The following is a 42,921-nucleotide window of genomic DNA, read 5'->3' as shown; positions in this document are numbered from 1 at the left end:
TCCACGGTGTAGATCCCCTAACCCTCCTGCGCGAACCCCAGGAGGAAAATAGGTGGACGACTTTTACGCCGCCCGCAGCCGGACTATCCCGCCGCTACCGTGGCCGGTTTTTGCACCGCCGCGCTCACTTTAAACGGAGCCTCTACTCGCACTGCCGGGGCGATTGGCCCCCAAACGGCTGATAGGAATTGTCGTCTGGATTGTAGGATCGATAACGCGCCAAGCACGATGCGATATGTCGTGAATTGAAGTGGGTCGTCGGTTTTTCCTCGCCCACGCCAAATCGGGCATAGGTTCGATCTGCCGTCGGGCCTTCATAGTCGAACGGCTCGTTGTTGTGGGTGTTAGGCGTATCGCTGAACGGAGAGACGCATGCCCGGTGGTTGCCGCTGTAGGCCCTGTAGCTGTTGTCGTCTTGCCGATAGGATCGATAGTGCTCGGTGCACCATCGTGCGTGCGCCGTAGTCGTTTCGACGGATGTGGGTGCCGCCGAGGAATTTTGGGGTTTCTGACCCGGAAGCGCGCCGGTTGTGATCATGTCGACAGGTGGGGCCTCCGTGTTTTTCGCTGCTGCGGAGGTTTTGGAGGAAGGACTCGCGGCTCTCGCGGGTACGCGCTCAAAGGGGATCGAGGCGGCGGCTGTTTCGGCCGTCCAGGACGACCTCTTGCCAACCTCCCATTCTGGTGCAGGCTTGGCCTCAGTGAAGTAGAAGGCCCCGGCAGCAATCGCGAGCGTTGTGGCGAAACCGCTCAACCCGGTCAGAAAAAGGCTCATGATGCGTTCCTTGACCTGTGCCCGGTTCGGGGGCGAGACGCAGCTTGGGTCCAGGTCACATTCCGTGCATGTGACCTCATTCCAGCATCGTCGCTCAATCGAAGAACTTTCATGGGCGGGCCAAACATGCGGCCTCGCCTCGCGACGGCGCCTGCGGGCGTACACGGCTCTCGTTGATCAGGGCGTGCTTGACGTATTCCAGCGCGGCCGGTTCCTTGGACACGCCGAGATGGTCGTGCCGTCCCGCCTTGTGCAACTTTGACCAGTCCACGGTTTCCAGGCGGCCGGTAAAGGACCTTTCGGGCTGCAGGCGGGACGAGAGGGCAAACAGCCCGTCCGAACCATACATGTCGATCGCCCGGCGTACGTTGCAGGGCACCGGCGTCGGTCTGTATGCCTCGAAGACGAGAAGCGTCTGGACCGGCACGCCAGCGGCGCGCAGACGCTCTGCAAATTGGGTGGCCGCGTTTCCTCCCATCGAATAGCCGGCAACGGCGACCTGCGTCTTGGAATGGCGTGGCTGCGCGAGGAAGTTGTCGGCCGCCTTCTTCCATTCGGCCGGATTGTAGACGTCCGCCCGGACGCCGGCGGCACGAATGTATTGCGTCAAGCTGTACATGCCGCTTTGCGCCATATCGTCCCCGTCCGGCGTCAGCCCGGCGAAGAGATAGACACTGCCTTTTTCGGCAGGCGGATTGGTGAGTCCGCCTTTCTGCACAACCATGGTGGAGCATCCTGCAACACACAAAGCGAAAAGAAGCGGCAGCAGCGCCAAGCCGGTAGCGGGCAGGGAAAACAGCGGGCATGCGTCCCGGCGTGCGATCACAAGGACCATGTGAGAACCGCCGCGAATCCAACGAACACCGCGCCCCACATAATTGCGCCGAGCGCTATGCGCGCATTCCTGCCGAAATCCGGGTCTGTCTCACAGGGATGTCTAATAAGCTTCGGGGTCATCGGACCGACCCTCAGATAGCGCAAATACGATGCGCACTTCCGCCTCGCGGGGCGAGGCACAAAATGTTTTGTTGCCAGTCCAGAGCCGGGCACAGGCCCGGCTCTGGATGAGTGACGGAAAAGGTCAGTCCATCACGTGGATGATCTTGTGGCTACCCGGGTCGACCAGCACCGTCCGGTTGTCGACGACCGTGTACCGATACGTCTGGTCGGGGATTTCATGCAGTTCCACGGTATCGGGAACCGTGCTGCCGACGTTCAGTTCCACGCCCGGCAGTGTGATCGAAGCGATCGGCTCCTTCTTCACATACTCGCGGATCACCGTTTCCTGTTCAGGCTTGAAAACGACGACGTCGTCGGCCATCGCGGAACCGGCAAATGCAGCGAGGGCCAAGCCGGCGACCGCGCTCTTGATATAAGCTCTCATAACAATCTCCCTTGGGGGCTAGAAACGCTTCGATCTCGTGTCGAAGCTGCCAACCAAACGAACCCCAACACGGCACGTTCCCCATTGGGCCTTCAGGCCATGGTGGTTGGGACTAAAGGCCCAATCGTCCAATGCATTGGTCTCAGGGTCGCAGTGTCAGGGAACGTGGCGGCGCCGCATTCCGTTGACCCGGCACGCTATAGGAGGCGGTCATGGACAACAGCGTCTACCAGGCACGATGGCTTTTGTTCCCGGTCGTTGCAGTTGGTTTTGCGTTTCTAAGCCTTGGGATGATTGTCAGTTGAGTTGGCAGTTTCACAGATGCGCAGGCACCGTCCCTCACTGCGCAGAAAGGCCCTTCAGCCGAAATCGGGTTGAAGGGTTGTTACCCGTCGCCGGGCCTCTCTCAATCTCTTCTCGGCGACGGGTGCACCTTGGAGGTTGGCGAATGCAAACCCGTCGTGAGGCACAGGTATTTCGACCCGACGAGGTCAGGCTTTTGCAAGAGTGCTACGACACGATCGTGGCAAGGCACTGTCTTGAATCGCGATCGGAGAGGTCCGAGGAAATTGCAAGTGCACTTATCCTTGCCTTCCAGCGTGGGGTCAGAGATCGGAACCAACTTATCCGGCTCGCCGATCCTACAGCCCAGACGGTCGGTGAGGACGGAATTTGAGCGTGAAGGACCGGTGTCATGCGGCCTGATCCGCACCTCTTCCGAGCTGCCGACTTCCTAAGCCGTCCACCAGGATTCTATTTCATTCTCGTGCTGATGGTCGGATGCACGCTCCTGGTTCTGCTTGGGTGGACCGACGTCGTCACCTTCGGTCTCAGCGTCGCGGCAATTGTTATCACCGGCGTTGTGCTCGTCCAAGGCTATCGCGACACCGCCGCGATACACGCCAAACTCGACGAAATAGTAGTCGCTTTGAAGGAGACAAGAAACGACGTGGTCGGTCTTGAGCATGAAAACCCGAAACAAATCCAGGAAACCGTGCGCCGTTTGGAACGTGAAGCCAACCAGATGCCGCCTTGGCCAAAAGCAGACTAGGCGGCTCTCCGACGTGAGCGTTCCTAGTCGTTCGGCCGTCATCACACGACATTAGCGCCCGGATTTCCAGCATAGAGCGGCGCCTCTTTTCCGTGACCAGTTACCTGCGGCCACAAGCGTGGAACCAGTCAGTCGCGTGGGCCGTTCCGGTCGACCGATTTCTATTCCAACGAAGACGATCGAAAGAAGGGCGACGACGAGAGTGAACGGGCAGGGGCAGAGCGTTGTTCAATTGCCTTCCCACACGGGCGCGGCTGAACGTGCCAGCGTCCGCGACGGCGGGGCGGAGCTCTTGAGGCGATTGGGGTTCCGGGTAACCGGGCTCTCCCTCGCGGTCCAGTTTTTCATTGTGGGCGGGCTGGTTTCATTGCTAGCCATGGTATTGGTTGGCGCCGCCGTCACCATGTTGATCGAGAGGGCGGTGACGCGCAATGCGGGCGCCACTACCGCCCTTTATGTCGACAGTGTGATCGCGCCGCTGCTACCCGACATGCAGAAGACGCAAAGCCTCGATGATGCAGTGGCGCGCGCGCTCGATGAGACGCTGGGACAGGGTGCACTCGGGCAACGCCTTGCAGCCATGCGCCTGTGGTCGCCCGACGGAACCGTACTTTACGCCGACGACAAAGCGCTGATTGGGCGGCGGTTCGCGCCGACGCCGAACCTCAAACAGGCATTTTCCGGCACCATGGTGGTAAACTACGACCGCTTCGATAGCCTGGACGACCAGTCTGCGGCGCCGAAGGGCCCTGTACTCGAAATCTATAACCCGATCCTGCAACCATGGTCGGGCGACGTGGTCGCGGTCATCGAGTTCTACGAGTTTGCCCACGACTTCGAGGCGACGTTGTACAATGCGCGGCTGCGCAGTTGGCTTGCCGTCGCTGCCGTCACAATTGCCTTCTTTCTTGCTCTCTACGCTGTTGTGCTTCGTGGCAGCCGCACGATCGACCGACAGGCCGGCGACCTCAACAGGAGAGTAAACGAACTCACGGAGTTGCTTGATCAGAATCGCGTTCTGCATCAGCGCATGCAGTCCGCAGCGCAACGCGCAACCGCGCGCAACGAAAGCTTCCTGCGGCGCCTTGGGGCCGATCTCCATGACGGCCCGGCGCAGTTCGTCGCGCTCGCCGCCATGCGCCTCGACAGCGAGACCGTAGTCGGCGAGGCCGTACCCCAGCAAGGGCGCGAGCGGGAGGTCTCGTCCATCCGCGCCAGCCTGGAGGAAGCGCTTCAGGAAATCCGCAGCATCTGCAACGGCCTTGTGCTTCCCCAGATCGAGACCGCCGGCCTACCTGAACTCATAGATCACGCCATCGCCGCCTATGAGCGGCGGACGGGTATGCTCGTCGAGCGGAGGCTCGATCCGATTTCTGTGCCGCTGACGGTTTCCGAGCGGATCTGCATCTATCGATTCCTGCAGGAAGCGCTCAACAACGGCTATCGCCACTGTCGCGGCGCATCCCAGATGGTGACGATGACTTGTGGCGAGGACAAGATCGTCGTCGCGGTTTCAGATAACGGGCCGGGCTTCGATCCAGACGATGTTGCGCCCGACAGCCTCGGCCTCGCCGGCCTGCGAGAACGCGTCGAAAGCCTGGGCGGGCGTTTCGACCTGGACACATCGGAGAGAGGCACGGTCCTGGCCGTCACGCTCGACCTTGACGAAGCGGCGCCGTCATGACACCGGCAATCACCATCGCGGTCGTCGACGACCACCCGTTGTTTCGCGAAGGCGTAATCCGCAGCCTTTCCGAGACGGGACATTTCGAGGTCGTTGCGGTTGGCAGCACGAGCAGTGAGGCCATAGACATCGCGGCCCGGACGCGGCCAGACGTCCTGCTCATCGACCTTTCCATGCCAGGCGGTGGCCACAATGCGATCGAACCTATTCTCAGCCGCAATCCCTCGCAATGCATCGTGGTTCTAACGGTATCCGAAATGAGCGAGGATGTAGCCGCCGCGCTGAACGCCGGGGCTAAGGGCTACGTGCTCAAGGGAGTTGGCTCCCGCTCGCTCGCCGAGATCCTCTCGGCCGTGGCATCCGGTGAAACCTATGTGACGCCAAGCCTGTCGGCCCAACTGCTTTCGACGCTCTCCGACGCCGCCCGGTCAGGGGGCGATTCGGTCGGGGCATTGAGCGAGCGCGAGCGTGAGGTGTTGACGCTGGTCGCATCGGGGCTGAGCAACAAGAAGGTGGCTCTACGGCTCGACCTCACCGAGAAAACCGTGAAGCATCATATGTCGCGCATATTTTCGAAGCTGCAGGCGAGCAATCGCACAGAGGCGGCGATGATTTTCCGCAATTCGGTCGACACCGACGCCAGCACGTCTCGCACTAGCGCGCGGAGCGGAACCGCCGATAATCCTTTTGTGTCGCGTTCCGGTTTATGATGGTGCGGCCCTTGGCGTCGCGCATTTCATAGCGGCCGTTGCGGATCGTCTCGCGCATGCCGTTGCGGTGTGTGATGTTGCCCGAGGCAGGCGCACCATTCGAAGCGGCCGCACCGGGCGTGTCGGATGCGGTCTCGCCACCTTTGCTGTTGCCATTGCCACCGCCGTTGCTATTCCCGTTCCCGTTCCCGTTCCCGTTCCCGTTGCCATTGCCATTCCCGCCACCGTTTCCATTCCCATTGCCGTTCCCCCCACCGTTGCCATTGCCGTTCCCTTGGGCATGGGCGCTGGCGGGCATGAGGGCGGCGGTCCCATTGGAGATTCGCGGCACATAGGGGCAGGTGGTCGCCGCAGCGAGCAAAATCGTAGAACCAACCTGCGAAAGCAAATGTCGTCGCGAGAGCATCATCGACCTCGCTTGTTGAAGAGTTGGAGCAACTCCCCGTTCCCTGATCCAGGCACCCAGATGCGATTGTCGGACCTCTCGCGAGCACCGGCGCGGTATAATTCCTGCAACCACCAGTTCCTCTTTCCGTTCCAACGGTTTTGCGGCGCTGGTCATTTGCCTCGCGGACATGGGCCCAAAGGCCCATTCGTCACCGGCAAAAGTCCGCATTAAGCGGCATGAGTCCCATTCAGGAACACCATCCGTCTCGTCTCGTTCAGGCTACAGCTTCCATCGCGGAAGCCCCGACATATCAGACGAAAGGAAAGACAATGAAGCGCTTCAATTATTTCGCCGCGGCCCTGCTTGCGGGTTCCGCCATGGTCGCACTTCCGGCACTCGCCCAGGAAAGCGCCTCTCCCGATGCGCAACCGCCCATCCTGAAGGACGGCAGCGGCAAGTCGGGCTCGGCGGACACCAACGCCGCAACCGGGGGTAAGGCCTCAGGCTCGGTCGGAGCGAAGGACCAGAAAGCCACGGAAGTGTCGCCCGGCCAGAAGGAGCCTTCCGGTGAAGGCAAGGCCGCCAGCGAGGCCACCGACCCAATGAAACGCAAGCCGGCATCGAAAGACGCGGCCGGAGCGTCCGAACCGACCAAGAAGGATGAGTCGAAGGCAGCCGCCGAAACCAAGCAGCGCAAGCAGAGCGGTGAGGATTCAGCCGAAGCAACCAAACGCAAGCAGCCAACCGACGCGACCGAAAACGCCACGGAAGCGGCGCCAACCAAGAAGAACAAGGACCAGGCTGCAGAAGGACAACAACCTTCCAGTGAGACAACCGCGAGCATCGACATAACCAACGAGCAGAAGGTCGAGATCAGGAATGTCATCCGGGAGGTCAAGGCCGAGCCAGTCGAGGTAGATTTCGACGTGTCGGTCGGCGTGGCTGTGCCGACGACGGTCGAACTCCGTCCCTTGCCGCCGCGGATCGTCGAGATCGTGCCGGCCTATCGTGGCTACGTATATTTCGTGCTGGCCGACGGCCGCATTATCGTCGTCGAACCGGATACCCACAAGGTGGTCTACGTTCTTGTCGCCTGACCGGATTGATCGGGCCGCGTAACGCGGCCCGATTCCTTTTTCTGATGAAGCAAGGAGCGGTATCGAGATGGCGGGCAGCATGTTAGCCGGCAGCAGCCCAACTGACGGAAATGAAACCTTCTGATTTTCAAGCCGTTGTCGGCTGAATGTCAGAGGTTAAATCCAAACCGAAATCGGTCGCCGGCGCTAAGCAACGCGGCATGCAGAAGGCACGCCCGAAGGGGACACGCCAAGAGCAACCTCGCCAGGAGAGGACATCGCGTGTTGAAGTCATGCCTGAGGTCGACGGCCAGGCCGCGCCGCCGCCGGAGGCCGTCGAACCGGATCCGGGGCTGACGCCTGAGCAGACCGAGCAGGCACGCAAGAAATATTTGCTGAGGCGTTTCTGGATCAGTGCGCGTGGTTACTGGAGCCTGGGTGGCGATCGACTCGCCTGGCCGTTCACGATCGGGCTACTGATACTGATATGCATCAATGTCGGCTTCCAGTATGGGATTAATGTCTGGAATCGCGCGATTTTCGATGCGATTGAGCAGCGCAATGCCCGCGCCGTTTATTTCCTAAGCGGCGTATTCGTACCGCTCGTGCTTGGCAGCGGAAGCCTTGTCGTTGCGCAGGTCTACCTTCGCATGACGATTCAGCGCCGCTGGCGTTCCTGGCTGACTACAGCGGTCATCGCGCGCTGGCTTGCAAGCGGTCGTTATTATCAGTTGAACCTCGTCGGCGGCGATCATCAGAATCCCGAAGCCCGCATATCGGAGGATTTGCGAATTGCCACCGAATCCCCTGTCGACTTCATCGCCGGTGTCCTCACCGCCTTTCTGTCGGCCGCGACCTTCATCGCGGTGCTGTGGACGATCGGCGGAGCACTGAGCTTCACGATCGCAGATTGGAGCATCACGATTCCCGGTTTCCTCGTCGTCACGGCGGTCATCTATGCCGCGATCACCTCCATTTCGATGGTGGTCATCGGGCGTGATTTCGTCCACCTCTCCGAGGAAAAAAATCAAGCGGAAGCCGAATTCCGCTACACGCTGACGCGCGTCCGAGAAAACGGCGAGAGCATCGCATTGCTCGGCGGCGAGGAAGAGGAGCGCAGCGGCATCGACAAGACATTCGGCCATGTGCTTAGGCAATGGGCGTTGCTTACAGGCCAGCACATGCGCACGGCCCTGGTTTCACAGGGGTCGAGCCTGTTTGCCCCGGTCGTGCCAATTTTGCTTTGTGCTCCGAAATTTCTCGAAGGCAGCATGACGCTTGGACAGGTCATGCAGGCTGCTTCCGCCTTTGCTATTGTTCAGGGCGCGTTCGGATGGCTGGTCGACAACTACCCGCGTCTGGCCGATTGGAACGCCTCCGCACGACGCATAGCCTCCCTGATGATGTCGCTCGACGGGCTCGAGCGCGCGGAACAGAGCGACGCCCTGGGACGCATCGGTCGGGGCGAAACCGAAGACGGCACGATACTCAGCCTGGATAATCTCTCCGTTACTCTCGACGACGGCACCTCCGTGGTCAAGGAAACAGAGGTCGTGATCGAACCGGGCGAGCGGGTGCTCGTGGCCGGCGAATCCGGTTCAGGCAAGAGCACGCTGGTGAGGGCCGTCGCGGGTCTGTGGCCGTGGGGTGGCGGCAGCGTCAATTTACACCCAGACAAGCGGCTGTTCATGTTGCCACAACGGCCCTACATCCCCTCGGGTACACTTCGCCGGTCGGTTGCTTATCCCGCCCCCGCCGACAAATGGACGATAGAAGAGATCAAGGCCGCGCTCGACAAAGTGGGCCTCGCTTATCTCGCCGCCAGGATCAAGGAAGAAGCGCCCTGGGACCAGACCTTGTCAGGTGGCGAAAAGCAGAGGCTCGCCTTCGCGCGTCTCCTTTTGCATTGTCCCGATATCGTCGTGCTTGATGAAGCAACCGCAGCGCTCGATGAGAAGAGCCAGGGCAAGATGATGGAAGTGCTCATCCACGAATTGCCGAAAGTCACCATCATTAGCGTGGCGCACCGCGCCGAGCTGGAGGCTTTCCACACCCGCAAGATTACCTTGGAGCGGCGCAAAGGCGGAGCCAAGCTCGTCAGCGATATTGATCTTGTCCCGCGCAAGGGAAAGCGGAACCTGCTCGCGCGTGCCTTGTGGGGTTCCGGTAGCTCCGACTGAAAGGCGGCCTGAGGATATCACCCGAACGGGATCGAAGAGTGATTGTTTCGACGCCTTCCACGGCGTCGTTTTTCAAAACAGCCTTGGCTCCTAGCCTGGCCAAACCCTTCGAATCGAGGAGCTTGACGTAATGGCCGTTGGTGGCAAGCTTTCGCGCCACCGCGATGCCCATGTCCGTGTCACGCAGCTCGTATTCAGCCGCGATACGCTCTTCCCAGTCATGTTCCGGATCATTGGACCTGAGCCCGCACAATTCTACAGCATTTCGGAAGACATCATGCGAAGCGTCCTGACGTGCAGCGGGCCCATCGCGATTGGGGCGATCACACGCCCGTGCTCCTCGTTACCCGGATAGAACCAGCTGAACCTCCTCGGTATGTTGCCGGAAAGGGGCTAGCAACTCCAGTTTCTGCTCTCCCGCTCCGCTGCCGGAAATTCCGCCCCCAATGTACGGTTTTTGAACTGGCCCCGATTTCGACCGGACAGTTGGCATAACGCGGGAGGGCTTGAGGCTATCCTCAAGCACAGGCTTATGGCTGACGATTATCGACGGATCGAACTGATCACCGGTGAGGCACGTCGCCGACACTGGTCAACCGAGCAGAAGCTACAGATCATCGAGGAGAGCTTCCTCCCGGGCGAGACAGTGTCTTCGGTTGCCCGCTGACGTGGCGTTGCTCCGAATCTCCTTTATCGTTGGCGTCGTCTTTTGACGGAAGGCGGAGCGGCAGCGGTGGGATCGGACGAGCCTGTGGTCGGCAGTTCCGAAGTGCGACGGCTCGAGGAGCGCGTTCGCGACCTTGAACGGCTGCTCGGCCGCAAGACGATGGAGGTGGAAATCCTCAAGGATGCGTTGGCGAAGTCGGAGTTAAAAAAACCGAGCTTGCGGCTCTTGTCGCAGCCGAGGGACGGTTCCCGATGAAGGCGATCGCCGAGACGATAGGGGTGGCCCGCTCCCATCTCCATGACAAGGTGCATCGTGCAAAGAAGTCCGGCGGCCCCTATCGCAAATCCGAGGATGACGCCGTGGTGCAACTGGTCCGCCGCCTGGTCGACGAACGCCCGACCTATGGCTATCGCCGCATCACGGCGCTGGCCAACAGGGAACGCGCCAAGGTCGGCCAGCCGGTCGTCAACCACAAGCGCGTCTTCCGCATCATGCGCCAGAACAGCATGCTGCTTGCCAGGCACACGGGCCGCAGGACCAGTCGCGTCCACGACGGCAAAGTCATCGTCATGCGCTCGAACCTACGCTGGTGTTCGGACGGCTTCGAGATCAGTTGCTGGAACGGAGACCTCATCCGGATCGCCTTCATCATCGATGCCCATGATCTAAGATCATCGCATGGCATGCCGTCGTCGGATCGGGCATCAGCGGCAGCATGGTGCGAGATATGATGCTGGAGGCAGTCGAGAACCGGTTCGGCGCACTTAAGGCGCCGGCGCCGCTCGAATGGCTGACCGACAATGGCAGCGCCTACACTGCCAGGGAGACGCGCGACTTCGCCGCCGCGCTCAATCTCGTTGCCTGCTTCACGCCCGTTCAAAGCCCTGAGTCGAACGGTATATCGGAGAGCTTCGTCAAAACCTTCAAGCGCGACTATGCTCGCGTCAATCCCTTGCCGGATGCGGTCACCGCGCTTGGCAAGATCGCCGGATGGTTCGAGGACTACAACGAGAACCATCCTCACTCAGGGCTCAAAATGCGCTCCCCAAGGGAGTTCATCCGGGCACAAACTCAATAGCCAACTGTCCGGCCAAATGGGGGCAACTCCAATCGGCGCATCGACGATCCACCGCGCGACCATGCAAGGACAGCGCAGGCCAGCGATGAAGGTCTGCGTCTTCCAACCACCGAAAGGCGCGCGTTTGGAAGCGCTCGCCCTCCGGCGACCACCCTGACTGCTTGGTCAGTCGGGTATTGGTGGATGTCTCATCGATGAAGACGAGGTGTGCCAAGGCCTTGTCGAATAACGGTTTTCTGCGCGTGATCCAGAGTTCGCGCGCTTCACGGATGTCGGCGCGCTGCGTCTCGCTGGCCTGCAGTGTTTTTTTTATGGCTGAGCCCAAGCCGGTGCAGCAGACGGGCCACATTCGAGCGGTGGACGCTCACCCCACGCCCTTCCAGCGCAACACACAGTTCGTCGAGGGTCAGGTCGCCGCTCTCCTCCACGCGGGCACGAACGAAGTCGCTATAGGCGGCAAGCTTGCCGCCGCCGAACCCGTGACCCTGCCGGCGAGGCTCAAGCGAACCCGTCTGCGCCTTCAACTTCATCAGATTGTTCACAAAGCGTGGCGAAACACGGAAATGCCGCGACGCCTCCCGGTTGCTGTGGCCTTCATCCACAAACGCTACAACACGGCTACGCAATTCAATCGGATGCGGCTTGCCCATCGTGATTCTCCTGCAAACCACAAGGAATCACCAAACCGTCAATCCGGGAATCCCGAATCTCTTAAACCGCGACACGCTTTAGGTCGGCACTAACCCCAGCACCAAACCAGCGCTTCGCCGGCCGACTTGCCCAGCTTTGCCGTCGAAGATGCAATGCTAGTGTGTGGTTGGGGACCCTTCGCGCGGCATCCGATTCGATAAATATTCGAGCATCCGAAACGACTGCGGGCCCTTTACGCAATGCAAACCAAGAAAATCCTCCTCGCTGGAGAGACCTTCGCGCTGACGCAGTTCGCGGCCGCGGGCGTAACCGCTGTGTCGTCGGCGCAATATGCCAACGGCGCGCTGCCGTTCCTCGCCGCACTGGAGGGCAGCGGCATCGCGGTCGAGCAGCTGCCCGGCGAACGATGCTCAGGCGAATTCCCAGCGTCTTTGGAAGCACTTGCATCCTATCGTGCGGTGATCCTTTCCGACGTCTCCGCGCTGTCGCCGCTGCTCACGCCGCAGGCGCGTGAGGGCAGGACCTCGGTCGATCGTCTGGATCTGCTGGAGCGCTACGTGGCCGGGGGCGGAAGCCTGATGATGGCCGGCGGCTACACCAGCTTCCAGGGCATGTTCGGTACCGCGGCTTTCCATGGCACTGCCGTCGAGGATTGTCTTCCCGTCGCCTGCCTGGCGCAACCGGACGGCGTCGAGGCGCCAGCGGGCCTGAAGCCGGCGGTGACGCACGCGCATCCGATAACCAACGGATTGCCCAACCAATGGCCGCCGGTACTCGGGCTCAACCGCACGGTGCTGCGCGCCACGCCGGACACGACGTTGCTCGCGTCGGTGACCCACCGCGGCAGGACGCTGCCGCTTCTTGCCGTGCGTGACTACGGCAAGGGCCTCAGCCTCGCCTTCACCACTGACATCGGCCCGCATTGGATGAGCCGCGATTTCCTCGATAGCGATATCTATCGCGCCTTGATGCTCAACATCGCGCGCTGGTTGGTGCGCGATCTCTGATCAGCCCCGCTGGCGGATCATCAGCGGCTTCTTGTCCACGGCCTTGCGGGTCAGCACGCCGCTGTCTGGGCCAAACAGCGTGTGGATCGGCAGGATGCTGGCGCCGATGGCGCTGGCCTGTGGACCCACCGTGCCGGCGACAATCTCCGGCAGCACCAGCCCCGACGGCGTGATCTCGCCGAACCGCCGCTGCACCTTGGCCACGGTGTCCTGAAGCAGTGCGCGTGGCAGCAGGCCATCGATCACCACCGCCTCGACATCGATCACCGCGATCGCCGAGATGATCGCCTGCGCGAGCGCGTCGGCGCAGTCCTCCTGCCATTCGCCGAACGGCGCGCGCGCCTCGGCCGGCATCGGATCGAGTTCGCGGACCCGGTTGATCTGCGAACCCGACCAGCGCAGGTGGTTGATCAGCCCGTAGATGGACGCCCTCCGCAACAGGATGTCGAATGGTCCGCTGGGCCTGGCCACGCTCGCTAGCCGCGACGGCGTCACCGGCATCGGCCCGAACGCCGCCGCATTGCCGTTCGGCCCGGTCTGCAGCACGCCGTCTATCACCAGGCCACCGCCGATCATGGTGTTGATCGACAGATGGATGAAGTCGCGGTAGCGGGTGCCGGCGCCGTAGACCAGTTCCGCCGCGGCTGCCGCCGACGCGTCGTTCTCGACGAACAGCGGCAGGCTGCCCGCCTCGGGAAAGAATCCGGCGAGGTCCACTTCACGCCAGCGCGCGCTGGCGTCGGTCGGAAACGCCAGCTCCTCTTCCCAGCCACCGAGGAAATAGGGCGCCGAGATGCCGATCCCGATCAGCCGGCCGGCGCTACTTCCGAGCGTCGCGCGCAGCCTTGCGATCGCGGCGTTGCCGATCCGCTGCACCGCCTCAGGTTCGGGATAGTCGTATTCGTGCGACTCGGTCAGCCGCACGGTTCCTGCAAAGTCGATCAGCACCGCGTCCAGCGTGCGGCGGCCGAGATGCAGGCCGAGCGAGAAGCCACCGTCGGCCGCGAGCCCGAACATCACGGACGGCTGGCCCTTCTGGCCGAAACGCTTGCCCTTCTGCTCCACATAGCCGGCTTCGAGCAGCGTGTCGACGATGCGCGACACCGCCGGTGGCGTCAGCTTGGCATGGCGCGCGATGTCAGCCTTGGAAGCCTGTCCGCGCCGCCGGATCGCATCCAGCACGACGCGCTCGTTGTAGTGCCTCAACTGGGCCGAATTGCTGCCCTTGCCGCCCGCAGCATGTCTACGCGCGGGGTCGGGAGACTTGGACGAGGGCTTCAACACAACGGCTCCATAATGAAAGCGCAATAACTTAAATTTGCGAAGCCGACAAGTTGGCCCTTGCCCGCATCCGCTTCAACCAGAGCCCTATGGTCAAAGAATGGGTGCGTCTGCATCGGCCCGTGGCACAGTGCCGGTGCTTGACGTCCGTCCTCAGATTACATTAACGTGCTTTCATTAAGGAGGAGTTGTAGGTGCGGATAGTCGGGATCGGGAAGCGCTGGCCGGCGTGCCTGCGCAATGAAGGTTGCGGGCGGCGGCCATGACCGCCGTGGCGACCCTTGATCGCGCGACCGAGGCCGCGTCGGCGCCGGCGGCCCTGATCGGTCTTGTTCATGCCAGCAAGCATTTCGGCGGCACCATCGCGCTGCGCGAGGCGAGCTTCGATCTGCGCGGCGGCGAGGTTCTCGCACTGCTCGGCGAGAACGGCGCTGGCAAGAGCACCTGCGTGAAGCTACTGGCAGGCGTCTACCAGCCAACCTCCGGCCATGTCGTTCTCGACGGGCAGCCTGTGCTCTTCAATGGCCCGCTCGACGCGCAGAGGGCTGGTATCGCCGTCATGCACCAGCATCCCGGCCTGTTCCCCGACCTGTCGGTCGCCGAAAATGTCTTCATGGGTCACATGCCGCGCGCGGGTGCGGCGGGCATCGACCACGCCGCCATGCAGCAGCGCACTGCCTCGCTGCTCGCCACGATCGGTCTCGACGTCGATCCGGGCGAGCGGCTGTCGCGGCTGCGCACCTCTGAACAGCAGTTGGTCGAGGTCGCCCGCGCTCTGTCGCTGGATGCCCGCGTCCTCATCATGGACGAGCCCACCGCCGCGCTCTCGCAGCGTGAGGTCGCCCGGCTGTTCCAGGTGGTGGAGACACTCAAGACCCGTGGCGTCGCCATGATGTTCGTTGGCCACCGCATGGACGAGATCTTCCACGTCGCCGATGCGATTGCCGTGCTGCGCGACGGCGCCCTGGTTGGCGTCGAGCGCGCCAATCGCCTGTCGCGAGGCGAGGCAATCCGCATGATGGTCGGCCGCGAGCTCTCGTCGCTCTATCCGCAGGCGGATGCCGTGCCCGGCAAGACGGTGCTGGAGATAGAGCGCCTGACCCGCGCCGGCGAGTTCGCTGACATCAGCCTGTCGGTGCGCGCCGGCGAGATCGTCGGGCTCGGCGGCCTCGTCGGCAGCGGCCGTACCGAGATCGCGCGTGCTCTATTCGGCATCACCCAGCCGGATGGCGGCACCATCCGCATCGCCGGCGCCGCGCAGCGCTTCACCAATGCCGCCGACGCGATGGCCGTGGGCATCGCCTACGTGTCCGAGGATCGCCTCGGCCAGAGCCTGGTGATGGATTTCTCGATCACCGAGAACGTCGCGCTGACGCAGCTCGACCATGCTACGTCGAGGGGCCTGTTTAGTCGTACCAAGGTGCTCGACGGCGTGGGCCGGCATCTCGACCGCCTAAAGCTGCGCTTTCAATCGTTCGACCAGCCGGTCAGCACGCTGTCGGGTGGCAATCAGCAGAAGGTCGTGCTCGCCAAGTGGCTGGCGACCAGCCCGAAGCTGATGATCCTCGACGAGCCGACGCAAGGCATCGACGTCCAGTCCAAGGCCGAGGTCCACGCAATGATGGCCGACCTTGCCAAAGGAGGCATGGCGATCCTGCTGATCTCCTCCGAGATGCCCGAGCTGCTCGGCATGTCCGACCGCATCGTTGTCCTCCGCGAGGGCCGCCAGACGGCAAGCTTCGCGCGGGGCGAGGCGACCCAGGAAGCGGTGTTGCGCGCCGCCACCGACATCGAAGTCCAGCCGCCGTCCGCTGATGCCGGCGGCTCCTCCCAAGCAGCCTCGCCGCTCGCAGCCGAACGCGCGGGCGGCGGCTGGACCCGCTCCCTGTTTGCCCGCCGCGAGACCGGGCTGCTCGCCGCCATGGCTGCGGTGATCGTGCCGGTGTTGTTCATCAATCCACTTGTCGCCAGCCCCGCCAATCTGTCGGCGCTGGCTATGGATGCGTCGCTCTTGATGATTGCCGCACTTGCTCAGTTCCTCGTTCTGGTAACCCGCAATATCGATCTCTCCGTGGCATCGGTCATCGGCCTGTCGGCTTACGGATCAGCGCTCGCCATGACCGCGGACCCGTCGCTTGGCGTCGCCGTCGGCATCCTCGCGGCGTGCGGCATCGGACTTGCCTGCGGCCTCTTCAACGGCGCAGTCATCGCCTTCGGCGGCGTGCCGGCGATCGTCGCGACGCTCGGCACCATGTCGGTGTTTCGCGGGCTGGTCAGCCTGTGGACCGGCGGGCGCCAGATCAGCGCCGACCAGGTGCCGCAGGCCTGGCTTGACCTCACCGGCGGCCGCCTCGCCGGCGTTCCGGTGATGATCCTGATCGCGCTGGCGATCATGGCCGCAGCCTCGCTGCTCCTGAACCGCTCGTCGACTGGGCGCAAGCTGTTCGCGCTCGGCTCGAACCCCAAGGGCGCCGAGCTGATCGGCTTGCCAGCGAAGAAGCTGGTGCTCACCGCCTTCGGTCTCGCGGGCACACTCGCCGGGCTTGCCGGCGCGTTGTGGGCCTCGCGCTACGCCACCATCGACGCGCGCGTCGCGTATGGGTACGAACTCGCGGTCATCGCCGCCGCCGTGGTCGGTGGCGTCGCCATCCGCGGTGGCTCCGGCACCGTGCTCGGCGTCATGCTTGGTGGCCTGACGCTTCTAATCATCCGAAACGGCCTGATCCTCGCCCGCGTCGATCCGCTCTGGCTGCAGGGCGTCTACGGTCTCGTCATCCTGACCGCCATCGGCGTCGATGCGCTCGTTGCCCGCCGCACTGCGGGCAGCCAGGGCGCGATGCGGGAGGCGGCATGATGGGCGCTGCGACCAATCCCAAATCCACCCGCCGCTTCCGTGTCGATTCGTGGGATCTGCTGCTCGCCGTGCTCACGCTTGGCGTTCTGGCCTACGGCGCGGCGACGACGCCGAACTTCCTCTCGGCCTTCAACCTGTCTCAGCTGGCCGCGGGCGTCGCCGAGAAGGCGCTGCTCGTGCTGCCGATGGTGCTGCTGATCATTGCGCGAGAGATCGACCTGTCGGTCGCCTCGATCCTCGCTCTGTCCAGCGTCGTGCTCGGCCTGCTGGTCCAGGCCGGCCTGCCGCTGGTAGCCGCGATCGTGCTGTCGCTCTGCTTCGGTGCGCTGCTCGGCGCGGTCAACGGCGTGCTCGTCACCTGGGCCGGGCTGCCCTCGCTGGTGGTTACGCTCGGGACCATGGCGCTGTTTCGCGGCGTCGGCTATGTCCTGCTCGGCACCGCCTCGGTCAACATCTTCCCCGACGCGCTCACCAACTTCGGCATCGACGACGTCCCGGGCACCCGCATCCCGCAGGTGATCATGCCTTTCCTCATCCTCTTCCCGCTGTTTGCCGTCGTGCTCGGCGCCACGCCGTTCGGCCGCCGCGTCTACGCCGTCGGCGGTAGCCCGGCAGCGGCGCTTTATTCCGGCATCGACATCACCCGCGTGCGTTTCGTGCTGTTTGTTCTGTCGGGAGCGGTTTCGGCGCTGGCCGGCATCGTCTACACGGCGCGGCTCGCCAATGCGCGCGCCAACAACGCGCTCGGCATGGAGCTCGACGTCATCACCATCGCGCTGCTCGGCGGCGTCAGCGTCTGGGGCGGCAAGGGCCGGTTGACCGGCGTACTCCTGGCGCTCGTCCTGGTCGCCCTGATCCGCAACATCCTCGGCATCAACCAGATCGGCGGTGACGCGCAGGGAATGGTCGTCGGTCTGCTCCTGATCGGCTCGCTGCTGGTCAGCAATTCCACGGGCTTTCTGGTGGGCTGGCTCCGCAACATCGGCGCCACCCAGCGTTCGGGCGGGTGAAGGCTGGACCCGCGCTCATGCTTCCGGCCAAGGCACTTCAACGGAGGAAAAGGAAATGACGACTTCCAGGCTGCCGCTCGTTGCGGCTCTACTCGCAGGCGTGGCATTCGCCGCGCCCGCCATGGCGCAGGAATGCGCCACCGGACCGGTCACCGTCGGGCTCTTGCCGAAGCTCGATACCGATCCCTACTTCCAGGTCGCCAAGGGCGGCGCCGAAGACGCCGCCAAGGAGATCGGCGGCAGCGTCGTGCAGGCGGCGCCCTCGCAGGCGACCGCCGAGGCGCAGATCGAGTTCATCAACAACTTCGTCGCGCAGAAGGTCGGCGTCATCGCTATTGCCGGCAACGACGCCAATGCCGTCGCCCCGGCGCTGAAGCGCGCCGCCAAGGAAGGCATCCGCATCATCTCCTACGATTCCGACGTGGCTGCCGATGCGCGGACCGTCTTCGTCAACCAGGTCAAGGGCGACAGCTTGGCCGAGATGATGCTGCAGAGCATGCACGACCTGATCGGCGGCGAGGGCGAGTTCGCCATCCTGTCGTCGACCGCGACGGCCACCAACCAGAACGCCTGGATCGACTTCATGAAGCAGAAGATCGCTTCAGAGGAGAAATACGGCAAGATGAAGCTGGTGCAGGTCGCCTATGGCGAGGAGAGCGAGCAGGTCAACCAGCAGCAGGCGCTGGCGCTGGCTCAGGCCTTCCCGAACCTCAAGGGCATCATCGTGCCGGCCGGAATAGGCCTGCCCGCGGCCGCCCGCGCGCTCGAGCAGGCCGGCAGCCTCGATAAGATCAAGCTCACCGGCCTCGCGCCTGCCACGCTGATGAAGAAGTACATCGAGGCCGGCCAGGCGCAGGACATTTGGTGGAACGTGACCGATCTCGGCTACCTCACCTACCACGCCGCGCAGGCGGTGGCGCAGTGCAAGCTGACCGGCAAGGAGGGCGAATCCTTCACCGCCGGCCGCCTCGGTGAGTACAAGGTCGGCACCAGCGGCGAGATCGTGCTCGGCCCAGCCAAGATCGTGACCCCTGAAAACCTCGCCGAGTTCAAGTTTTAGGCAATTGCGATTTGGCAGCAGGCGGCCATGCTCGGCCTGCTGCCAACTACACAGGCGAGGCTTGGATCCGTGTCTGGGGTAAATCCACTGGCGCGGTAAAAGGGCTCGGGAGTTGCCGACGCCTTAAAACCGTCGGTCGCAGACTGATCCTTGCTGCAACCCAAGACGAGCCAGCAGCGACGGCGAAGGTTAAGCAGTCAAACTCCAACTCGATGAGCTTGCAACATCGACAGGAGAGGCCCGCTGCGACCCGTGCTGAGCGCAAATACCGCTTCTACCAGACGGTCACATTCAGAGACCGAAAGAATTCCGTCGGCCAAATCAACCAATTTGGCAACCAGCGCGGACTCGTCCAGTGGATGACTGGCATCTCCCAGTGGCAGCGGCACATCGGCGATGAAAGATCTTCCGCGCACCATAATCGTCACCCGCGCAGGCGTGCGCCGTGGAAAGATACCTGCAAACTCTTCCGGGTAAGTGATCGAAACCTTTTCGGCGAGACGCAAAACGTCCGCGTCTGCGAGCGATTCTGGCCGCAGGGGTCGAAAAGCGGACGCTCCTCGCAATGCGGCGAGCGCGGCAGTAAACGGGACGGAGAACTGAGCGCCTTCCAGCGATTTCGGGGCGATCTCGTTCGGCAGTTTACGGCCCTCCGAAAAGAGCTCGACCGAAAACCGCTCGATTGTCGAAGCATCGCCGATCTCGGTGCGGAGCTTAAGAACTGCGTCGATAACCGGATGGGTGTAGCGGCAGGACGCATATGGCTTCAGGTAAGTCTCACTGACCAGCCATCGTTGACCCAGGCCTTGTGTGATCCCGGGAACACGGTAGGCATGCGGGCGATCCAACATGTCCAGCGACCCGCTCATGCCGCTCGCCGCGCGGTCGACCGCAAACGATGCCGCCACGGTTGACCAAGGGCTGCTGCCCTTCACCGAGCTTGCCTGGCAGTCACCCTGAGGCAGATTCACCGGCGCCTCTGCTCCTGCGATTGCAATTGCATGGGCAAGATTGTTCTCGGGCAAAGACCTCAGCCATCCGATCGCGGCCGCAACTCCGAAGCCGGTCCACTGCCCGCTGGCAAAGCTCATTGTGTCGGTAAATATGCGGGCCGCGGCGATCCGGAGCGCTATGTCGTAACCGATCGCACTCGCGGCAAGGATAGCTTTTCCGTCCCTGCCGCTCGCCAAGGCTTCTGCCAAAACTGCTGGTACAATCGCCGCTCCAGGATGGCCGGCTGCAAGGCAGTGCCCGTCATCCACGTCAAGCGCGCTGGCAGCGGCACAGTTGGCGAAGAGTGCGCCGATTGGATGAAGACGGCAGGTCTGGGTGAACCACACCGGCGCGCTGCCGTCGCCGAATGTTGCTCGCGCTGCAGCCCGTGACTTTGTGGCGTTGTCTGTGGGAACGCCGCCGATCAGCGACGCCAAGGTGTCGAGGATTGCATGCTCGGTTTTGGCGACAGCCTGTTGGTCCAAATCTTCGAACCGGCTTCTCGCCGTGAACGACGCCAAGTGCTCTACCACAAACTTCAATCCGTCCTCCCCATATAAGATGAACGGGGTATACCGGGTATATCATCGTTTGGAAAGGCGTTTGAGCGGCGATCGCAAAGGAAATGCGAGAATGATCTGTCTGCCGATAGGTCCATCGTGTATAAGGCCGGTGTCGCGAAATCCCCACGACAGATATGCAATCAGCGCCTGGCGGTTGCGAGCATTGACGGCCAACATCAGTTGCCGCACCGAAGGGCGAGTGGATATAGCCCAGTCGGCAGCGGCCATGATTGCGAAGCGTCCGATACCTCTACCCTGCACTGCAACATCGACACGGAGGGCGTGGACCGTCATTGCATTCTCGCAGGCCCAGGAAGGCATGGCTCCTGCTTCCCGCAGGACCAGGAAGGCGACGATCGCCTTTGTCTCGAAGCACTCCACGACAAAAGGATGGTGAGACTCGGAATTCGAACTCGATGCGATTTCATCAAATACGCTGTCGGCGGTGCCCGCGAACAGTTCCTGATCTGCGCCAAGTGTGATTGCCCGTACACGTGACCTGTCGGCCGGTGTGGCGACCCGCAGCCGGAGGCGACGGATTTCGGACGGACAGTCCCGCAGGCCCTGGCAAAAAGACATTTGATCTCTCCACCTACGTTGCGAGAACATCCGACAGGGAACGACGCTCCCATGCAAATCGCGACCAGCTCATCATGCGTTCGCGTGGAGAAGCGACATCGGCCGGTTGTTCGGGGGTGGTCGCGGATATTTCGGGGAATTTGGAGAGCCACTGCGGATCATAAACCGTCTCAGAATAGCGGTGTCCCTCGTCCGGGAAGATCGTCACAGCGGTCTTGTCAGGGTGCTTGCGCGACCACCACTCTGCCACCCGATAGGCCGCGCCACTTGTTGGCCCCATGAAGAGGCCGTGTGTCCGATGCAGTTCGTGTGTAGCCTGGAACGTCTCAACCGGGGTTAACCAATGGACTTCGTCGAATTGGGAATGATCGACGTTTTTCGGCAGGATGTTGCCGCCCAGACCGCTTAGCCCGAGTTTTCCACTGGGCTGACCGAAAAGGACGCTGTTGGGCGTATCGACGCCGATAACATGGAGTTCCGGAAACAAGGCTCTCAGATAACGGCTGGAACCGCTCATCGAGCCGCCAGACCCAACGGACCCTATCAGGCAGTCGATCCTGCCGATCGCCGCGATCATCTGCGCGGCAAATTGGCCGTAGGCGAGAGGATTATCCGGATTGTCGTATTGTGCCGGCCAGTAACTGCCTGGGATGCTGTTGAGGTAGAATTGCAGACGATCAAGCCGCGCCTGCTGCAGGCCACCCGTCGCGGCGGGTTCCACGACTATCGACACCTCGGCCTTAAGCTCTTCCAGCCGCCGGTGCAGATGCCGGTCAAGCGCCCAGTCGCTGACGAGAACAAGGCCATATCCTTGCCGCGCCGCCAGCATGCTCAGCGCCAGGCCAAAGGTGCCTGATGAGGATTCACAAATGGTCGCCCCCGGCTGCAAGGCTCCGCGCGCCGCCGCTTGCTCCAGCATGTAGCGTGCCGGAAGCAGCTTCATGAGATGAAAGCTCGCCGCGTACAGTTTGTCCTTTAAGGGCACAAAGCGAGGATTCTCGAAGTCCTGCAATTCGCGCATCAACGGCGCCATCATATCCCTCCACTCAACATTTTCAGCTGCTTAGGAAACTTGCTTCGAAACCGGATCGCCGCAGTGCAAGAAGCGTCTGCTCAATGTTCGCCGATGACGCGGGCGCATTTGGATCGAACATGAGCCCGACGACCGTCCCGCTATGGGCGACCTGAATCCCCAGTGCTCCAAACCTCTTTCCGATGCTTTCGATCTCGACCAGCCTTGGTTTCGGAAGAAATCGTTCGTTGATACGGGCACTGGCAGTGGCGACGCGGCCGAGAAGGTTCAGATCGGCAGTGTCTACCGCACGGCGAAGCAGGCTCCGGATGACCCGAAACTGCTCGATCTCAACCGAATTGTACCTTGCAGGCTCGAACTCAAGCGTCCCAACCGTCGACCCTGGATCGGCGTCGACGCTTACAAGGTCGATCGGCGGCAATGCCCTGCGGAACGCCTCGATGACAACCGCATCACGCTGAGCAAATAGAACCGCCTGTTGCGTAAACGCAGTGGAGTCACAGGCCATTTCCGCACTGACAGCCAGACGCATCACGTCGTGCAGGTTCGGCTCCTTGTGCAGACTGTGATGAACCGCAAGGATCGCGGCAACAACATCTGCTGTGGAGGAGCCCATGCCTCGAGCTATCGGCACGTCGCTTTCGATGCTCAGATGGCCGCCGGACGAGTTGGCCCCAAGGAACGACAGCGTGAGCTCGGCGGCGCGAAGTGCCTTTACGCAGGCGATTGGCGTGACATTGATCGTTGGCGTTTCCGTCGGACTGAAGACGGCCTTCGACTTGAACTTACGGCAAGGCAGGGAAACCAATCCGCGCCGCAAAATCGCATCTTCACACTCGAAGATCCCCTGCACCAACTCTCCATGGTGCGCAGTTGCCTGGCCCCGCCCAATGGGAATAGTCATCCGTTCTCTCCAAGGTGCCGCAATCATGCCATCGTGGCAGCTTGTCATTTACCGATGCGGCGGAGGGGGCTGCAATTGTAATTAGAATAAGAATTGTAATGAAAATATTTAGTAGCACCTGGTTCGCAACATATACGAAATGCAATACTGCCTGCACAATATTCTATAAGGAAAAGCTGAATATTATAAAATAAAACCGAAAGATAAAACATACTTCTTGATGCTACGCAGATAATTCGTTCAGTGCGTAACCGGCGAGCCTGACGGTCCGAATCGAAACGACACTGGAATGCAGTCGCAGAAGCCGCCTTAGCTGCCCTACGTGCACATCAACGGCTCTGCTATCGACATCAGAGCTTTCGACCCAGCCCACGCGGATGAGTTCATTCCGGCTGAATACCCTGCCAGGATATTCGACAAGGTGCTTCAATATCTTGTACTCGATCGGGCCGAAAGGAACCTCCGCGCCGCCAATCCGCACCCGGTGAAACAGTCTGTCTATCTCCACATCGCCGTAGACCACCGTGTCGCGAAACTGGGCGTCTTGATATCCGGGACGCCCCCTCAGAGTTTCGTGCAGAAAATCAAGCAACTTGCGCGGAACATACGGGCTGACGAACCTCTCGCTCACTCCGGCTTTGATGAGGTCGAATTGCTGATCTTCCGACCCTGGAGCGAGCAAGGCCACGATTTCCACATCACGGATCGCCGGATTCCGTTTTAGCAATGCGGCAGCCTCAGAGATCTGGTTCCCCTGGCGACAATCGAGAAGGATCGCCCCTACAGAGCTGGAATGTGCCAATTCCAGCGCATCGTCGACCGCAACGACCGGGGCCGTTGCGAAGCCGTCAACCTCCAGGATGTGGCTGAGCATGAGATAAAATTGAGTGTCTTGGGAAAATATGACGACGATCGGTTTCAAACGGAACGGTCTTTCGGCACGGGGCTGGATCGCCAAAAAGATAACAGAAGGCGTGCATCAAACCAAAAGCGAGTTGGTTCGATCCGTCGGCGCTTCGGAACAAAACATGAACTCATCTCTGGTCATGCCGTTTCGAATTCGGTACCATCTGCTACCCCACTCCTCGCGCGCCTGCTTGGCATCTTGCTTCGAATTTGATCTGAGTCCCCTCATGAGAACCAGCATCGACCACCTGCCAGACAACAAGCAGGCCGAACTCGCCAGAGTCGTCGAAATTCTCCACGCGGAATTCGAGGACGCGCTGGCTGAAACGACTGCGGAATGGAAAAAGAGCGGCAGGATTCTGAAAATCATCCTCTTTGGCTCGTACGCCCGGGGCGATTGGGTTGACGAACCCCATACGATGAAGGGCTACCGCAGCGACTACGACCTTCTCATCGTCGTCAACAACAACAAGCTCGCCGACTTTGCCTATTGGTACAAAGCAAAGGATCGGCTCATACGTGATCGACAGATCCAAACGCCGACGAGCTTCATCGTGCACAGCCGACGCTTTGTAAATACTGCAATCCGCAACCATCAGTATTTCTTCATCGACATACGTGGACAGGGCGTCGTCTTGTATGAACTCGATGACGAACCGTTAGAAAAATCCACGGCTCGAAATCCGGAACAGACACTGCGCATTGCGCAGGACTACTTCAGTGTAAGATACCCTGGCGCTCGGATGTGGCTAGAGACGTGGGCGTTTCAACTGCGGCAGTCTGGGGAACATGCAGAGTGGCGCAACGGAGCGGCATTCTCGCTCCACCAAGCAATCGAACAAACTTATGCCACCGTGCTTTTGGCGCTTACTGGCTACAGTCCCCCCTCTCACAAACTTAATTTTCTGCGAGCTCTTGCAGAGGATCAGGACAATCGCCTGGTTGCCGCTTGGCCGCGCGACCAGCAGCGCTATCGCGCTTGGTTCAACACTCTGGACGAAGCCTACGTGAAGGCGCGCTACTCCAAACATTACCAGATCAGTGAAGAGGCCTTAGCCTGGCTCGGGGAACGGACCCGCGAACTCCAGAAAATTGCCGAGACGGTCTGCCATGAACATATCGCTCGGCTCAGAGCACTTGCCGAAGCAGCGCCCTGACCGGCGCTGGAGACCGCACCTTCAGGAACATTCATCGCCCCAAGAATCTCCAGCGTTGCCCTGGTCGTTTTCGCGTCAAGATTCGACAGCCGCGCGATAACGGCCGAGAACGCTTGTTCTTTGCCGCAGGCCCTGCGAGTATGATTGCGCGCAACACAATGCGGACGCGAACGCAGGTTTCCGCACTGCCAGCCAGGGACGACACGAGGCAGCACGGCTGCACAGATGATCGTGGCCTACTTTCGTGGGTTGTAACGTCCGGCTGCAGCGCAATGCTGCAACTCGCCGGCTAGCCTGCGGGAGTGTTTTGGCATGCGCGAACGAAAACAAATTGCTTTGGTTTCCTCCGGAGCGAACGGCCCCGCTGAGGGCGGATGTGGCGAGATCGACGAAGCAACTTCCAATGCCATCGACCTGTACGGTTCCAACGCCATGACGGCTGTCGCCTGGCGCGCCTTGAACGCGCATTTCGACGGAAATGCCCAGGAGTATCAATTTTGGTGCAAGGTCTTCGGCAGGCTGTCTTTGTTTGCGCAGGCTGGCTTGCAGACGTAGTTTCGGAAAAATTTCCGCAAAACGATTCTGCGTTGATGGCCAACAGACGACGAGGTGCACGGCAATCTGCTCGGCCGGCCGTCATTACCGTTTTGTGACGAAATTGTTGCGCAGCCGCGGCGATGAAACATACCCTTCGCAGCACTTCACATATCTTCGCATTCGATTCCGCGATCAGCCCCTACTATCCGCGAGCGCATAAGCCGCTCGAACGTTGAACACCTCGGCTATGCGTCAACCGCCGAGGAGACGACGCATGGCTATTGCCGGCTCTTCCGTCAATCGCGAACTTGGGTCGCAACCAAAGTGTATCCAGCGCCATCGCCGTGTAGTGAGTTTCGTAAATCAACTCGCAGCAGCGCGTCGGTCGTCTCACAATTTGGTGCTTCAATTCGCGGTCCTGCCATGCAGCGCCGCACTTGCGAGGATGCTGGAGCGCCTGCTTTTGCGGAGCGTCGTCGACTGGCGGCCAAGAACCGACTGGGAACTAGAAGCCAAGATTATCTATCTGACAGCCGTGATAATTGCTCAGCCTCGATCGCTGACATCGGCAGATGTCGCCCGGGCACGATCGACACTGCCTAAACATCGATTAGATGACTAGACTTGCGTGTCTATGGCCGCAATTTTATGCCTATCCAGCGCCTTTGCGAGTACGCAAAGTCAGGTGCGTCAACTGCTCCTACGAGGCAATCAGATCGGCTTCGGGTGCTATTCAGGGACGCAGGGTCACGACGCCAACGTCGGCATGAGTGGCCTGTGCGACCTCACCTCCGCAGATTGAACCAGTGTCGCGTGAGGTCGCCCTCATCATCGCGAATGTCGAAGTAGTACGGATCGTGTCGCAGCGGCCGGGGCATAGTAGTGGTTTCCTGGCAACCATCGCGACCGCCGTAAGCCGACGGACAGCTACTGCGAACCCGAATACAGACATCTCTCATGCCAGTGCGATAATCGTGCCCGCTTGACCCGACGCTCCATCCTTCCGGACACTCGTCATATACCTCGTAGCCGGGCCGGCCAGTTCCAGCCTCGGGGCATGTTGGCCACAAAAACCCCGGCCTGTTCATTGCTGAGATCAATCGGACCATCGGAGGGTGACACGCCGGCACGCCGCGCCAGCCCGGGCTCGACGACGATGCGCACAGGAGCACTTCACACCCCCATTCGCTCGCCGCGGCACGGCCCACGAACGATGTCCACGTTGCCGCGCAAAGGATTGTCGCTGTCGTGATCAGCTTGACCCGGTTCATGAGCGCGTCTCCTTCGATCAACCTATCGGTCTGTTTGCTTCGGACGCCTGCGTGCCTCCTCGAACGGCGGCGAAATTTCGCTTTCACGTTCGGCAAGCAGGTTGAAATCAGCGATCGGACGTCTTGCGAGCGTCCGGTCCAGCGCTTTGCGCCGCCACTCCGGCATATCGAGCACATAAGTTGCCCACATCCCGTACCGGGCTGACATGGCGTAGTTCTGCCAGGTCAGATATTCGGCTGGCGCCGCCGAGTTCACGCGGGCCCAGCCGACGCGCACCATCTCCAGGGCCAGATCGCGGCTGCGTACCGTGCAATAGCCGAGGAGGGTGCCATTGGAATCATACGCCCGACCGATACAGGTCACTTGGGCGCTGCCAACCGTGCGTTTCAACCACGCCTTCGCCAGAGGGCCGCACGGCACCGGCTTCGGGATTGCGCTTTCGCCAGGGCGGCGAGGATCGTAGGCCCATTGCGGCAACGCACAGGCATCGATCGACGCCAGGCGCACCTTCTGCCGGCCCGTCGGGAACCAAAGCGTTTGGCCATCGATGACAGATGTCCGGCCGGAGATTCTTTTTGTCTCACTCATTTCGGAAACCGATCCCGCTCCGGCGGAAGACCGTTTTTGAACGTGCAGGATGTCCGCTGCGTGGGCCGGATAGGGCAGGGCGGTCATCAGTAGAGCCGCGACTCTCGATCTGACGGCAGCCGACGTCATGGTGAGGCCCCTCCATCGGCAGCACGCTGACCGAGCAGGAGCGCAGGGTGCTGGACATCGTCGAATTGCCAGAGGCCGACCTTCTTTTCCCGCACGGCCTGCTCCATCACGGCGTAGGGCGTGTGGTGGGGCAGGCCGCGCTCGTCTAGGGAGGCGAAGGCAAAGCCGGAGGAGATCATCAAATTGGCGAGATCCAGCCGGTCTCTCCCGATCGTTGCATAGCAGGATGCAAAGACTGTTCCGGCCGATTGCGCGACCTGCGCACAGACGGGATGGGTATCTGCTATGTAGGCCGCTAGCACGGCCAGGGAGGCCTCGCCACAGTCGCGGCGAACGCCCGCCTTATCGGTATAGGCTGTTCCACGCAGACAGGCTTGCACGCCGAAGAGGCGGAAGTGTCGGCCACTATCCTGCCAGCTGTCTCCGCTTTCAAGCGTCACACCTGGTTTCAGTTCGAAGTAACCCTCCGGCGGTGCGGCCGTTGCCGGCGTCAAACCGACGGCCAGCGACAGGAAGAGGGCAGGAGTCCTCATTGTCCTGCAACCCTTGGATCCGCCCACATGCCGTAGCCACGCCGACCGATGTTTTCGGCCTCCTTCAGGTCGGCTCTTAGAGGTGTTCCGTCAGGTTTTTTTGTTATGCGGTGGCTGCCGACCGAGACCAGTTGCTCCTCGAACATGTCGATCGAGTCGACGCTGCCCGGATAATTGTAGTAGCCGTAGCAGGTTGCGTCCTGCGCCCGCGCGCCGGTCTCGCTGACAAAGGCGCGGCAGTAGATCACACGTGGCGACTGGAGCAACGTCGCCAGACCCTGGCGAGCATAGTCGTTACAGGACCCGGCAAACCCCTCCTTGCGATTGACCATGTCGCCATTGCACGGCTCGATGCCGTACAGATGAACTGTCAGATTGGCGTCTACCTGGAAGTCGGTGGCGGAGACGGCCTTAAACCCGGAAGCTGACGCAAAGCCTTTGCGCTCCGATACTTTCCCTTGGCCGTCATAGTACTCCATGACCAAGACAGACTTTCCGGGCGCGGCCAATGATCGGACATAGGCTTCGTCCACTGGCCCGGCCGCATAGGCCGGCAAGCATGCGCTGATCGCTGCCACGCAACCGACCGCTCGCTTCATTTTCAGTCGCCTCCAGGTTGTCACATTGGTCGACATTGAACTGCGTACCTCCTTTTTGCAAGAAAAAATCACAATTAAATTGACATTGTTTTTTCTCTCGCCTAACCATGTCAGCATCTGTCGTGACAAGGTTTTGGATACGGCCAATGGCGAGGCAAGTGGAATCACCGTCGATAACGGCTCTCTTGGCGGTGACAATCCTCACGAGCGTATGCGTCACGCCAGCCGAAGTAACACTGGCCTCCGAATTGTCCACAGCCACGTCTCTCCAGCCAAGCGACACTGGTAAAAATGCGCAAAAGAATGGTGTTTCGTCCTCAGCTGCCACAGTGACCGAAGCACGTTGGGCGCGGCTGCCCGACGACTATGTGCTGGGGGAGGGTGGTCAGTTTGTTCCTCAAAACCGGGCGGCCAAGTTGATCGGAATGCCAGCAGCCGGGGTCGTCGGGTTCGAATTCGACGACAGTCATTTTGATAGTGGCATTCAGCCTGACGCGCTTGAGTGCGGTCCATCGCCCGCGACACAAGCTGAAATCACGCGCCTCGTGGTCGAGGCGGCAGAGCGGCACAATGTCGATGCGGATTTCGCCGTCGCGGTTGTGACCGCCGAAAGCCGGCTCGATCGGCTGCGCAATTCGCCCAAAGGCGCGCGCGGACCGATGCAACTTATGCCGGCGACAGCCGAGCGATTCGGTGTGACCGATATCTGCGATCCGGAAGAGAATATCGATGGAGGGGTCCGCTACCTTCGCGAGCTAGACGACGAATTCCGCAATCCGCTTCTCGTCGCCGCTGCCTACAACGCCGGCGAGGGACGCGTGCGCGAGCATGGCGGAATTCCGCCCTTCAAGGAAACGATCGCATACGTCGCCAAGGTTCTCAACATCGAGGTGGGCCTTGAGGGCAACGGCGCGACGGCAGCTGAACCGCATAGCGGAGCCGACAATCCGCGGCCGTCGTCGCATGCAGCGGGAGTCATCACGTCGCGCAAACGCCGCCAATGGGTCGGCGGGGTCATGCATTTCTAGTCGGAGGTCACCATGAACGACGTTTCCTATTCGCTCGCAGCTCGGCCAGTACCAATTCCGATAGCATTCGTCACGATGCTCTCCATCTGCCTGGTGTTCGCAGAGCCGGCATTCGCGCAATCCTCTGGTGCCTTTGCGCCGCTGGAAACCGCAGTTCAGATAATCGTGGATTTCATCACCGGGCCGTTCGGACGGCTTCTCGCCATCATCGCGGTGATCGCGCTCGGTTTCCTCGCTTTCGCCGGACGTCTGTCCTGGTTCACTGCCGGCGCGGTGGTGCTTGGCATCGGCCTTGTCTTTGGCGCGCCGGCGATCGTGGACGAGATGATCGCGGCCGTAGGGAAGTGAGCCATGGTCGAGTTCACCGACGAAAAACCCCATCTGACGCCGCTTGTGATCGGCCTCACACGACCGCCAATGATGTGGGGGATCCCGCTCAATGCCTTCTACATAATCGTTGGCGTGATGCTGATTGCCTTTCTGGTCAGCGGGAGCTTCTGGTCGGCGCTAATCGCGCCGGTGATCTACCTCGCGCTCTTCGCCTTCTGCAGTCGCGACATCCGGATCCTTGATCTTGCCCAGGTGGTCGGCCGACGCACACCGCGGAGGCCCAACAGGCTTTTTTGGCGCACGAACTCGTACGGACCCTGACCATGTTGAACGTCGTCGCCGAAGAGTTGGGATTCGGACGCGAGCGTCGCCGAGAGCGGCCAATGTCGACCCACATTCCGTATTTGCGTCATGTCGCGGACAACGTGATCGGCCTCGAAAGCGGGGCAATCCTTTCGGTGATCAAGCTGGACGGATTGTTCTTCCAGACGGAGGACCAAGCCGAGCTCAATATGCGTGCGACCGTCCAGAACACGCTGATCCGCGCGCTCGGCTCGAGCCGCTATTCGCTCTGGTCGACGGTGATCCGCAAGGAGGTCAAGCCCTCGCTCGGTGGGACCTTCTCGAACCCGTTCTGCGATCTTCTGAACACCCGCTACATCGCGTCGCTGCGCGACAAGCGCATGTTCACCAACGAACTCTATCTCACGATCATCCGATCAGGGATGCGTGGCGCGCTAGGTGCCGCCGAAGGTTTTTCTCGACTACTCGACCGGTCCTCCGGCAGAGAAGTCCTTGAGCAGCGGCTGCACGAACGCATCAATGAACTCGAAGAGATCGTGGGCAACGTCACGCGTGAGCTGCAAAAGTACGGCGCGCGTCCGCTCGGCGTCGTCTACCGGGACGCCGAGCCGTACTCGGAACCCTGCGCCTTCATCAACACGCTGCTCACCTGCGGCGTCGCGCGCGAGATGCGCCTGCCCCGCATGAGTATCCGCGGCTATGTCGGTACGTCGCGTCTGCATTTCTCGAAGCGGACATTGCAAGCACAGGGTCCGACCGAGGCGGAAAACCGCTTCGGCGCGATGCTGTCGATAAAGGAGTATCCCCCGTTTTCCGGACCTGGGATGCTCGATGGGCTCCTGCAGATGAACCACGAGTTCATCTGCACCCAGTCGTTCACTCTTGCCGACAAGCCGATCGCGCAGGAGCGTATTTCGCGGCTCCAACGTCAGATTCACGCATCGGACGAATCGGGCAGCACCGTCGAGACCGATATCGATTTCGCACTGAACAGCCTGCTCAACCAGGAAGCCGTCTTTGGCTATCACCATTTTAGCCTGTTGTGCCTGTCGCGCGACCTCGGTGGCCTCGACAAGGCCGTCGCCGAACTCGGCTCCTGTCTGACCGACATGAACATCAACTGGCTGCGCGAGGACCTCAACATGGAGGCCTCGTTCTGGGCGCAACTGCCGGGCAACCACGCCTACATCGCCCGCTCCTGCATGCTGTCGAGCGCAAATTTTTCCGGCTTCTCGTCGCTGCACAATTTCGCGACCGGCTCGTTTCGTGGCAACCATTGGGGACTGCCGATTTCGATCCTCGAAACGACCTCGCAGACGCCGTACTGGTTCAACTTCCATCAGCGCGACATCGGACACTTTCTGGTGACCGGCCCTACCGGTTCAGGCAAGACCGTTGCGCTGACCTTCCTGCTTGCTCAGGCTTTCCGGATATCGCCTGAGCCGCGAGCCGTCTTCTTCGACAAGGACCGCGGCGCCGAAATCTTCATTCGTGCCGTCGGCGGCGACTACGAAGTGCTCCAGCCCGGCATCGCCACCGGCTTCAATCCACTGCAACTGGAAAACACCGCAACAAATCGCGAATTCCTGCATCGGCTCCTCAAGGCCATGCTCGATACCACCGACGGCCACGGGTTCAGCCAGGAAGAAGACGATACGCTGGAGCGGGCGATCGGGCGCATCTGCCAGGAGCCGGTCGAACAGCGCACGCTCGCCAATCTTTCCGGCCTGTTGATGGGTCGCGCGCGCTCCAACGCCAACGATCTCCAGTCACGTCTGCGTCCATGGTTCGAGGGCGAGAAGGCTTGGCTCTTCAATGCGTCGCAGGACGTTTTATCGTTCTCGGGCCGCCGAATTTTCGGCTTCGACATGACGCACATCCTCGACAACGCGGAGGTACGCACGCCGGCGCTGATGTACCTCTATCATCGGCTGGACGAGCTGCTGACCGGCGAGCCCGTGCTCATTTTCATGGATGAGGGTTGGAAACTTCTCCAGGATCCCATCTTCTCCAACTACATCGTCGACAAAATGAAGACGATCCGGAAGCTCAACGGGATCGTCGGGTTCGGGACCCAATCCGCAGCTGACATTGCACGCTCGCCGCAATCGCACACGCTGATCGAGCAATCCGCGACCAATCTGCACTTTCCCAATCCGCGTGCGGACGAGGAAAGTTACATCCGGCGCTTCGGACTGACCGCCAAGGAGTACGCCTTCATTCGCAACACTCCGCCCGAGCGGCGGACATTTTTGATCAAGCACGGCAACGACTCCGTCATCGCCAGGCTCGACCTTACCTCCATGCCGGATCTCGTACGCGTGATGTCCGGCCGCAAGGAGACTATCGAGCAATGTGCAGCACTTCGCGCGCAGCTCGGTGACGATCCGGCGAACTGGTTGCCTGTGTTGTGCGGTTGGGAGCGAGCGGCATGATCAGAAGCCTTTCCATCGTTCTGGTCTTTGCAGCATCGCCTGCATTGGCCGATATCCCCACCATCGACGGCACTGTGCTCGATGAGCGCGAGGATCGCGACCGGAAAACCGGCGAGATCGAGAAGGTCGACGAGGAGCGCTACGTCAACAATCGGAGCGTCACCTGCTCCATGTACCGGCCAGGCCGGAGGGATGATCCGGTCGCCGCGGCCAACGCCAATCCGGCGATCGCCGGCCTCGTCCGCAGGATTGCCCGAGAGGAGGGCGTCGATGAGAACCAGTTCCTGGCGCTCGTCTATCAGGAAAGCCGCTTCAACCCTTGTGCCAAATCGCCAGCAGGCGCGATCGGCCTTGCCCAGCTGATGCCGGGAACGGCGGGTGACCTCGGGGTCGATCCCTACAACATCGAGCAGAATTTGCGCGGCGGCGCGCGCTACTACAAGCAGCAGCTTCGAAAGTACGACGGCAATGTCTCCCTGGCGCTTGCCGCTTACAACGCCGGCGCGGGCAACGTGAACAAATATGGCGGCCTCCCACCATTCGAGGAGACGCAGGGCTATGTCGCCAACATAACCCAAAAATGGCTTCCGGCCTTCGGCGGCTCGGACAAGTCCGGCATTCCGCTCAACTATGGCGGTGGCGGCGCCTACGCGGGCGCACGGACCAGCACCATGAACGCAATGGGACTGACCGCGGCGATCGGGGAGGGGTCCGGCGATGTCACGTCCTGGCTGTCGCAACTCGGCGACATGGGCTCCAGCACGATCCAGGAGAGTTGGGATCATAATTCGGGTGCCCGTAATACGAACATCGAGCTCATCAACCGCCTGATCCTGCTCTCCACGGCGTTTGCCGATCTCACCAATTCCAGCAACGCCATGACGCTGGGCGACCTGTCCGGAACGAGCAAATCTACCCGTTACGAGACGGGTAACGACGATGACGATCGGCCGGTGGCCGGCTTCTGCGACGACCGCGAAGGCTTCGTTTGGGATGCCGACGCAAAGGCATGTGTCCAACCCATTGATGCGCAGACGGAACTGCTTCTCGAGACTCAGTGATGGAGATCGATATGAAACGTTCATTGGCAATCTTGACTCTGATCGGCGCAGGCATGACGCCAGCGGCAGCCGATATCCCGGTCATCGACAAGACAAATTACGCGGTCGCGCGCGACACCGCCGAAAAGACCGGCAAGATTCTCGATACGAACAAGGAAATCCTCACGACGGTCGAGGAGACCCTGAAGGCCGTCACCGGCGACCGCGGCGGCGACGCTGGCCCCCTGAAGGATATCGCGATCGGCAACGGTTTTAGCGTCTCGTCCATGCCGTCCTTGGACAGCATCCTGAAGAGCGGAATCGCCGATTTCGGATCGCTCGATCCCAAGGTCGTGGAAGCCGCGACGCTTTTCATCAACGGTCTTCAACTCGTGCGCTCCCTGTCGGGCAAGGACAATAGCTCGCTTGCCAGCGACAAATCCTACGAGGAACTCATGAAGACGGTCATGGGCGTCTCGGCTCTGATCACCGGTTCTCAAGCTGCGGTCGAAACGCGCCGTTCCGCACTCGAAACCGCCGGCGGCGACATCGGCAAGGCTGAGGACATCAAGGGATCGATCGACCAGAATACGCAGCTTCAGGTCCAGACGGGCCTGACGTTGAACGAGATGATCGGCGTACTGAATGCCGGCGTGCAGTCGTTGCACGCCGAGAACCAGCGCAAGCTGACCGACATGTCGAACACCAAAAAAGCGCTGCAGTACGAATGAGACGCTGGCAATGCACCGCCACCGTTTTGGCGCTCGCGCTGGCCCTTCTCGCCAGCGGATGCGGCACGCCGCGCGAGAAGACGGCACCCTGCAAACGGCCGGCCAATCTGTCGAGCTACGCCAGCACGGGGGACGATTGCGGGCCGGTGATTGCGGTCAATGCAGACAGGGCCGCAGCATTGGCGGCGATCCAGGACTTTATGTCCACCCAAGAGGAATAGGGCAAGACATTGGACGATTTCATCGGCGAACTGCTGGATCGAATTGACGCTTCGGGGCAGAACTTTTCGCGAAGCGCCTATGAGGTCCTTGGCCAAGACCTGGAACCCCTGCTTCGCGTGCTCTTCATCCTTGCCGTCCTCTTCTACGGTGCACAGCTCCTGTTGGGAGCATCACGCCTGAGTGTCGCTGAGGTCGTGGGCAGGCAGGCGCGTGTTTTGACCATTCTCCTTTTGGTCTCCTCCTGGTCCAACTTCAACGATCTTGTCTACGACTGGCTGACGACGGTTCCCGAGGCAGCCGGCCGCGCCATCCTGGCGGCGTCGGGCACGGGCGTGACCGAACCTACGAATGGGCTATCGCAGATCTGGAAGACCGCGAACACGGCCGCCTCCGCCTTCTCTGAGCAGGCTGGTTACCTCTCCGTGCTGCCGGCCCTGATCGGCATGATCATCATGGTTTTTGCCGGCCTGTTCGTCGCCATCGCAATGGGCATTCTCGTGCTAGCCAAGGTCGTGCTGTGGGTGCTGCTCGGCACTGCACCAATCTTCATTGCCTGCTTCTTTTTCGATGTGACCCGTAGTTACGCCATGGGATGGCTGAATCAATCGCTGCTCTATGCGATCATTCCGCTGTTCGTCTACGTGATCGCCGCATTCCTGATCGCTGCGATGGAACCGGAGCTGACCACGATCGACAGCATCTCCGGCAATCGCGAACTGAAGCTCAGCGACTTTGCTGCTTTCATCATGCTTTGTCTTGCTGGCAGCTTCGTTCTCCTCCAGGTGCAATCCCTTGCTCAGGGCATAGCTGGCGGGTTGGCGACGCCGATCGGACCTCGTTCGCGGCAGATGACCACACGAGGAATCTTCTGGGGCCGCGAAGCGATCGGGCAATCGGCACGCCAGACACGGGCTGCCGTACATCGCGTCCAGGCTCGACTTCATTCACCCCGGCAGGATGGCGCCGGCGCCTCCATGCAGCGCGCGATCATGTCAAATGGCACGCCTCGGCAGACGTGACGCCAAGCTGATCTTGGATCCCGTACAGCACGAAAAGGGCAGGGATGGCAGACAAGTCAGAATCCGCGCTGCGGTCCTACTTCCAGCAAGGCGACATATGGGAGCAGGAGATCATCAAGCGGGCGAAGCGCTCGGCGCGCGTCGCCTGGTTCTTCTCGATCGTCTTTGCCGGGATCGCCCTGCTCAGCCTGCTCGCCGTGGTGCTGATGCTGCCGCTGAAGAGTTTCGAGCCGTACATCGTCGTTGTCGACAAAGCCACCGGCTACCTCGAGGTAAAGTCGGGGCTGACGCGACCTTCCAGTCTGACCGAGGAAACTGCCCTCACTCAGGGCAATGTCGTCCGCTTCATCACCAAGCGCGAAGGCTACGATCCCTACGCCGTCACCGAGAATTTCGGGATCGCAGCACTTCTGTCGACCGGCGACCCGGCGCGCGAACTTCAAGCCCTTTACAGTGCCGCCAATCCGCAGAACCCCACGAAGATCTATGGCCGACTGAAGAACGTCGACGTCCATATCAAGTCGGTGACGTTCCCCAACACCAGCACGGCAATCGTGCGCTTTTCGACAAACGAGCGCAGCGACACGGAATCGATCGTTCGTCATTGGATCTCGGTTGTCCGCTTCCGCTACACCGACACGCCCGTCCGCAACGAATGGCGCTTCGAGAACCCTCTCGGCTTCCAAGTCTACTCCTACCGCCGGGACCAGGAAACGGTCACCCCCGGAGATGCGCAATGAGGGGCTGCTCCTGGACGGCCGCGCTCATGCTATGCGGCTCCCTCTGGCCGGCTTTTGCCGCGCAGACCCCGAAGGGTGGCTCGCTCGATGCTCGCGTGACCAGCGTCACCTACCAGGAAAACAACGTCGTCCAAGTATTCGCCACCTACGGCATCTCGACCATGATCATCTTTGACGAGGACGAAAAATTCGAGACGATCTCGCTCGGCGACACGGAAAGCTGGCAGGTCGTCCCCGCCGAGAAGGGCAACATCCTTTTCGTCAAGCCGATCGCCAAGGACGTCGTGACGAACATGAACGTCGTCACCGACAAGCGCATTTACTATCTCGAGCTCCACGATTTCGCGCCCAAGGCCGGCCGCAAGATCTTTGGAATCCGCTTCCACTATCCGGAGAAAAACCTCAACGCCGCCTTGCGGCAGGAGGCCGAACAAAGAGCTGCCTGGCCGAACATCTCGGGCATCGACAAGGCCAACGTCAACATCGACTATTCGTTCTCGGGCGATGCCCGCCTGAAGCCGCTAATGGTCTTCGACGACGGCAACAAGACCTTCTTCAAGTTCGACCAGCGGATGCCGGCGGTCTTTGCGGTCAACTCGGATTTTTCCGAAACGCTTCGAAATTTTCGCAGGGAAGGGGAGTACATCGTCGTCGACGGGACGGCGACCCAGTTTACGCTGCGGGACGGCGACCAATGGATCTGCATCTTCAATCTCAGAAAGCCCGATTTCGCTGCACCCGATCCGGCAATCCTCGGGCCGGTCGAAGATGACAAGGCCAAGCATCGGCGTCGGAGCGGAAACTGATGAAACGCTCCCCCGAGGTCGAGGCCCTCGGTCAGGGCGACGATCCAGTCATTGCCGACAAAGCCGTTCGTCGTGGGCAACTCGTCGGTGGCGCGGTGTTGCTTTTGCTGGGCCTCGCCGCCGGCTATCTGGTTCTTGCCGGCAGGGAGCAGCCGGCTCGCGACATGCTCGATGGCGACGAGGAATTCACGACCACGACCTTTCGTCCTCCATCCTTCGTGCGCGAGGGCGAGCCTGAGCCGGAACCTCCGGCGCCGGAGATCGTCCAGATTCCGCCGCCACCGCCAGCACCTTCTGCCGAAGAGGCCGATACGACAGAGTTCGAAGTGCCACCACCCCCTGCTCCCGGCACGCCACCGCCACCGGAAGCGGTCGAAGCGCCAGTTGAAGAATTCCCCGAGCGCTTCCGCTCGAAACTGGTTGTGGTCGACAATGCATCCGCCGGCCAGCAAGGCAATTTCACCGGGAACGAAGCGGAGGGGCTCACTGTCGCCGGCGAGGATCGTAGCAGCAAGTTTCTGGCCGCGGCATCCAGCATTGGTGACCGTAGTGCCAAGGCAAAAAGGATCGAACGCATCGACGCGCTCGTTCCCGAAGGAACGCTGATCCCTGGAATTTTGGAGGCGGCCATCGTCAGCGACCTCCCGGGCCAGGTCAGGGCGATTGTCTCTCAGGACGTCTATTCCTTTGATGGGCGACGCATTCTGATCCCGACCGGCACCCGGCTCATTGGCGAGTACCAGTCCGAGATCACACGCGGCCAGACGAGGATCCTCGTCGTCTGGACACGCATGCTGCGCGATGACGGCGTGTCAGTGCGACTGAACTCGATCGGCTCCGACAGCCTGGGCCGCGCCGGCCTGACCGGGCGCGTCGACAAAAAATTCCGCGAACGCTTCGGCGCGGCCATTCTGCTCTCGATCGTCGGGGCTGGCGCTGGCTATCTGACCGGTTACGGCAGTGAGGCCGCGGCCGAGGATAACGACGATGCGCAGAACGCGGAGAAACTTGCCCGCGAGACCCTCGCGCAGACCTTCTCCGACATGGCAAACCAGGCATTGGGAGACTCCTTGCGAATCCCACCGACGATCAGCGTCAGCCAGGGCGAGCGCATCTTCGTCTTCGTCCGCCAGGACCTCGACTTTTCCGCCATGTACGAGGATCCCGTCACCGAGGCACTAAAGGAGATCCGTCGTGAACGCGGTCTCAACTGAACTTGCCTCCAACAATCGGCACTATTTTCTCTATCGCGCGCTCGCTCCGCTGAAGGCGTTTCTCAACGATCGCGATGTCGTCGAGATCTCGGTCAACCGACCGGGCCAGGCGTACGTCGAGCGGCTCGGCACTGCCCACATGGAACTCCACGAGATCCCGAGTCTCACCACGGCCGAGATCATCAATATCGGCGAACGCGTCGCGGCGAGCACAAACCAATTCGTCAGCCCGGCAAATCCTATTCTCAGTGCCGCACTGCCCACCGGCGAGCGCATCCAGATTGTCTTGCCACCTGCGGCGCCCGACGGCGGCACGCTATCGATCCGCAAGCAGGTCATCAGCGACTTCACGCTCGACGACTATCGCGATCAGGGATCGCTTGATCAGGTGGCGATCGCCGTTGGTGGACTCAGCGAGACCGACCAAGCCTTGATCGACCAGCTCTCGGCCAGGAACATCTACGGATTCATCCGCACGGCGATCGTCAACCGCGTCTCGATCCTGATCAGCGGCGGCACCTCAAGCGGTAAAACAACCTTCCTCAACGCCTGTCTCAAAACCGTTGACCCGCATGAGCGCATCATCACGCTGGAGGATACCCGCGAACTGTTTCCGCCGCAGAAGAACGCGGTCCATCTGCTCGCATCCCGCGGCGACCAGGGAACGGCCAGCGTGACGATCCAGTCGTTGCTAGAGGCTTCGCTGCGTATGCGTCCGGACCGGCTGTTCGTCGGTGAGGTGAGGGGATCGGAGGCCTTCGCGTTCCTGCGTGCCATCAACACGGGTCATCCGGGCTCGATGTCGACTGTGCATGCCGACACTCCGCTTGGCGCCTATGAGCAGCTTGCCATGATGGTTATGCAGTCAGGCTTATCGGCCGCTTACCCAAAGGTGGACCTGATCTCCTATATCCAAAGTGTCATCCCAATCGTGATCCAGCTGCGCAGGGAAGGGGGCCGTCGCGGCGTCTCTGAAATCTTCTTCGCGCGGGGCCGGGAGGATGCGCCATGACCGGGTCGCTCCGCGTCTTCTATTTCGGCTTTTGCCTGACCGTCGCCTTTGCCGTCTGGCTGCTGGCTTATGGGCTCGGTTTGCAGCTGCTCTATGGGGACGGGAGAATCCTGCAGGCAACGATTTCCACAAATCCGTTTGCCCCATTTCAGCAGCTTCTCGCCTATGGCGACAGTGGCGTCCTGCGCGTTATGGCGCTGGGTGCTCTTCTCCCAGCCGCGCTAGTTGCCGGCATCATGGCTTATGCAGGCCTTCGACCGCGCTCGAGCCCACTCGGCGACGCTCGATTCCAGACCGCGATGACGCTCCGCCGCGATGGATGGTTCAAAAGGAAAGGGAAAATCCTCGGCCGTTTCGGTCGCCAAATACTTCGTGTTGACGACGATCGTCATCACCTGATCATTGGGCCGACACGCTCGGGCAAGGGTGCGTGCTACGTTGTCCCCAATGCGCTCTCGCATGAAGGCTCGATGATCGTCACCGATCTCAAGGGCGAGATTTTTCGCAGCACTGCCGGCTATCGCAAATCGAAGGGTAGCCAGGTGTTCCTGTTCGCGCCAGGATCGGAAAGGTCGCATCGCTACAATCCGCTCGATTTCATTCGGTCGGACCGCGGTGACCGCACCACCGACATCCAGAACATCGCCGCTATCCTCGTTCCGGAAGTCACCGAATCCGAGAACTCGATCTGGCAGGCCACCGCCCAGCAGGTCATCGCCGGCGCAATCAGCTACATAAATGAAAGCGTCTTCTATAAGGGACATCGCACTCTCGGCGAGGTCACGTCCTTCTTCAACAGCGGCATAAACCTGCAGGCGATGATGTCGCTCATCAAGGAGCGTGAGCCCTATCTGTCTCGTTTTACGATAGAGAGCTTCAACGCCTACATCGCTCTCTCCGAGCGCGCCGCCGCGTCTGCGCTCCTCGATATCCAGAAAGCCCTGCGGCCGTTCCGCAACGAGCGCGTCGTGGCAGCGACATCGGTGACCGACATGGACCTGCGCGCTTTGAAGCGCCGCCCGATCTCGATCTACCTCGCCCCCAATGTCACCGACATCACCCTACTACGGCCGTTGCTCGCACTGTTCGTGCAGCAAACTCTTGACACGCTGATGCTCGGGCACGTGGAGCGTTCGGTGCCGGTGTATTTTCTGCTCGACGAGTTCCGTCAGCTAAGGAAGATGAGCGAGATCACGACCAAACTGCCCTACGTGGCTGGCTACAACGTGAAGATGGCATTCGTCATTCAGGACCTGAAGAACCTGGACGAGATCTATGGCGAGACATCCCGGCACTCATTGATGGGCAATTGCGGCTACCAGCTGGTCTTCGGCGCCAACGACCAGGTGACGGCGGAGGCCGTGTCGGAGGGCCTGGGCAAGCGCACCGTCCGCTACAAGACCGAGTCCCGCACGATTGAACTGATGGGCCTGCATCGCCGCACCAAAGTGGAGCAGTTGAGGGAGCGCGATCTCTTGATGCCGCAGGAAGTGCGGCAGATGCCGGGAGACAAGATGGTCATCCTGGCCGAGGGACAGGGGCCGATCTTCGCCGACAAGCTGCGTTTTTTCCGAACAGCGCCGTTCCGCGAGATGGAGAGGTTCTCACAGGCCCATTTGCCGGATGTGCCGGCAACTGAGTTCCTACCGCAACGACCTGTCCCGGCGACGACCGTGGCGTATGCTGGCGAAGAAGCCGGGACCGGCGAGGTTGAAAGCAAAAGGGGCGAACCGGACAAGGAGATAAAGCCTGTCGGCAAAAACGCGTCTGCTGCCTCGGGCGCCGCAGCCAGCGGCCGTGACAGGCGATCCTCAATGCCTGCTGTCAAGAGGAGTTTGACAAGAACGGACCGTTCGGGCCGCGATGCGCCTCACGCGCTCGACACGGACTTCGCAAGGGCTGCCCTGCGCCTGAAAACGCTTACGAAGACCGCAGCCAAGTCTGGAAGCCAGTGCGACAGGTCGAACAACTGGGGGCGCATATTCGATGAAACCATTCCTGACGAAATGGAGATTGCCGAGGTGGGCGCCGGTTGACAGTCCTGTGCCTGCCCATTGAAAAGCTGACGTAGCTAATATATATTCCGGTGCGTCGGAAGAATTAATTGGGAGCGCCTCATGCCCGCAGTTGCGGAAATGCTGAAGGCAACGGAGGCTGCGGTGGTCTCGCGAGTCAGCCTGCGCGACGTCAATCGAGTGATCGACGAACGCATCCTGCCGGATGCCTTCGTTTCGGTGGACAACGGCCGACGCGTCCTGGCGGGGGCATGCTCCTTCATCAGCTTCTATTTCGAAAGTGCCAAGCGCCTGACATCGGAAGAACGACTATTTGCCATCAGGACGTTCGAGCCGAAGCTTGCGCGCGCCAGCTCGCTTGCATGGACAGCGTTGTTGAAAGAAGACTGGACTATGCGCGACGACTTCCTCACGATCGACCTCGCGCCATTCCTGAAGAGCGCGAGCGAGCGGCTGTCGGATCTTTCGGCCGCCCGCGAACTCGTCACGACCACGCAGGACATTCTCGGCGGCACTCCGGTCATTAAGGGCACCCGTGTTCCAGTCTATGATGTCGCGGCATCCGTCAGCGCGGGGCATACCGTCGAGCGCATACTTGAGGCCTATCCCGGCATCGATGCCGGGAAGGTCCGGCTTGCCACCATTTACGCGGACGCAAACCCACCACGCGGGCGGCCGCGAGCAGCCACCGACCTTCCGGAGGGCTCCGTCATCATCCGCGATCACCGCGTCCCGCGTCTCAGGAAGGCGGGATGAAGCTCCTGATCGACGAATGCCTCAGCCCGGAACTGACCAAAATCGCGCATGAGAGGGGTCACGGCGAGGCCAGCCATGTCGTGTGGCTCGGCCTCGCCGGCCTCAAGGACTGGGAACTCAAACCAACTGTTCTCAACGGTGACTGGACTTTCGTGACCAAGAACTCCGCTGATTTCCGAGGACCGAAGGACAAGCCCGGCACCAAGGGACAATATGCGAATGTTGCCATCCATGCGGGACTTGTCTGCCTCAACGGCCCGCCCGGCATGGATCTCGATATGCAAGTGGAGCTTTTCGAACAGGCTCTGCGCGAGCTCGATCACGATGGGGATCTTGTCAATCAAGTCCTCGAAGTGACACTTGAAGACGAGGAGACGCTGCGCATTATCCGCTACGCGCTTCCAAAAGAGTAATCGGCTACGGATGCTTGCCTATCACTTTATTTTTTAAAATCAATCACTTAGTTCCATAAGATATGTTATGCGACTTTCTGATATTGCCGCAAAGTTAGAATGTCCTGTTTCTGCAAAGTAGGAATGTCGCTCCTGCTTTCGAGGTGCCAGTGTCCCTGCTCACATTGGGGCATTGGGGGTCAGCAGATTGGGACTAATTTTGATGAGC

The 42,921-nt window shown here is 61.0% G+C and carries 40 protein-coding genes and 1 pseudogene; 27 read left to right on the top strand and 14 right to left on the bottom strand.

What is annotated here, in order from left to right; genetic code table 11:
• Positions 1 to 142: 142 nt before the first annotated feature.
• From ACH196_RS31215 to ACH196_RS31205, 3 genes are all read right to left on the bottom strand, one after another.
• Positions 143 to 775 carry a BA14K family protein gene (locus tag ACH196_RS31215; protein WP_396650740.1) on the bottom strand — a complete coding sequence of 211 codons (633 nt, stop codon included), beginning with the start codon at positions 773 to 775 and terminating at the stop codon, positions 143 to 145.
• 109 nt (positions 776 to 884) lie between these two features.
• Positions 885 to 1,550, bottom strand: a complete 666-nt coding sequence (locus ACH196_RS31210) for a thioesterase domain-containing protein (RefSeq protein ID WP_396650739.1) — start codon at positions 1,548 to 1,550, stop codon at positions 885 to 887.
• Between the two features lie 306 nt (positions 1,551 to 1,856).
• Positions 1,857 to 2,159: a DUF1236 domain-containing protein gene (locus ACH196_RS31205; RefSeq protein WP_396650738.1), complete on the bottom strand. Its 303-nt coding sequence runs from the start codon at positions 2,157 to 2,159 to the stop codon at positions 1,857 to 1,859.
• Between the two features lie 694 nt (positions 2,160 to 2,853).
• Between ACH196_RS31205 and ACH196_RS31200 the strand changes: the two genes are divergently transcribed.
• The 3 genes from ACH196_RS31200 (at position 2,854) to ACH196_RS31190 (ending at position 5,604) form a co-directional block, all read left to right on the top strand.
• Positions 2,854 to 3,210, top strand: coding sequence for a low affinity iron permease family protein (locus tag ACH196_RS31200; RefSeq protein ID WP_396650737.1), 357 nt, complete (start codon positions 2,854 to 2,856; stop codon positions 3,208 to 3,210).
• Positions 3,211 to 3,586: 376 nt separating this feature from the next.
• Positions 3,587 to 4,894, top strand: coding sequence for a sensor histidine kinase (locus ACH196_RS31195; RefSeq protein ID WP_396650744.1), 1,308 nt, complete (start codon positions 3,587 to 3,589; stop codon positions 4,892 to 4,894).
• Positions 4,891 to 5,604 (top strand): LuxR C-terminal-related transcriptional regulator, encoded by a 714-nt coding sequence (locus ACH196_RS31190; RefSeq protein ID WP_396650736.1) that lies wholly within the window; start codon positions 4,891 to 4,893, stop codon positions 5,602 to 5,604. Before ACH196_RS31195 ends, ACH196_RS31190 begins: the two co-directional genes overlap by 4 nt.
• Here ACH196_RS31190 and ACH196_RS31185 read toward each other — a convergent pair.
• Positions 5,549 to 6,166: a hypothetical protein gene (locus tag ACH196_RS31185; RefSeq protein ID WP_396650735.1), complete on the bottom strand. Its 618-nt coding sequence runs from the start codon at positions 6,164 to 6,166 to the stop codon at positions 5,549 to 5,551. The two genes, ACH196_RS31190 and ACH196_RS31185, sit on opposite strands and share 56 nt — an antisense overlap.
• Positions 6,167 to 6,321: 155 nt before the next feature.
• Between ACH196_RS31185 and ACH196_RS31180 the strand changes: the two genes are divergently transcribed.
• From ACH196_RS31180 to ACH196_RS31170, 3 genes and pseudogenes are all read left to right on the top strand, one after another.
• Complete coding sequence (locus ACH196_RS31180) at positions 6,322 to 7,089, top strand: DUF1236 domain-containing protein (protein ID WP_396650734.1); 768 nt, start codon at positions 6,322 to 6,324, stop codon at positions 7,087 to 7,089.
• Between the two features lie 146 nt (positions 7,090 to 7,235).
• Positions 7,236 to 9,248, top strand: a complete 2,013-nt coding sequence (locus ACH196_RS31175) for an ABC transporter ATP-binding protein/permease (protein ID WP_396650733.1) — start codon at positions 7,236 to 7,238, stop codon at positions 9,246 to 9,248.
• A 532-nt stretch (positions 9,249 to 9,780) separates the two neighbouring features.
• A pseudogene (locus ACH196_RS31170) lies at positions 9,781 to 10,987 on the top strand (IS3 family transposase); the annotation flags it as partial.
• 269 nt (positions 10,988 to 11,256) lie between these two features.
• Here the strand turns inward: ACH196_RS31170 and ACH196_RS31165 are convergent.
• Complete coding sequence (locus ACH196_RS31165; RefSeq protein ID WP_396650732.1) at positions 11,257 to 11,643, bottom strand: IS630 transposase-related protein; 387 nt, start codon at positions 11,641 to 11,643, stop codon at positions 11,257 to 11,259.
• Positions 11,644 to 11,883: 240 nt separating this feature from the next.
• Between ACH196_RS31165 and ACH196_RS31160 the strand changes: the two genes are divergently transcribed.
• Positions 11,884 to 12,651 (top strand): glutamine amidotransferase, encoded by a 768-nt coding sequence (locus tag ACH196_RS31160; RefSeq protein WP_396650731.1) that lies wholly within the window; start codon positions 11,884 to 11,886, stop codon positions 12,649 to 12,651.
• Here ACH196_RS31160 and ACH196_RS31155 read toward each other — a convergent pair whose 3' ends face one another.
• Positions 12,652 to 13,932, bottom strand: a complete 1,281-nt coding sequence (locus tag ACH196_RS31155) for an ROK family transcriptional regulator (RefSeq protein WP_396650730.1) — start codon at positions 13,930 to 13,932, stop codon at positions 12,652 to 12,654. It lies immediately after the preceding gene.
• A gap of 262 nt (positions 13,933 to 14,194) precedes the next feature.
• Between ACH196_RS31155 and ACH196_RS31150 the strand changes: the two genes are divergently transcribed.
• The 3 genes from ACH196_RS31150 to ACH196_RS31140 are packed head-to-tail and all read left to right on the top strand — an operon-like array spanning position 14,195 to position 18,856.
• The gene (locus ACH196_RS31150) at positions 14,195 to 16,786 is read left to right on the top strand and encodes an ATP-binding cassette domain-containing protein (protein ID WP_396650729.1); all 2,592 of its coding nucleotides are present in this window, start codon (positions 14,195 to 14,197) and stop codon (positions 16,784 to 16,786) included.
• The gene (locus ACH196_RS31145; RefSeq protein WP_396650728.1) at positions 16,783 to 17,796 is read left to right on the top strand and encodes an ABC transporter permease; all 1,014 of its coding nucleotides are present in this window, start codon (positions 16,783 to 16,785) and stop codon (positions 17,794 to 17,796) included. Before ACH196_RS31150 ends, ACH196_RS31145 begins: the two co-directional genes overlap by 4 nt.
• 55 nt (positions 17,797 to 17,851) lie before the next feature.
• Entirely contained in the window at positions 17,852 to 18,856 is a 1,005-nt protein-coding gene (locus ACH196_RS31140) for a rhamnose ABC transporter substrate-binding protein (protein ID WP_396650727.1), read from the top strand.
• A gap of 197 nt (positions 18,857 to 19,053) precedes the next feature.
• Here the strand turns inward: ACH196_RS31140 and ACH196_RS31135 are convergent, their stop codons facing one another.
• The 5 genes from ACH196_RS31135 to ACH196_RS31115 all read right to left on the bottom strand — a co-directional run bounded on the left by ACH196_RS31135 (position 19,054) and on the right by ACH196_RS31115 (position 23,850).
• Positions 19,054 to 20,382, bottom strand: coding sequence for an MmgE/PrpD family protein (locus ACH196_RS31135; protein ID WP_396650743.1), 1,329 nt, complete (start codon positions 20,380 to 20,382; stop codon positions 19,054 to 19,056).
• Positions 20,383 to 20,433: 51 nt separating this feature from the next.
• Positions 20,434 to 20,991, bottom strand: coding sequence for a GNAT family N-acetyltransferase (locus ACH196_RS31130; protein ID WP_396650726.1), 558 nt, complete (start codon positions 20,989 to 20,991; stop codon positions 20,434 to 20,436).
• Positions 20,992 to 21,004: 13 nt separating this feature from the next.
• A complete protein-coding gene (locus ACH196_RS31125; RefSeq protein ID WP_396650725.1) occupies positions 21,005 to 22,024 on the bottom strand; it encodes a pyridoxal-phosphate dependent enzyme in 1,020 nt (339 codons plus the stop codon).
• Between the two features lie 22 nt (positions 22,025 to 22,046).
• Entirely contained in the window at positions 22,047 to 22,928 is an 882-nt protein-coding gene (locus tag ACH196_RS31120; protein ID WP_396650724.1) for a GHMP kinase, read from the bottom strand.
• A 223-nt stretch (positions 22,929 to 23,151) separates the two neighbouring features.
• The gene (locus tag ACH196_RS31115; RefSeq protein ID WP_396650723.1) at positions 23,152 to 23,850 is read right to left on the bottom strand and encodes a winged-helix domain-containing protein; all 699 of its coding nucleotides are present in this window, start codon (positions 23,848 to 23,850) and stop codon (positions 23,152 to 23,154) included.
• 211 nt (positions 23,851 to 24,061) lie between these two features.
• On the opposite strand from ACH196_RS31115, the gene ACH196_RS31110 reads away from it, so the two are divergent.
• Together ACH196_RS31110 and ACH196_RS31105 are read left to right on the top strand one after the other, a co-directional pair.
• Positions 24,062 to 24,991, top strand: coding sequence for a nucleotidyltransferase and HEPN domain-containing protein (locus ACH196_RS31110; RefSeq protein WP_396650722.1), 930 nt, complete (start codon positions 24,062 to 24,064; stop codon positions 24,989 to 24,991).
• Between the two features lie 312 nt (positions 24,992 to 25,303).
• Positions 25,304 to 25,546 carry a hypothetical protein gene (locus tag ACH196_RS31105; RefSeq protein ID WP_396650721.1) on the top strand — a complete coding sequence of 81 codons (243 nt, stop codon included), beginning with the start codon at positions 25,304 to 25,306 and terminating at the stop codon, positions 25,544 to 25,546.
• Positions 25,547 to 26,821: 1,275 nt separating this feature from the next.
• On the opposite strand, the gene ACH196_RS31100 is transcribed toward ACH196_RS31105, so the two are convergent.
• From ACH196_RS31100 to ACH196_RS31090, 3 genes are read right to left on the bottom strand one after another with little or no spacing between them, the layout of a single operon-like run.
• Positions 26,822 to 27,475, bottom strand: coding sequence for a thermonuclease family protein (locus tag ACH196_RS31100; RefSeq protein WP_396650720.1), 654 nt, complete (start codon positions 27,473 to 27,475; stop codon positions 26,822 to 26,824).
• 38 nt (positions 27,476 to 27,513) lie between these two features.
• Positions 27,514 to 28,050: a thermonuclease family protein gene (locus ACH196_RS31095; protein ID WP_396650719.1), complete on the bottom strand. Its 537-nt coding sequence runs from the start codon at positions 28,048 to 28,050 to the stop codon at positions 27,514 to 27,516.
• Complete coding sequence (locus ACH196_RS31090) at positions 28,047 to 28,649, bottom strand: hypothetical protein (protein WP_396650742.1); 603 nt, start codon at positions 28,647 to 28,649, stop codon at positions 28,047 to 28,049. The genes ACH196_RS31095 and ACH196_RS31090 overlap by 4 nt, the downstream gene beginning before the upstream one ends.
• Before the next feature lie 191 nt (positions 28,650 to 28,840).
• Between ACH196_RS31090 and ACH196_RS31085 the strand changes: the two genes are divergently transcribed.
• The 15 genes from ACH196_RS31085 to ACH196_RS31015 all read left to right on the top strand — a co-directional run bounded on the left by ACH196_RS31085 (position 28,841) and on the right by ACH196_RS31015 (position 42,713).
• Positions 28,841 to 29,677 (top strand): lytic transglycosylase domain-containing protein, encoded by an 837-nt coding sequence (locus tag ACH196_RS31085; protein WP_396650741.1) that lies wholly within the window; start codon positions 28,841 to 28,843, stop codon positions 29,675 to 29,677.
• A 12-nt stretch (positions 29,678 to 29,689) separates the two neighbouring features.
• The gene (locus ACH196_RS31080) at positions 29,690 to 30,025 is read left to right on the top strand and encodes a TrbC/VirB2 family protein (protein ID WP_396650718.1); all 336 of its coding nucleotides are present in this window, start codon (positions 29,690 to 29,692) and stop codon (positions 30,023 to 30,025) included.
• Between the two features lie 3 nt (positions 30,026 to 30,028).
• Positions 30,029 to 30,328: a type IV secretion system protein VirB3 gene (locus tag ACH196_RS31075; RefSeq protein ID WP_396650717.1), complete on the top strand. Its 300-nt coding sequence runs from the start codon at positions 30,029 to 30,031 to the stop codon at positions 30,326 to 30,328.
• A gap of 2 nt (positions 30,329 to 30,330) precedes the next feature.
• Complete coding sequence (locus tag ACH196_RS31070) at positions 30,331 to 32,745, top strand: VirB4 family type IV secretion/conjugal transfer ATPase (RefSeq protein WP_396650716.1); 2,415 nt, start codon at positions 30,331 to 30,333, stop codon at positions 32,743 to 32,745.
• Positions 32,742 to 33,806, top strand: coding sequence for a lytic transglycosylase domain-containing protein (locus tag ACH196_RS31065; RefSeq protein ID WP_396650715.1), 1,065 nt, complete (start codon positions 32,742 to 32,744; stop codon positions 33,804 to 33,806). Before ACH196_RS31070 ends, ACH196_RS31065 begins: the two co-directional genes overlap by 4 nt.
• Positions 33,807 to 33,817: 11 nt before the next feature.
• Positions 33,818 to 34,516, top strand: coding sequence for a type IV secretion system protein (locus ACH196_RS31060; protein ID WP_396650714.1), 699 nt, complete (start codon positions 33,818 to 33,820; stop codon positions 34,514 to 34,516).
• Positions 34,513 to 34,737 carry a hypothetical protein gene (locus ACH196_RS31055; protein WP_396650713.1) on the top strand — a complete coding sequence of 75 codons (225 nt, stop codon included), beginning with the start codon at positions 34,513 to 34,515 and terminating at the stop codon, positions 34,735 to 34,737. Before ACH196_RS31060 ends, ACH196_RS31055 begins: the two co-directional genes overlap by 4 nt.
• 9 nt (positions 34,738 to 34,746) lie before the next feature.
• Entirely contained in the window at positions 34,747 to 35,757 is a 1,011-nt protein-coding gene (locus ACH196_RS31050; RefSeq protein ID WP_396650712.1) for a type IV secretion system protein, read from the top strand.
• Positions 35,758 to 35,801: 44 nt separating this feature from the next.
• Positions 35,802 to 36,497 (top strand): virB8 family protein, encoded by a 696-nt coding sequence (locus ACH196_RS31045; protein WP_396650711.1) that lies wholly within the window; start codon positions 35,802 to 35,804, stop codon positions 36,495 to 36,497.
• Complete coding sequence (locus ACH196_RS31040) at positions 36,494 to 37,303, top strand: TrbG/VirB9 family P-type conjugative transfer protein (protein ID WP_396650710.1); 810 nt, start codon at positions 36,494 to 36,496, stop codon at positions 37,301 to 37,303. Before ACH196_RS31045 ends, ACH196_RS31040 begins: the two co-directional genes overlap by 4 nt.
• A complete protein-coding gene (gene virB10, locus ACH196_RS31035; RefSeq protein ID WP_396650709.1) occupies positions 37,303 to 38,517 on the top strand; it encodes a type IV secretion system protein VirB10 in 1,215 nt (404 codons plus the stop codon). Before ACH196_RS31040 ends, virB10 begins: the two co-directional genes overlap by 1 nt.
• Positions 38,498 to 39,529 carry a P-type DNA transfer ATPase VirB11 gene (gene virB11 / locus ACH196_RS31030; RefSeq protein ID WP_396650708.1) on the top strand — a complete coding sequence of 344 codons (1,032 nt, stop codon included), beginning with the start codon at positions 38,498 to 38,500 and terminating at the stop codon, positions 39,527 to 39,529. The genes virB10 and virB11 overlap by 20 nt, the downstream gene beginning before the upstream one ends.
• The gene (locus ACH196_RS31025) at positions 39,526 to 41,565 is read left to right on the top strand and encodes a type IV secretory system conjugative DNA transfer family protein (RefSeq protein ID WP_396650707.1); all 2,040 of its coding nucleotides are present in this window, start codon (positions 39,526 to 39,528) and stop codon (positions 41,563 to 41,565) included. Before virB11 ends, ACH196_RS31025 begins: the two co-directional genes overlap by 4 nt.
• Positions 41,566 to 41,646: 81 nt before the next feature.
• Positions 41,647 to 42,300 (top strand): DUF433 domain-containing protein, encoded by a 654-nt coding sequence (locus ACH196_RS31020; RefSeq protein WP_396650706.1) that lies wholly within the window; start codon positions 41,647 to 41,649, stop codon positions 42,298 to 42,300.
• Positions 42,297 to 42,713 carry a DUF5615 family PIN-like protein gene (locus tag ACH196_RS31015; protein WP_396650705.1) on the top strand — a complete coding sequence of 139 codons (417 nt, stop codon included), beginning with the start codon at positions 42,297 to 42,299 and terminating at the stop codon, positions 42,711 to 42,713. Before ACH196_RS31020 ends, ACH196_RS31015 begins: the two co-directional genes overlap by 4 nt.
• Positions 42,714 to 42,921 lie beyond the last annotated feature (208 nt).

The organism is Mesorhizobium sp. IMUNJ 23232 (assembly GCF_044326205.1).
Taxonomy (GTDB): domain Bacteria; phylum Pseudomonadota; class Alphaproteobacteria; order Rhizobiales; family Rhizobiaceae; genus Kumtagia.
Note: the sequence above shows the minus strand (reverse complement) of the source record. Positions and strands in the feature narration are given on the sequence as shown.

Excerpts from the sequence above, each read along its gene's own strand:
- ACH196_RS31125 (WP_396650725.1), bottom strand. The coding sequence starts at position 22,024 with ATGGCGCCGTTGATGCGCGAATTGCAGGACTTCGAGAATCCTCGCTTT.
- ACH196_RS31065 (WP_396650715.1), top strand. The coding sequence starts at position 32,742 with ATGATCAGAAGCCTTTCCATCGTTCTGGTCTTTGCAGCATCGCCTGCA.
- ACH196_RS31105 (WP_396650721.1), top strand. The coding sequence starts at position 25,304 with ATGCGCGAACGAAAACAAATTGCTTTGGTTTCCTCCGGAGCGAACGGC.
- ACH196_RS31090 (WP_396650742.1), bottom strand. The coding sequence starts at position 28,649 with ATGAAGCGAGCGGTCGGTTGCGTGGCAGCGATCAGCGCATGCTTGCCG.
- ACH196_RS31100 (WP_396650720.1), bottom strand. The coding sequence starts at position 27,475 with ATGACCGCCCTGCCCTATCCGGCCCACGCAGCGGACATCCTGCACGTT.
- ACH196_RS31175 (WP_396650733.1), top strand. The coding sequence starts at position 7,236 with ATGTCAGAGGTTAAATCCAAACCGAAATCGGTCGCCGGCGCTAAGCAA.
- ACH196_RS31045 (WP_396650711.1), top strand. The coding sequence starts at position 35,802 with ATGGCAGACAAGTCAGAATCCGCGCTGCGGTCCTACTTCCAGCAAGGC.
- ACH196_RS31040 (WP_396650710.1), top strand. The coding sequence starts at position 36,494 with ATGAGGGGCTGCTCCTGGACGGCCGCGCTCATGCTATGCGGCTCCCTC.
- ACH196_RS31150 (WP_396650729.1), top strand. The coding sequence starts at position 14,195 with ATGACCGCCGTGGCGACCCTTGATCGCGCGACCGAGGCCGCGTCGGCG.
- ACH196_RS31075 (WP_396650717.1), top strand. The coding sequence starts at position 30,029 with ATGGTCGAGTTCACCGACGAAAAACCCCATCTGACGCCGCTTGTGATC.
- ACH196_RS31200 (WP_396650737.1), top strand. The coding sequence starts at position 2,854 with ATGCGGCCTGATCCGCACCTCTTCCGAGCTGCCGACTTCCTAAGCCGT.
- ACH196_RS31070 (WP_396650716.1), top strand. The coding sequence starts at position 30,331 with ATGTTGAACGTCGTCGCCGAAGAGTTGGGATTCGGACGCGAGCGTCGC.
- ACH196_RS31060 (WP_396650714.1), top strand. The coding sequence starts at position 33,818 with ATGAAACGTTCATTGGCAATCTTGACTCTGATCGGCGCAGGCATGACG.
- ACH196_RS31145 (WP_396650728.1), top strand. The coding sequence starts at position 16,783 with ATGATGGGCGCTGCGACCAATCCCAAATCCACCCGCCGCTTCCGTGTC.
- ACH196_RS31185 (WP_396650735.1), bottom strand. The coding sequence starts at position 6,166 with ATGACCAGCGCCGCAAAACCGTTGGAACGGAAAGAGGAACTGGTGGTT.
- ACH196_RS31055 (WP_396650713.1), top strand. The coding sequence starts at position 34,513 with ATGAGACGCTGGCAATGCACCGCCACCGTTTTGGCGCTCGCGCTGGCC.
- ACH196_RS31195 (WP_396650744.1), top strand. The coding sequence starts at position 3,587 with ATGGTATTGGTTGGCGCCGCCGTCACCATGTTGATCGAGAGGGCGGTG.
- ACH196_RS31095 (WP_396650719.1), bottom strand. The coding sequence starts at position 28,050 with ATGAGGACTCCTGCCCTCTTCCTGTCGCTGGCCGTCGGTTTGACGCCG.
- ACH196_RS31165 (WP_396650732.1), bottom strand. The coding sequence starts at position 11,643 with ATGGGCAAGCCGCATCCGATTGAATTGCGTAGCCGTGTTGTAGCGTTT.
- ACH196_RS31205 (WP_396650738.1), bottom strand. The coding sequence starts at position 2,159 with ATGAGAGCTTATATCAAGAGCGCGGTCGCCGGCTTGGCCCTCGCTGCA.
- ACH196_RS31215 (WP_396650740.1), bottom strand. The coding sequence starts at position 775 with ATGAGCCTTTTTCTGACCGGGTTGAGCGGTTTCGCCACAACGCTCGCG.
- ACH196_RS31110 (WP_396650722.1), top strand. The coding sequence starts at position 24,062 with ATGAGAACCAGCATCGACCACCTGCCAGACAACAAGCAGGCCGAACTC.
- ACH196_RS31015 (WP_396650705.1), top strand. The coding sequence starts at position 42,297 with ATGAAGCTCCTGATCGACGAATGCCTCAGCCCGGAACTGACCAAAATC.
- ACH196_RS31160 (WP_396650731.1), top strand. The coding sequence starts at position 11,884 with ATGCAAACCAAGAAAATCCTCCTCGCTGGAGAGACCTTCGCGCTGACG.
- ACH196_RS31025 (WP_396650707.1), top strand. The coding sequence starts at position 39,526 with ATGACCGGGTCGCTCCGCGTCTTCTATTTCGGCTTTTGCCTGACCGTC.
- ACH196_RS31080 (WP_396650718.1), top strand. The coding sequence starts at position 29,690 with ATGAACGACGTTTCCTATTCGCTCGCAGCTCGGCCAGTACCAATTCCG.
- ACH196_RS31180 (WP_396650734.1), top strand. The coding sequence starts at position 6,322 with ATGAAGCGCTTCAATTATTTCGCCGCGGCCCTGCTTGCGGGTTCCGCC.
- ACH196_RS31190 (WP_396650736.1), top strand. The coding sequence starts at position 4,891 with ATGACACCGGCAATCACCATCGCGGTCGTCGACGACCACCCGTTGTTT.
- ACH196_RS31020 (WP_396650706.1), top strand. The coding sequence starts at position 41,647 with ATGCCCGCAGTTGCGGAAATGCTGAAGGCAACGGAGGCTGCGGTGGTC.
- ACH196_RS31120 (WP_396650724.1), bottom strand. The coding sequence starts at position 22,928 with ATGACTATTCCCATTGGGCGGGGCCAGGCAACTGCGCACCATGGAGAG.
- ACH196_RS31140 (WP_396650727.1), top strand. The coding sequence starts at position 17,852 with ATGACGACTTCCAGGCTGCCGCTCGTTGCGGCTCTACTCGCAGGCGTG.
- virB10 (WP_396650709.1), top strand. The coding sequence starts at position 37,303 with ATGAAACGCTCCCCCGAGGTCGAGGCCCTCGGTCAGGGCGACGATCCA.
- ACH196_RS31130 (WP_396650726.1), bottom strand. The coding sequence starts at position 20,991 with ATGTCTTTTTGCCAGGGCCTGCGGGACTGTCCGTCCGAAATCCGTCGC.